Source organism: Microbacterium ureisolvens (genome assembly GCF_015278315.1).
Taxonomy (GTDB): domain Bacteria; phylum Actinomycetota; class Actinomycetes; order Actinomycetales; family Microbacteriaceae; genus Microbacterium; species Microbacterium ureisolvens.
The window spans coordinates 227,583-282,216 of the sequence record NZ_JADIJE010000004.1; the positions used below are offsets into that span (position 1 = coordinate 227,583).

Below are 54,634 nucleotides of genomic sequence, written 5' to 3' on the forward strand. Positions count from 1 at the left end.
CCGCTGCTGTTCCTGCAGAACATCTCCGGCTTCATGGTCGGTCGCGACGCGGAGGCCGGCGGCATCGCGAAGGACGGCGCCAAGATGGTCACCGCCGTCGCCACGACACGAGTCCCCAAGCTCACGGTCGTCATCGGCGGGTCCTTCGGCGCCGGCAACTACTCCATGTGCGGGCGCGCGTACTCGCCCCGGTTCCTCTGGACGTGGCCCGCCAGCCGCATCTCGGTGATGGGCGGCAATCAGGCGGCGTCGGTGCTCTCCACGGTCAAGCGCGATCAGCTCGAGGCGCGTGGCCAGGACTGGTCGGCCGACGACCAGGCCGCGTTCGAGGCGCCGATCCGCGCACAGTACGAGGAGCAGGGCGACCCGTTCTACGCCACCGCGCGGCTGTGGGACGACGGCGTCGTCGACCCGCTCGACACGCGCGATCTTCTCGGCCTCGCCCTGGACGTCGTCTCTCGCACGCCGCTCCCCGAACCGCGCTTCGGCGTCTTCCGGATGTGATCCCCGTGCATCGACAGCCTCAGCAGCCTCAGCGGCCGGCGCAGCGACCCGGCGCACTCCACGCATTCGACACCGTGCTCGTCGCCAACCGCGGCGAGATCGCCCGGCGCGTCATCCGCACGCTCCAGCGCCTGGGCATCCGTGCCGTCGCCGTCTACAGCGACGCCGATGCCGGCGCACCGCACGTGCGGGAGGCCGACGAAGCCGTCCGCATCGGTCCGGCCGCGGCGGCGCAGTCCTACCTCGACATCGATGCGGTCGTGGCGGCGGCCGTCGAGAGCGGGGCGCAAGCCGTGCATCCGGGATACGGCTTCCTGTCGGAGAATGTCGCCTTCGCCCGCGCGTGCGCCGAGGCCGGCATCGTCTTCATCGGCCCGGGGCAGCGCGCCCTCGAGGTGATGGGCGACAAGATCCGCGCGAAGGAGCACGTCGCGTCCCATGACGTGCCGACCGTTCCCGGATTCAGCGCGGCCGCAATGACGGATGCCGCGATCTCGGCGTCCGCCGAGCGCACCGGCTTCCCCCTCCTGGTGAAGCCGTCAGCCGGCGGCGGCGGAAAAGGCATGCAGGTGGTGCGCAGCGCGGCGGACCTGCCCGATGCGCTGGCGACCGCCCGCCGCGTCGCCGCCGCCGCGTTCGGCGACGACACGCTGCTGCTCGAGCGGCTCATCGAACGGCCCCGCCACATCGAGGTGCAGGTGCTCGCCGACGCCCACGGCGCCGTCGTTCACCTGGGCGAGCGCGAATGCACTTTGCAGCGGCGGCACCAGAAGGTCGTCGAGGAGGCGCCGTCGCCGGTGATCGACGCCGAGACCCGCGAGCGGCTGGGCGCGGCGGCATGCGCGGCCGCGGCATCCGTCGACTATCGAGGGGCCGGCACCGTCGAATTCCTCGTCGCCGCCGACCGCCCCGGCGAGTTCTTCTTCATCGAGATGAACACCCGCTTGCAGGTGGAGCACCCGGTCACGGAGCTCGTCACCGGGTTCGACCTCGTCGAGCAGCAGCTGCGGATCGCCGCGGGCGAGCCGCTCGCCTTCGCGCAGGACGATGTCCGCCTCGAGGGCCACGCCATCGAGGCGCGCGTGTACGCCGAGGCGCCCGAGCGCGGGTTCCTCCCCGCGACGGGGGAGGTGCTCGCCTGGCGGCCGGCCCACGGCGTGCGCACCGACTCCGCCGTCGAGACGGCGAGCGTGGTGACCGCGGACTACGACCCGATGATCGCGAAGGTCATCGCGCACGGCGCCGATCGGGCCGACGCTCTCGCGCGGCTGGACGAAGCGCTCGCCGAGACGGTGATGCTCGGCGTCGACACGAACATCGGGTTCCTCCGCGAGCTGCTCGCCCAGGACGGTGTGCGGACCGGCGACATGGACACCGGACTCATCGACCGGATGCCGCCGTTCACCGCGCCGGAGCCCGATGCGGCCGCCCTCCGCGCCGCAGCGACCGTGGTGCTGCGCCGCCGCGAGACCGCGGGGTCGCGCCGAGACCGCACGTCGCCGACGGATGCCGACCACGCGTTCGGCGAGGAGGCGCGTCGGGGGCGGGCGGGGACCGCGTGGCGGGCGCTGCCCGGCTGGCGGGCGGGCGCGCCGGCGGTGCCGGCGACCGCCTCGTTCGAGACCCCCGATGGCCGCATCCTTGTGTCTGCAGCGGGGGAGAGCGGACCTGCCGTCGGCGTCGGCGCGTCGGCCGCCACCGCCCGTCCGCTCGGCGCCGCTCTTCCGCCGGGCACCTCGGCAGCCGCCGACACCGACGGGTGGCTGTGGGTGCACGTCGACGGTGCGACCCATCGCCTCCGGCCCTTGACCCGGCGCGCGGCGATGGAGCGACGCCTGGCGGCCCGCGAACGCGCGGCCGCGGCATCCGATCCCGAACTGCGCGCCCCGATGCCCGGCGCCGTCGTCGCCGTCCACGTCGCCGACGGTGCCGAGGTCGCCACCGGCGACCGCATCGTCACGATCGAGGCGATGAAGATGGAGCACCCTGTGCTCGCCCCGCACGACGGCACCGTGCGCGTCGACGTCGTCGTCGGCGATCAGGTGCGCCGCGACCAGGTGCTCGCCCACGTGAGCGTCGACGCCGATTCCCCGTCCACCACCCATGCGGCCGCCCATGAGGCCGCCGCGTCCGCCTCCTGACATCCGAGGAGCATCATGAGCAACGATCTCGGCTACGACGCCTACGAGCTCACCGACGACGAGCGCGAACTCGCGGCCATGTCGCGGCAGTTCGCCGACGAGGTCGTCGCGCCCCGCTCGTACGAGGCCGACCGCACGCACACCCTGCCGATGGACGTCGTCGCGCAGATGGGGGAGCTGGGGCTGTTCGGCCTGCCGTTCCCCGAGGAGTACGGCGGGCAGGGCGGCGACTACTTCGCGCTGTGCCTGGCGATCGAGGCACTGGGGCGCGTGGATCAGTCGCTCGCGATCACGCTCGAGGCCGGCGTCAGCCTCGGCGCCATGCCGGTCTTCCGGTTCGGCACCGAGGAGCAGAAGCAGGAGCTCCTGCCGGATCTGCTGGCGGGCACGGCGCTCGCCGGATTCGGCCTCACCGAGCCGGAGGCCGGCTCCGATGCCGGCGCTACCCGCACCACCGCGCGCCTGGACGGCGGCGAGTGGGTCATCAACGGCTCGAAGCAGTTCATCACCAACTCCGGCACCGACATCACCCGGTTCGTCACGGTCACCGCCGTCACGGGCGAGAGCGACGGTCGCAAGGAGATCTCGACGATCATCGTTCCCAACGGCACGCCCGGCTTCACGGTCGAGCCCGGCTACGACAAGGTCGGCTGGCGCGCGTCCGACACCCACCCGCTGACCTTCCAGGACGCGCGGGTGCCGGAGGGCAACCTGCTCGGCGAGCGCGGACGCGGGTTCGCAGGCTTCCTGCACATCCTTGACGAAGGGCGCATCGCCATCGCGGCGCTGGCGACCGGTGCGGCGGAGGGATGCCTCGACGCGGCCGTCGACTACGCCGCCAAGCGGACGGTCTTCGGCGAGCCGCTCGCGACCCGCCAGGGCATCCAGTTCATGATCGCCCGCATGCAGCAACGCGTGCACCTGGCCCGGCTCGCCTGGCACCATGCCGCACGGCTGCGCGACGCCGGCAAGCCGTTCAAGGCGCAGGCGGCGATGGCCAAGCTCACCGCGAGCGACGCCGCCATGGACAACGCCCGCGACGCCACGCAGATCTTCGGCGGCAACGGCTTCATGAACGAGTACCCGGTCGCGCGGCACTATCGCGATTCGAAGATCCTCGAGATCGGCGAGGGCACCAACGAGGTGCAGCTGCTCGTGATCGCGCGGGCGCTGGGCGTCGCGTGAGGGTAGCGTGACAGGGGTGACTGCGCAGGCGACCGACGGTGCGGACCGCGAGAGCGGCTCGGACGCCCCGGACAGCGCCGGCGAGCGGCGCGAGATCGTCCAGCGCGGGCTGTACTACGACGAGCTGGAGGTCGGTGCCCGCTATCTGCACCGGCCCGGCCGCACGGCGACGGAGGCCGACAACACGCTGTTCTCGGCGATCACGATGAACACGCAGGCGCTGCATCTGGACGCCGCCTTCTCGGAGACCCAGCCGTTCGGCCAGCGCCTCATGAACTCGATGTGGACGCTCGCGACGATGGTCGGGGCATCCGTCTCCCAGATCACCCAGGGCACGCTCGTGGCGCAGCTCGGGCTCACCGACGTCTCGTTCCCCGCGCCGCTGTTCCACGGCGACACGCTCTACACCGAGACCGAGGTCGTCGAGAAGCGCCTGTCGGTGTCGCGCCCGGGCCAGGGGATCGTGACGCTGCGCCACACCGGGCGCAATCAGCGCGGCGATGTCGTCGCCCTGGCCACGCGCACGGCGCTGATGTGGTGTGCGCCGCAGACCTCGGAAGGAACCCCGTGAGCTTCGACCTCGGACCCGCGCTCCTGTTCTGCCCCGCCGACCGCCCCGAGCGCTACGCCAAGGCGCTCGACCGTGCTGACGCCGTGATCCTCGACCTCGAGGACGCCGTCGCGCCCGCCCACAAGACGGCGGCGCGCGGCCATCTCATCGAGTCCGAGCTCGACCCCGCGCGCGTCATCGTGCGCGTGAACCCGCCCGAGACCGATGCGTTCGTCGCCGACCTCGCGACGCTCTCGCAGACCGACTACCGGCGGATCATGGTCGCCAAGGCGCAGTCTCCCAAGCGCATCGCGAAGATCGACGCGCGGTTCGAGGTGGTCGCGCTGTGCGAGACGGCGAAGGGGGTGGCGCAGGCCGATCGCATCGCCGCGCTCGACAACGTCGTCGCCCTGATGTGGGGGGCGGAGGATCTCGTCGCGAGCATCGGCGGCACCTCCAGCCGCAAGCCGAACGGCCGTTATCGCGACATCGCCCGGTACGCCCGCGCGCGGGTGCTGCTGTCGGCGGGTGCGCGCGGCAAGGCGGCGATCGACGCCGTGCACCTCGACATCGACGACGTGAAGCGTCTGACGATCGAGGCAGCGGATGCCGCGGCATCCGGCTTCCGCGCCACCGCCTGCATCCACCCGAGCCAGGTGCCGGTGATCCGCGCCGCCTACCGCCCCGACGAGAAGACCGTCGCGTGGGCCCGCGACGTCCTGGGCGCGGCGGAGCACGAGCGAGGCGTGTTCTCGTTCCAGGGGCGGATGGTGGACGAGCCCGTGCTGCGGCACGCGCGGGGCATCCTCACCCGCGCCGACGGATGAGCGCGGAATCCGAGCTCACCCCGCGGATCGGCACGGTCGCCCGCCGCGAGCTCGCCCTGCACGGCATCACCGCCTACGACGATCTCACCGTCCGCTCGCGTGCCGAGCTGCTGGCGATCCACGGCGTGGGGCCGAAGGCCGTGAGCATCCTCGCTGAGGAGCTCGCCGCGCGCGGTCAGTCGTTCGTGGGCTGACGCACGCGGCTATCGGCGATCGCGCGGGCGACCCGGCCGATGAGGTCGTAGGGGACGTCCTGGGAGTGCGGGAAGACGACCGAGTCCTTCTCGGCGCGATACGGTGCGATCTCGGACTCCAGGGGCTCCGGCAGTGTCGGCACCGGATACAGCCCGATGTGCTTCTTCCACCCCGCGAAGTGCAGGGCGTACCGGCCGCCGAGCATGACCGCCGCGATGCCGTAGCGCATCTTCTCCTCGGGCACGGTGCCGGAGGCCGCGGCGACCGCCGTCACGATCTCGGAGCGGATGCGGGTCAGCCGCGTCGCGACGTCGGGCGGGAACCCCGCGATGTACTCGTCGACGCCGGCGGGAGTGGCCATGGCGCCGAGCCTAGGCCACCGCTCCCGCGTACGCGATGAGCCGCAGGTGATCGCGCTCGTAGACGAAGTCGTGATGCGAGCCGTTGAGCAGCCGCTCGCCCTCGGGGGGAAGCTCGCCCGCGGTCGCGTGGCGCATCACCTCGCGGATGAGCGCGCCGTGGCTCACGACGATCAAGGATGCCGCGGCCGGCGCGGTCGCACGGCGGTGATCCCGCACGACGCGGCCGAGCGCGCCGATGGCGCGCGTGCGCAGCTCGGACCACGGCGCGGCGCCGGGGACCTCGGCGGTGTACCAGTCGCCCCACCGCGCGCGGAACTCGTCGATCGCGACGCCCTCGGCCTCACCGTACGACCGCTCGCGCAGGCCCGGGTACATGCGAGGCGTGGGGAGGCCGAGCTCGGCGGCGATGATCTCCGCCGTCTCGCGCGCGCGGGCGAGGTCGCTGGACACGATCGACGCCGGAAGGTCGCCGTCGAGGCGCTCGCGCAGCACGGCGGCGGTCGCGCGCGCCTGCGCCCGGCCGTTGTCGTTGAGGGGGATGTCGGTCGCTCCCTGGATGCGCCGGTCGCGGTTCCAATCGGTCTCGCCGTGGCGGATCAGGGTGAGCGCGGTCATGCTCTCGACCCTACCCGCGCGTGCTGGGAGCGGGCCGCGTCAGGACAGGGCCGGAAGCCCGTCGGCGAGGGCGCGGAGCACCTCGCTCGTGCCGGCGTCGATCTTCAGCGTGGCACGCGCGTCCGCGCGGGTGACGCCGCGGTTGACGATCACCACCGGGAGCCGGCGGCGTCGCGCCCGCTCGAGAAGGCGGATGCCGGAGTTCACGACGAGTGAGGACCCGGCGACGACCAGCGCTTGGCTCGCGTGGACCAGCTGCTCCGCCTCGCGGAACTTCTCGGCCGGGATGAACTCGCCGAAGAAGACGACGTCGGGCTTGAGCATTCCGCCGCACACGCTGCACTCCGGGATGCGGAAGCCGTCGGTGCTCTCGGGGAGCACGTCGCCGTCCGGGCCGAGGGGCACGTTCTCGGGCACGCGGATCCAGGGGTTGTCGTCCTCGACGCGCGCCGCGAGGTCGCGCCGGTCGAAGACCTGGCCGCAGTGGGTGCAGAAGACCCGGCGCATCGTGCCGTGGAGCTCGACCACGCGACGACTGCCGGCGCGGACGTGGAGGCCGTCGACGTTCTGCGTCACGACGCCGGTGGTGAGGCCGCGTGCCTCGAGGTCGGCCAGCGCGCGGTGGCCGCCGTTGGGCTCCGCGGCGGCGAACGCCTTCCACCCCAGGTGCGAGCCGACCCAGTAGCGGCGCCGTGAGGCGTCGCTGGAGAGGAACTGCTCGACCGTCATGGGTGTGCGCACCGGCGCGCCCGCGCCGCGGTAGTCGGGGATCCCGGAATCGGTCGAGACGCCGGCGCCCGTCAGCACGGCGATGCGACGACCCGAGAGCGTCTCGATGGCCCGGGCGACGGCATCCGTCGTCCGTGCATCCATCCCGGTCGCGATCGTCGTCACGGCGCACCCCCTTCGCGTCGAGTGTAGGCCCCGGGGTTTTCGGGAATGTTACGGCTGCGCCCGCGCAGGCGGCGAGGGCGGCTCGGCTGCGGCCACGGTCGGCCGCGTGCGCGTGCGACCATGGGACCCGTGCGCGCGACCCTGATCACCGATGCCGCCGACGACCGTCTCGCGCACTATCGCGACCTCACCGACGTCGCGCTGCGGCGTGTGATCGAGCCGGAGGGCGGGCTGTACATCGCCGAGTCCGCCAAGGTGATCGCGCGGGCGATCGCGGCGGGACACCGCCCGCGGTCGGTGCTCGTGCAGGAGAAGTGGCAGGCCGACGTCGAGGAGCTGGTGACGGATGCCTCCGTCCCGGTGTACGTCGTCCCACCGGAGATCGCCGAGCGCCTCACCGGGTACGCCGTGCACCGCGGGGCCCTCGCGTCGATGCACCGCCCGCAGCTTCCCGCGGTGGCCGACGTCGTCGCCGGCGCGAAGCTCGTCGTCGTGCTCGAGGACATCGTGGACCACACCAACGTCGGCGCGATCTTCCGCGCCGCCGCAGGCCTCGGCGCCGACGCCGTGCTCGTCAGCCCGCGCTGCGCCGACCCGCTCTATCGGCGCAGCGTGCGGGTGAGCATGGGCACCGTCTTCCAGGTGCCGTGGACGCGCCTTCCGGAGTGGTCCGAGGCCCGCGAGGTGCTGCACGGCGCCGGGTTCGAGCTGGCCGCGCTCGCGCTGGCCGACCAGGCCGTCTCGCTCGACGCGTTCAGCGCGCGGCGCCCCGAGCGCGTGGCCCTGATGCTCGGGGCCGAGGGCGACGGGCTGTCGCGGCGTGCGCTCGAGGCGGCCGACACCGTTGTCAGCATTCCGATGGCCGGCGGCGTCGACTCGCTCAACGTGGCCGCGGCGAGCGCCGTGGCGCTGTGGGAGCTGCGCGCCCGCTGACCGGACCGCCCTCGCGTCAGGAGCCGGGGCGGACCGTGAGCTCGGTGAGGTCGGCGTCGCGCGGGAGGTCGAGGGCGGTGATGATCGCGGTCGCGACGGAGGCGGGGTCGATCCAGCGCGAGGCGTCGTAGGCGGCGCCCTCCTGCTGGTGCACCTTCTCCTGCATGGGCGTGGCCGTGCGACCGGGATAGACGGTCGTCACGCGCACGCCGTTCTCTCGCTCCTCCTCGCGCAGGGCGTCCGCGACCGCGCGCACCGCGAACTTGCTCGCGCCGTACGAGCCCCACTCGGGACCCACGCGCAGCCCGGCGCCGGAGTTCACGAAGACCACGCGGCCGCGGGTGGTGCGCAGCGCGGGCAGCATGAGCCGCGTCAGCTCGGCGGGCGCGACGGCGTTCACGTTGAGCTGGTGCTGCCAGGTCGCCACGGGCGTCTCGCCGACGGGGCCGAGCTCGACGACGCCCGCCACGTGGACGAGCGAGTCCAGGCGGGCAGGAACGCTCTGGTGGCTGAAGGCCCACGACAGGCGCGCGGGGTCGGCGAGATCCCCGACGAGCGTCTGCGCCGAGGGGAAGCGCTCGCGCAGCTGCGCGGCGCGGCCGGCGTCGCGCACGAGCAGCCAGAGCTCGTCGCCGCGCTCGGCGAGACGCTCGGTCAGGGCCGCGCCGATGCCCGAGCCCGCGCCCGTGATCAGATGCGTCGCCACGTCAGACCTCCTCGCCGCGCTTCTCGTCCGCGGCGGAGGGGTGCCCGGGCGCCAGCGTGATGACCGGGAGCGGATCGGGCCGCTTCGCCTTCACATCGTCGCCCGACGACTGATGCCGCAGCCGCCGCAGCACCCACGGGACGAAGTACTCGCGCGCCCAGACCAGGTCGACCGCGCGCGCCTCGCGCCACGTGCGCAGCGGCAGGGGGTCGGGCTGCATCGGCAGCAGGTCGTTGGGCACGTTGAGCGCGCGCAGAACCATGCGCGCGACCTCGTGATGGCCGAGCGCGTTGTAGTGGAGGCGGTCGTCGTCGAAGAAGCGCATGTCCTGCACCTCTTTCAGGGCCCACTGGTCGGCGACGATGCAGTCGTACCTGTCGGCGATCGCGCGGATGTTCTCGTTGTAGATCGCCACCTTGCCGCGGATGCCGCGGAAGACCGGCGTGAAGGCGGTGTCGATGCCCGTGAACACGACGACGGTGGCGCCCTCCCGCGACAGGCGCACGACGGCGTCCTCGAAGCGCTGCGCGACCACGTCGGGGTCGCCGTTCGGGCGGATGACGTCGTTGCCGCCCGCCGAGAAGGTCACGAGGTCGGGCTTGAGCGCGATGGCCGGCTCGACCTGCTCGTCGACGATCTGGCCGATCAGGCGGCCCCGGATGGCGAGATTGGCATAGGCGAAGTCGTCCACCTGCTCCGACAGCACCTCGGCGACCCGGTCCGCCCATCCGCGGAAGCCGTTGGGCGCAGACGGCTCGGGGTCGCCCACGCCCTCGGTGAACGAGTCGCCGATCGCGACGTAGCGCCGCCACGGGTGCGGCTGCGCGTTGGCGACATAGGGGCTGCGGGGATCTTGCGTCGTGGACATCAGTGTTCCGTTCGTCGGCTCGTGACCGTCAGCCAGGCTACCGCGCGGGACGGACGCGGACGGATGCCGCCACCTCGGGCACCCGCGACCCCCGATGTCGTGCCGGTCGTCTATCGTGGTGACTCGTTGTCTACGGGGGAGGTGCATTCGGTGACGGACGAAACGACGATCGAATCTCCGCCCGAACTCGCCGAATCGCCTTCGCCCACACCGCACACAGCCCCCGGCGGTGAGCCGCACATCGGCAGCTTCGCGGCCGAGCACCTCTCACCGACCTACCCGCAGCGCGCACCCTGGGGGACCGCGCAGCGCCTGCGCGCGTGGCAGGCGGAGGCGCTCGACCTGTACTTCGGGCTCGACGGCCCCGATGGGCCCGGCGGCGGACCCCGCGACTTCCTCGCGGCCGCGACCCCCGGGGCCGGCAAGACGACGTTCGCTCTGCGCCTGGCCAGCGAACTGCTGCGCCGCCGTATCGTCAACCGCATCGTCGTGGTCGCTCCGACCGAGCACCTCAAGACGCAGTGGGCGGATGCCGCGGCCCGGGTGGGGATCCGGCTCGACCCCGCGTTCAGCAACCGCCACTTCGCGCCGGCCCGCCAGTATCACGGTGTCGCCGTGACGTACGCGCAGGTCGCGGTGAAGGCATCCGTCCACCAGCGCCTGACGATGGACGCGCGCACGCTGGTCATCCTCGACGAGGTGCACCACGGCGGCGACGCCCTGAGCTGGGGAGACGCGCTGCGCGAGGCCTACGCCCGGGCCACGCGCCGCCTGCTGCTGAGCGGAACGCCGTTCCGCAGCGACACGGCGCCGATCCCGTTCGTCGAGTACCACCCTGACGCGAAGGGGATCCGCGTCTCGCGGACGGACTACGCCTACGGGTACCGCCGCGCCCTCGAGGACGGCGTCGTGCGCCCCGTGATGTTCATGGTCTACGCCGGCCACATGCGCTGGCGCACCAAGACCGGCGACGAGATGGAGGCGCAGCTCGGGCAGGACAACACGAAGGACATCACGTCGCAGGCGTGGCGCACGGCGCTCGACCCCGAGGGCGACTGGATCCCCGCAGTCCTGCGGTCGGCCGATCGCCGCCTGACCGAGGTGCGCGAGCACGTCCCCGACGCCGGCGGCCTCGTCATCGCGACGGATCAGACGGCCGCCCGCGCCTACGCCGCGATCCTGCACGAGATCAGCGGCGAAGCGCCGACCGTGGTCCTCTCGGACGAAGCCGAGGCGTCGAGCCGCATCGAGGACTTCTCGAAATCCACGAGCCGCTGGATGGTCGCGGTGCGCATGGTGTCGGAGGGCGTCGACGTGCCGCGCCTGGCGGTCGGCGTCTATGCGACGAGCGCGTCCACGCCCCTCTTCTTCGCCCAGGCCATCGGCCGCTTCGTGCGCGCGCGACGCCGTGGCGAGACCGCGAGCGTGTTCCTTCCCAACGTGCCGCAGCTGCTCACCCTCGCGAACGAGATGGAGCGGCAGCGCGACCACGCGCTCGACCGTGACTCCGACGGCGAGGACGAGTGGAACGCCGAAGAAGACCTCATGGACGCCGCGGAGCGCGAGGACAAGGCGTCCGATGCGCTCGAGGAGGAGTTCACCTACCAGGCACTGGGCTCGCTCGCGCACTTCGACCGCGTGCTGTTCGACGGCAAGGAGTTCGGTCAGCTCGCCGTGCCCGGAACCCCCGAAGAGGAGGAGTTCCTCGGCATCCCGGGCCTGCTCGAACCCGACCAGGTGCACGAGGTGCTGATGTCGCGGGTGTCGCGCCAGTCCCGGCATCGGACTGCGCGCGAGGCGCGCGAGCGGGAGTCCGCACCCGACGAGCAGCCGGCGCTGCCTCAGGCCCTCCACCGCACGCTCAAGGAGCAGCGGCAGCTGCTCAACAGCCTCGTCGGCCTCTACGCGCGTCAGACGGGCGAAGCGCACGGGCTCGTGCACGCCGAGCTCCGCCGCATCTGCGGCGGCCCGGCGGTGTCGCACGCCACCGTCGCGCAGCTGCAGGCGCGCATCGACGTGCTCCGCAAGCGCGTGCGCTCCTGACCCCGGCGTGTGCGGGACGGGCGTCTGTTCGGAAGCCCGAAATGCTGGCAATCCCGGCTTTCGGCGCGGCGACCGCGGGCGCGGTGGCTAGCGTTGTCGAGTCCCGTACCCGACTGGAGGCCCTGAGTGACCGCGCCCGCACCCACCGATCGCGACCGACGCCGCTGGGCGCGCTACCTCGTGAACGAGCGCGCAGAGGCGCATGTCTACCGCGAGCTGGCCGGGCGCCGCACCGGTGAGGAACGCGAGATCCTCCTCGCCCTGGCCGAGGCGGAGGGGCGCCACGAGGCCCATTGGCTGGAGCTGCTCGGCAGCGAGCCCGGGCGTCTGCCGCAGCCCGACATCCGCACGCGGATGCTCGGCTCCCTCGCGAAGAGCTTCGGCTCGATCTGGGTGCTCGCCCTCGCGCAGAACGCCGAAGCGCGCTCGCCCTACGACGACGAGCCCTTCGCGACGCCCCGCATGGCGGCCGACGAGAAGATCCACCATGAGGTCGTCCGGGGGCTCGCCGCCCGCGGGCGGCGTCGCCTGTCGGGCACGTTCCGTGCGGCGGTCTTCGGGGCGAACGACGGCCTGGTCTCCAACCTCGCGCTCGTGATGGGGATCGGCGCGACGGGCGTGTCGAGCCAGTTCGTGCTCTTCAGCGGCATCGCGGGGCTCCTCGCCGGCGCGCTGTCGATGGGCGCGGGGGAGTTCGTCTCCGTGCGCTCGCAGCGCGAGCTCCTCGCCGCCACCGAGCCCAGCGACTACGCCGACGGCGCCATCCCGCACCTCGACATCGACGCCAACGAGCTCGCACTCGTCTACCGCACGCGCGGGATGCCCGAGGCCGAGGCGTCCGCACGCGCCCGCCGCGTCGTCGAGGCGGCGCACGCGCTCGGCCAGGGGCGGGCCGACACCGGCCCGGTCAGCGTCGCCGATCACGGCGAGGTCGTCGGCAGCGCGTGGGCGGCAGCGCTGTCGAGCTTCCTGTTCTTCGCCTCCGGGGCGATCATCCCGGTGCTGCCGTGGATCTTCGGTCTGTCGGGCCTCGCCGCGGTCGTCGTCGCCCTCGTGCTGGTCGGCATCGCCTTGATGTCGACGGGCGCCGCGGTGGGCCTCCTTTCGGGCGCTCCGCCGCTGCGTCGCGCGCTGCGCCAGCTCGCGATCGGGTTCGGCGCCGCCGCGGTCACCTACGCCCTCGGCCTCCTGTTCGGCGTGTCGATGGGGTGACGCGCCCGGGCGTCCGTCGATTCGTTGAACGTCCAGTGACGTGGTAATGTCATTCCTCGGTTGCGAAACCGGAAACCACCTGCGCGGGTGGCGGAATAGGTAGACGCGCTAGCTTGAGGTGCTAGTGCCCGTATAGGGCGTGGGGGTTCAAGTCCCCCCTCGCGCACACAGTGAAGAAGGCCCCCGGATGGGGGCCTTCTTCCGTTGTGCGGCGCTGCGGCACGTCGGACGTCGGACGTCGGGGTCTCCGGCCGCGAGCGGTTCAGATCCAGCCGCGCTCCTCGGCGACCAGCACCGCCTGCTGGCGCGTGCCCACGCCGAGCTTGCCCAGGATCGCCGACACGTGGTTGCGGACGGTGCCCGGGGCGAGGGAGAGATGCCGAGCGATCTGCCCGGTCGTCTCGCCACGGCGTCCGGCGCGGAGGACGTCGAGTTCACGGTCGGTGAGCGGCGACCGCTCGTCGCTCAGCGCATCGGCGGCGACCTCGGGGTCGACATAGCGGCCGCCCGCGGCGACTCGACGGATGACGGCGGCCACCTCGTCCGCTCCGCGCGACTTGGGCAGGAACCCCGACACGCCCGACGACAGTGCGCGACGCAGCACGCCCGGCCTGGCGTGCCGCGTGACGACGACGCAGCGTGAGGCAACCGCACGCGTGACCCGCGAGGCGACCTCCACGCCGTCCATCCCCGGCATCTCGAGATCGAGCAGGCACACGTCGGGTACGAGCCGCAGCGCCGCCGCGAGGGCCTCCTCGCCGTCGGCGCACTCCGCGACCACTTCGATGTCGGGCTCCAGCCCAAGGAGGGCGGCGAGCGCGGAGCGGATCATGCCCTCGTCGTCGGCGAGGAGCACCCGGATCATCGAGCCGCTCCGGCGGTCTCGGCGGGAACGGTCACGGCGACGGCGAACTCGCCGTCGTGCCGCTGGATCGACAGCGTGCCGCCGGCATCCGACACGCGCCGGCCGATGCCCTCGAGGCCGGAGCCGTCGGCGCTGGGCGCGGCGACGCCGGCGTCGTTGGCGATGACGTAGCGCCACCCCTCGGGTTCGCGGGTGAACGCCACGCGCGCCCACGTGCCGCCGCCGTGGCGCAGCGCGTTGGTGGTCGTCTCGCGGATGATGGGCGCCAGCACCGACGCCGGGGCTTCGTCGGCATCCGGTGAGACGATCGCCTGCACGCTGCTCCCCGCGGCGCGCAGGAGGTCGGCGGCGTTCGCGATCTCGTCGCTGAGGGGAACGGAACGGAACCGGGTGGCGAGGTCGCGGGTGCCCTGACGGGCTTCATCGACGCTGGCGCGCGCGGCTCGCAGCTGCTCGAGCGCCGCGGGCGGATCCTTGGGCATGAGACGCTCGGCGAGCTCGAGCTGGAGCGCGATCACCTGGAGGTGGTGGCCCTGCAGGTCGTGGACGTCGGTGGCCACCCGGAGGCGCTCCTGCGTGGCAGCCAGGCGCGCCTCGGACGCCCGCGCGCGGTCGACGGTGATGAGGACGTCCCACCACCACAGGGACACCGCAGTCATCAGCGGCAGGCTGGTGCTGAAGAATCCGAGAAGCCACCAGTTGGCGTGCGGCTGCTGCGAGAACGTCAGCTGCGCATCGACGAACCACGCCGCCCCGAGCAGTACGGTCCCCGCCGCCACCATCCGCGCCCGTACGCCCGGTGGCCAGTTGAGCAGCAGAACGGACTGGACCAGCGGCAGCACACCCATCAGCCACAGGCCGGAGAGGAGTCCCGCGACGAGCCCGATGACGGCGGCGATCACCAGTGGTGCCAGCAGTCGCGGCCACCGCGCCCAGGGGCTCTCGTCCGTCCGGTGGCGGTAGTACTGCAGCAGCACCGCGGTGGATGCTGTCCACACCAGTCCGGCCCCGCCGATCGCGGCCAGGACGGGTGCGGGCCGGCCCGCTTCGAGGAGCGTCAGCACCCACACGAGGGTGACGGCGAGCTCGAACAGCAGCACGCCCGAGGCGGTGTACCACCACGTGGCCGAGATGCCGCGCGAAAGACGGAGATGAGGCGCCCCGGCTCCGGCCGGCCGATGCTCGACGGGAACGGTAGGGCGGCTCATGCGTCCCACCCTAGGGCCATGACACTTGTCACCCCCGGCGCGTGCACACCTCCCGGAGGCAGGTGACAGCCCGGCACTTCCCGCGATCGGCGCAGGCGGATGGACTGAGACGTGTCGGAGGAATACGGCTCCGACGCCACCTCCGCCCCACATTCGAAAGGTGCCGACATGAACCTCATCGACACGTTCCAGGACCTCGTCGCCAACGTCCCCGACCTCGTCCAGCCGCTCATCGTCGCGGCGGCCGCCGCCGTCCCGTTCGTCGAGGGCGAGGGCGCCGCCGCCATCGGCATCGTCGGCGGGATGAACCCGGTGGCCGCCGCGGTGGCGGCGATCGTCGGCAACCTCGTGTGCGTGACGGTGCTCGTGTTCCTCGCCGCCCGCACCCGTTCGGCGGTGGTGACGGCTCATCGTGCGCGCCGCGCGGTCGCGGCGGGGGGCGCGCCCATCGACGCCTCGGCGGCAGAGCCCGCCGCGCAGCCCGCGGACGGACGCGGCGCCGCTCGGAGAGCGAAGTTCCAGCGCGCGTTCGAGAGCTACGGGGTGCCCGGCGTGAGCCTGCTCGGCCCGCTGCTGTTGCCCACCCAGTTCACCGCGACCATGCTCGCCGGTGCGGGGGTCGGCACGGCGCGCATCCTCGCCTGGCAGGCTGTGGCCATCGTCGGGTGGACCACACTGGTCACCCTGGTGATCACCGGCGTGCTGTCGGTCGCCCACTGACCCCGCGGCTGGGCACCCCGGCCTCCCGCCTCCCCGGATCGCGGGAGGCGGGAGGCCAGGTAGGTTGGAGCGCATGCCCGAAGCCGAACTGCCTGAAGTCGCCGCGATCGCGCGGGACCTGATCCGCTTCGACACGACGAACCACGGCGGCGGGCGCGCCGCCGGGGAGCGCGAGGCAGCCGAGTACGTCGGCGCCTACCTCGAAGGTCTGGGCCTGACCCCCGAATACTACGAGCCCATCCCACGGCGCACGAACGTGATGGCACGTGTTCCCGGGCGCGATCGCGACAAGCCCGCGCTGGTGCTGCACGGGCACCTCGATGTCGTCCCGGCCATCGCCGAGGACTGGAGCGTCGACCCGTTCGGCGGCGTCGTCGAGGACGGCATGCTGTGGGGCCGCGGCGCTGTCGACATGAAGGATATGGACGCCATGATCCTCACGTCGGTCGCCGACATCGTGCGCGCGGGGGAGCAGCCCGAGCGCGACCTCGTGCTCGCGTTCTTCGCCGACGAGGAGAACGGCGGTATCGAGGGCTCGGCTCTCGTGGTCGAGAATCACCCGGAGTGGTTCGCGGGCGCCACCGAGGCCATCAGCGAGGTTGGCGGGTACTCGATCCCCGTCGGCGATCGTCACGCCTATCTGCTGCAGGTGGGGGAGAAGGCCCTGGTGTGGATCCGTCTCGTCGCACGCGGTCGCGCCGCGCACGGCTCGAGCCTCCACGCCGACAACGCCGTCACGCGACTGGCCGAAGCCGTCGCGGCGTTGGGTCGCACGGCGTGGCCCGTCACCCTCACCGACACCACGCGCGAGATGACCGAGCGGCTCGCCGAGCTCACCGGCCAGGCGGCGAGCGATCCCGATGCGGTCGCCGCGGCGGCGGGCGCGGCATCCGGCTTCCTCCGCTCCACCCTGCGGACCACGACGAATCCCACCGGACTTGTGGCGGGCTACAAGCACAACGTCATCCCCGACCGCGCCGAGGCCCTCATCGACGTGCGGGTGCTGCCCGGCACCGAAGAGGCGGCCCTAGCCGACATCCGCCGCATCGTCGGCGACGGGGTCGAGGTCGAGGTGGTGCACCAGGACATCGGCTTGGAGGTTCCGTTCTCAGGCGACCTCGTCGACGCGATGGTCGCCGCCCTCGGCCGACACGATCCCGGGGCACCGGTCGTGCCGTACCTCATGGGCGGCGGCACCGACAACAAGGCGCTCGCGGCCCTGGGGATCGCCGGCTACGGGTTCGCACCGCTGCGGCTCCCGGCCGACCTGGACTTCACCGGCATGTTCCATGGGGTCGACGAGCGCGTGCCGATCGACGCGCTCGTGTTCGGCCAGGCCGTGCTCACCGATCTGCTCCGCACCTACTGAGAATCCGACGGATGCCGCGGCCCGCGGCATCCGTCCTGCACGGCTGAAAGGCGCCCATGCTTCTCGAAGCGATCATCCTCGGCTTCGTCCAGGGACTGACCGAGTTCCTGCCGATCTCCTCGAGCGCGCACCTGCGCATCCTCGGCGAGTTCCTGCCGTCGGCGCAGGACCCGGGTGCGGCGTTCACCGCCATCACCCAGATCGGCACCGAGGCGGCCGTGGTGGTCTTCTTCTGGCGCGACATCGTGCGCATCATCGGGCACTGGTTCCGGGCGCTGTTCGGCCGCATCCCGCGCAACGACCCGGACGCGAAGCTCGGCTGGCTGATCATCGTCGGCTCGATCCCCATCGTCGTGCTGGGCCTGCTGTTCCAGGACCAGATCGAGACGGTGCTGCGGTCGCTGTGGATCACCGCGGGCATGCTCATCTTCTTCGGCGTGCTGCTGGGCATCGCCGACCACGTCGGGGCCAAGAAGCGCAAGCTGCAGGACATCACCGTCGGCCACGGCGTGATCTACGGATTCGCGCAGTCGCTCGCCCTCATCCCGGGCGTATCACGCTCCGGAGGGACGATCACCGCCGGCCTCTTCATGGGCTATGAGCGGGCCGCGGCCGCCCGCTACGCCTTCCTGCTGGCGATCCCCGCGGTGTTCGGCAGCGGCTTCTTCCAGCTGTTCAAGAGCCTCGGCGAGCCCGGCGTCTTCACGCTCGGCGAGACCGCCGTCGCGACCGCGGTGGCGTTCATCGTGGCGCTCGGCGTGATCGCGTTCTTCATGAACTGGATCTCCAAGCACAGCTTCCTGCCGTTCGTGGTCTACCGCGTGGCGCTCGGCTCGCTGCTGCTGGTGCTGCTCAGCATGGGCGTCATCAACCCCTAGCCGCGGTAGCGCCCGCTCACACACCGGCGCTTCACGTGCTGTCGAGATACCGCGGTCTCGTCGAGCAACCACGCTGTCGGCGCCGATAGCGGGGTTGCTCGCCGACAACGCGGTTGGTCGACGGATGCCGCGACCCGGCCGGACCCGGCCGCCGCGTGCCGCCGCGTGCCGCCGCGTGCCGCCGCAATGTGAAGGCGCCGGAGGCCGCTCAGCGGCGCGGGTCGTCGCGTCCGGGCTTCTGCGGCCCGTCGCCGGGCTTGCCGTCGGTCCGGCGGAGGTAGCGCTCGAACTCCTGCGCGATCGCGTCGCCCGAGGCCTCGGGGGAGTCCCACGTGTCGCGCGTGCGCTCGAGCTGGTGGATGTACTCCGTCATCTCCTCGTCGTCGGCCGCGGCGGCGTCGATGGACGCCTCCCACGCAGCCGCCTCGGTGGCCAGATCGCCGCGCGAGACCGGAGCACCGGTGATGTCCTCGAGCCTGTCCAGGAGAGCCAGCGTCGCCTTGGGCGACGGGGTGTGGCCGGCGACGTAATGGGGGACGCTCGCCCACAGGCTCGCCGTCGGGATGCCGGCGCGCTCGGCGGCGTCGCCCAGCACGCTGAGGATGCCGACCGGCCCCTCATACGTGCTGCGCTCCAGCGACAGCTTGCCGCGGAGCGCTTCGTTGTCGCTGCCGGCGAAGACCGAGATGGGGCGCGTGTGCGGCACGTCCGACATCATCGATCCGATCGCGACGAATCCGGTGATGTCCTCGCGGAGGGCCACGTCGACGAACTCCGAGGCGAACGCCTGCCAGGCGCGGGCCGGCTCGACGCCGGTAAGGAGCCACAGCTGAGTGCCGCGGGTCGCCCGGGCGGGGCGCAGCAGCGTGGCCTCGGGCCAGCGCAGGCTGCGGCTGCCGTCGCCGTCGGCGGCGATGTGCGGTCGCGTGTACTGGTAGTCGAAGTACAACTCGGGGTCGACCGAGAACACGGTCTCGTACGAGCCGCCCTCGCGCAGCTGGGTGATCGCGGACGACGCGGCTTCGCCCGCGTCGTTCCAGCCGTCGAACGCGGCGACGAGAACACGACGACCCAGTCCGTCCACGAGACCCCCTCTTCCCGCAACCGCTGCGGGTTCCTTCCAGGATAGGCCCCCCTCCCGGCGGGGGGCCGGAGGCCCCTCGTAGGATTGGACGGTGAACGCGCCCCGACTCGCCGCCGTCCTGTGGGACATGGACGGAACCCTCGTCGACACCGAGCCCTACTGGATGGCGGCCGAGACGCCGCTCATCGAGAGCTTCGGAGGGACGTGGTCCCACGAGCAGGCTCTCGGGCTCGTCGGCCTCGGACTCGAGGACTCCGCGCGCATCCTGCAGGGGACGGGCGTGCGGATGACCACCGACGCCATCGTCGACCACCTCACCGACGACGTCATGCGTCAGCTTGCCGACACCGGCGTGCCGTTCCGGCCCGGTGCCCGCGAGCTGCTCGCAGGGCTGCGAGCGGCCGGCATCAAGACGGGTCTCGTGACGATGTCGATGCGCCGGATGGCGCAGACCGTCGTGGACCTCATCGACTTCGATGCCTTCGACGTCGTCGTCGCGGGCGACGACGTCACCCGCCCGAAGCCGTTCCCCGATCCCTACCTGCAGGCGTGCGAGGCGCTGGGGGTGACCCCCGAGGAGACGGTCGCGATCGAGGACTCGCCGAACGGACTGCGCTCGGCGGTCGCGTCGGGCGCCGCCGTCATCGGCGTGCCGCTCATGGTCTCGCTGACCGGGGCCGGAGCGCACACGCTGTGGGAGACGCTCGAAGGACGCACGGCCGACGACGTCGTCGCCTTCCACGCCACGCACCGCTCGCGCGCCAGCGCCCGCCACTCGACCGAGGAGGTCGCCCGATGACTCCCGACACCGCCATCGCCGAGGAGCGCCCGAGCGGTCCGTTCCGCCTCGGCGACCGCGTGCAGCTGACCGGTCCCAAGGGACGGCTGCACACGATCACGCTCCGACCGGGCGGCGAGCTGCACACGCACCACGGCGTGCTCAAGCACGAGCAGCTCGTCGGCCAGCCCGACGGGTCGGTCGTCGCCAACAGCGGCGGGCACGGATACCTCGCCCTGCGGCCGCTGCTGCGGGACTTCGTGATGTCGATGCCCCGCGGCGCAGCCATCGTGTACCCGAAGGACGCCGCCCAGATCCTCGCCGAGGCCGACATCTTCCCCGGTGCCACGGTCGTCGAGGCGGGCGTCGGGTCGGGCGCCCTGTCGCTGTGGCTGCTGCGCGCCATCGGCGCCGAGGGCCGCCTGGTGTCGTTCGAGCGGCGCGACGACTTCGCTGCGGTCGCCCGCGCGAACGTCGAGACCTTCACCGGCCATGTCCCCGCCAACTGGGACGTCGTCGTGGGCGACCTGGCGCAGGAGCTGGCGGATGCCGTGCCCCCGGCATCCGTCGATCGCGTCGTCCTCGACATGCTGGCACCGTGGGAGTGCATCGACGCGGTCGCCGACGCGCTCACGCCCGGCGGAGTGGTGGTGTGCTACGTGGCGACGGCGACCCAGCTCAGCCGCGTCGCCGAGTACATCCGCGGCACCGGGCTGTTCACCGAGCCCGACGCCAACGAGACGATGGTGCGCGGCTGGCACGTCGAGGGCCTGGCCGTGCGGCCCGATCACCGCATGGTCGCGCACACCGGCTTCCTGGTCTGGGCGCGGCGACTGGCGCCCGGCGCCATCCCGCCCGAGGTCAAGCGCCGCGCGTCGAAGTCGAGCTATGGCGACGAGGACGTCGAGCTGTGGACGCCGGGAGCGGTGGGCGACCGGCAGATCACCGACAAGAACCTGCGCAAGCGCGTGCGCGAAGCCGAGCGTGCCGCGGAGGGCGCCCGCCTGGCATCGGGGCGTTCGGACGAGCCGGGCGAGTCCGCCTAAACTAGCCCGGTGCGCAAGATCCCCGCTGCCCTCGCCGTCCTCGGACTGGTGACCGTCGGCCTCACCGGGTGCTCCCTGCCCGGGTCGTCCGACTGCTCCCGTCCCGCCGTGTCCGATGCCGATGTGATGGACCTCATCGACGTGAGCGGCGAGATCGGCGAGCAGCCCGACGTGGAGATCTACACGCCGCTGAAGGCCTCGCAGCTCGCGTTCGAGGACGTCGTCGTGGGCGACGGCACCCCGATCACCACCGGCACCCAGCCCGTCGTGCTCGACGTCTCACTGTTCAGCGGTGCCACCGGCGAGCTGCTGGCCGAGTCGCCCTACGACGGCGACCTGTCGCGGGTGTCGTCGGTGTCGCAGTTCTCGAACTTCCCCGGATTCGAGGAGGCGCTGCAGTGCGCCACCGAGGGGTCGCGCGTCGCCATCGCACTGTCGCCCGACGACCTCGGCGAGGGCGTGGCAGGCCAGGCCGGTCTCGATGAGGGCGACGCGCTCGTCGCCGTCATCGATCTTCACAAGGTCTACCTCGCCTCGGCAGACGGCCAGAACCAGTTCAACAGCGGCTTCGGGCTGCCCAGCGTCGTGCGCGCACCCGACGGCCGCCCGGGCCTGATCATCCCCGACGGCGCTCCGCCGACCGACCTCGTCGTGCAGACCCTCAAGAAGGGCACAGGCGAGGAGGTGACCGGTGAGCAGCCGGTGCGCGTTCACTACACCGGTGTCGTGTGGGGCGAGAACGAGCCCTTCGACACGACGTGGGACAGCCAGCCCGCTCCGCTCACCCTGGACGCCGTCGTTCCCGGCTTCGCCGAGGCCCTCGCGGGCCAGACGGTCGGCTCGCAGATCCTCGCCGTCATCCCGCCCGACCAGGGCTACGGCGACGAGGCACAGGGCTCGATCCCGGCCGGATCCACGCTCGTGTTCGTCATCGACATCCTCGGTGTCGACGCCGTCCCGGCGGAGTGAGCCCGGGTTCGACGACCCCGCCGCGAGCGGCTCTAAGATAGGCGGGTGCCTGCCACCGCCGCCGCGAAGATCCCGCCCGAGGAGCGCCTGGTCAACCTCGTGGTGGCGCTGATCGCGACCGATCAGGGGCTCACGAAGGACACCATCCTCACCTCGGTCGCCGGCTACCGCGAGCAGAGCGAGGCGGGTGCCTCCAAGGACGCGCTCGAGAAGATGTTCGAGCGCGACAAGGAATCGCTGCGCGGCCTCGGTGTGCCGATCGAGACGATCGGCGACTGGGCCGACCCCGACGATCTGCGCGAGGCGCGGTACCGCGTGCCCAGCGCCGAGTACGAGCTCCCCGAAGACATCGAGTTCACCCCGGCCGAGCTAGCGCTGCTCACGCTCGCCGGCGGCGTGTGGAGCGAGAGCTCCATGTCGGACGACGCCCGCAGCGGCCTGCGCAAGATCCGGGCCCTGGGCGACCTCGTCGACGAGCCGATCATCGGGTTCTCGCCGCGTCTGACGATGCACGACCCCGCCTTCCCGGCGTTGCAGCAGGCCATCGAGCAGAGTCGGGTCGTCACCTTCCCGTACCTCAAGCCGGGGGAGGCGGCGCCTCGCACGCGCCGCATCCAGCCGTTGGCGCTCGTCGAGTACGAGGGGCGCTGGCACGTGTTCGGCATCGATCTCGACGTTGACGCCGATCGCACGTTCCTCCTCACACGCATCGTCGGTCCGGTCGTGCTCACGCGCGCGTCGTTCGACCCGGCGCTGCGGGAGGGCGCGGGGGACCGTGCTCTCGCCGGCCTCGACGAGGTCGCCGCCCGCAACTCCGCGCTCCTGGAGGTGAACCCGGGCACCGAGGCGGCGCTGCGGCTGGCCCGACGTGCACAGCCGGCTGAGCAGGGCATCCGCGTCGCGTATGTCGACGCGCACATCTTCGCCGACGAGCTCGCCTCGTACGGACCCGAGGTGCGGGTGGTCGAACCCGCGGACCTGCGAGACCGTGTGATCGATCGCCTCGCCGCCACCCGCGACCTGCACGGGGGAGTGTCATGACCTCCAGGCGACCCCTCGTCGCGACCGACCGCGCCGCCCTGATGCTGCAGCTCGTGCCGTACCTGATCGGCAAGGGCGAGGTGTCGCTGGCGGAGGCCGCCGACGAGTTCGACGTCTCGCCCGAGCAGATGCGGTCGATGGTCGAGAAGCTCACCGTCATCGGTCTGCCCGGGGATCGCGGCTACTGGCAGATGGCGAACGACCTGTTCGACATCGACTGGGACCTTCTCGACGAGCGCGACCTCATCGTCATCACGAACTCCGTGGGTCTCGAGCGCGCGCCGAAGCTGACGGCGCGCGAGGCGGCGGCCCTGCTGGCGGGGCTGCAGCTGGCGCGCTCGATCCCCGGGGTCGGCGACACCGAGCTCTACGCCGGACTCCTCGCCAAGCTGGCGCGGGGTGCCTCCGCCATGCCCCCGGAGATGATCCTCGCGACCGAGCCGGTCGACGCGGTGCGCGACCTGGTCGCCGACGCGCTGCGCCGCGGCGTGGCCGTCTCGTTCACCTACAAGGCGCCGGATGCCGCACCCACCACGCGGACGGTGGACCCCGTCAAGGTGCACATCGCGAGCGGGCAGTGGTACCTGCAGGGGTGGTGTCACCTGCGCGAGGCGATGCGCACGTTCCACCTCGACCGCGTCAGCGACCTCGAGCTCACCGGGATCCCCAGCACGCACGCCGGCGATCACGTGCCGGACTGGTTCGACACCGGCGCGGGAGAGGTCGTCATCCGCATCCGGTTCCCCGAGGAGGTGGCCCCGCTGCTCGGCGACTACCTCGACCGCGCGACGCTCGAGACGGCTGACGGCGTCACGATCGCCACGATGCGGGTCGCCGACGAGCTGACCCTCCGCCGCCCGGTCACCCGGCGCGGCGGGGCGGTCGAGGTGCTCGAACCCGCCGGCGCCCGGCGCGCTGTCGCGGAATGGGCGGAGGCTGGACTCGCCCAATACCGCTGACGGCGGCGTAGCGTCACGCGGTGATATTAGACTTAGCGGCATCCCCGCTGAAGCGAACGACGGAGCACCTCATGTTGGGCAATCTGAACGGCTGGCACCTGATCATCCTGCTCGTCGTCATCCTCTTGCTGTTCGGCGCGGCCAAGCTGCCGGCGCTCGCCAAGAGCATGGGGCAGTCCGCCCGTGTGTTCAAGGGCGAGATGAAGGCCATGAAGGATGAGGACAAGGCCGCCGAGGCCGCACCCGCTGCGAACGTCGCAGACTCCTCGGCCGCAGACAAGACGACTCCCGCAGCCCCCGGCACCACTGACGGCATCCGCGACCAAAAGCCCTAGCGGATGGTAGCCGCAACCGGCTCCGCATCGGTCGACGGCCCGGAGCTGCCCAAGCGCGACAAGAGGATGTCGCTGGGAGCGCATCTTCTCGAACTGCGCAAACGACTCGTGTTCGCTGCGCTCGGGTTGCTGGTCGGCATGGTGATCGCCTTCATCATCACCGACCCGATCATCCACTGGATCACGGAGCCCATCCGCATCATCACGGAGAAGCGGGGTGACGACTTCTCCGCGCTCAACTTCGGAACGGTCACCTCGGCATTCGATCTGCGGATGCGGATCGCGTTCTCGATCGGACTCTTCGTGTCGGCACCGATCTGGTTGTGGCAGATCTGGGCTTTCATCATGCCGGGGCTGACGCGCAAGGAGATCAAGTACACGGTCGGGTTCGTCGTTGCGGCGGTACCCCTGTTCTTCATCGGCTGCTACGTCGGGCTGCTGATCGTGCCCCACGTGATCGAGCTCATGTGGGGATTCACACCCGATGGCGCGGTGAACTTCTACGCGGCGGCGGAGTACTACGACTTCGTCTTCAAGCTGATGATCGTGATCGGCATCTCTTTCGTGCTCCCCGTCTTCCTCGTCGCGCTCAACCTGGCGGGCATCATTTCGGGCCGGGGCATTCTGAAGGGCTGGCGTGTCGCAGTCATCGTCGCGACTGCGTTCGCCGCTCTCGCGACGCCTGCAGCCGACGTGGTGAGCATGCTCATGCTGGCGGGCATCCTCATCGTGCTGTTCATCGCGGCCGCGGGTCTGTCGATGCTGTTCGATCGACGCAAGGCGAAGCGCGACGCCACACTCCTGCCGCCCGAGGCGTCGGCGTGACCGACCCTGCTCCCGCCGAGCGGTATGCGCGAGCCCGCGAGACGGCCCAGCTGGATCGCACGCACCCGATCACGGCCGACTTCGCCGCCTCGCAGCGGTTCACGCTCGACCCGTTCCAGATCGAGGGATGCCGCGCCCTCGAGGACGGCCGCAGCGTGCTGGTCGCGGCGCCCACCGGTGCCGGGAAGACCATCGTCGGCGAGTTCGCCGTGCACCTGGCGATGCGCGAACCGGGCGACAAAGCGTTCTACACCACGCCGATGAAGGCGCTGTCGAACCAGAAGTTCCGCGAGTTGCAGGACGTCCACGGCCCCGACGAGGTGGGCCTTCTCACCGGCGACACCAACATCAACGGCAGCGCGCGCATCGTCGTCATGACCACCGAAGTGCTGCGCAACATGCTCTACGCCGACTCGCCGGCACTGCGTGGACTGCGGTACGTGATCATGGACGAGGTCCACTACCTCGCCGATCGGTTCCGCGGCGCGGTGTGGGAGGAGGTCATCATCCACCTCGCGCCGAGCGTCCGGCTCGTGTCGCTGTCGGCGACGGTGTCCAACGCCGAGGAGTTCGGCGACTGGCTCGACACCGTGCGCGGCGACACCGAGGTGATCGTCTCCGAGACCCGCCCGGTGCCCCTCGAGCAGCACGTGCTCGTGCGCGGCGACCTGCTCCCGCTGTTCGACGATCGCGCCGGTGTCGCAACGGCGCAGGTGAACCAGGAGCTGATGCGCATCCGCTCGTTCAAGGGGCAGAACTTCGAGCGCAACCATCGGGTGCAAGCGGCCAACAGTGCGCGGCAGGCCGGGTACGAGGCATCCCGTCGCCGTCCGAACCGGGGCGCGAAGCGGCCGGTGCGCTCTGCGAACGTGCAGCGGATCGAGCGACTGGATCGCCCGGACGTCGTCGAGCTGCTCGGCCGCTCGAACCTGCTTCCCGCGATCTTCTTCATCTTCAGCCGCGCCGGCTGCGACGCCGCCGTGCAGCAGGTGCGGCGATCGGGCGTGCGGCTGACCTCGCCGGACGAGCGCCGCGAGATCCGCGCCGTCATCGAAGAGCGCACCCGCACCCTCCTCGAGGAGGACCTTGCGGTCCTCGGCTTCTGGGAATGGCGGGAGAACCTCGAGCGCGGCGTCGCGTCCCACCACGCGGGCCTCCTGCCGGCCTTCAAGGAGGTCGTGGAGGAGCTCTTCCAGCGCAAGCTCGTGAAGGTCGTGTTCGCCACCGAGACGCTCGCCCTCGGGATCAACATGCCCGCCCGCACCGTCGTGCTGGAGAAGCTCGAGAAGTTCAACGGCGAGGCGCGCGTCGCGATCACGTCGGGGGAGTACACGCAGCTGACCGGACGTGCGGGGCGCCGCGGCATCGACGTCGAGGGGCATGCCGTCATTCAGTGGACCGAGGGCCTGGATCCGCAAGCCGTCGCGGCGCTGGCCTCGCGGCGCACGTACCCGCTGAACTCCAGCTTCCGTCCGACGTATACCATGGCGGTCAACCTGATCGACCAGTTCGGAAGGGCGAAGGCGCGCGACATCCTCGAGTCGTCGTTCGCGCAGTTCCAGGCCGATCGCGCCGTCGTCGGAATCGCGCGGCAGGTGCGCGAGCAGGAGGAATCGCTCGCCGGCTACCAGAAGGCGATGACGTGCGACCGCGGCGACTTCGCCGAGTACTCGCGCATCCGCCGCGAGCTGAGCGACCTCGAGAAGACCAATCGCAAGGACGCCGGCGCATCCCGCCGCACGCGCGACGAGCGGCAGCGCCACATCGACGGCCTGCGCAAGCAGATGCAGCGGCATCCGTGTCATCAGTGCCCCGATCGCGAGCACCACGCGCGGTGGGCCGAGCGCTACTGGAAGCTCAAGCGCGAGATCGACAGGCTGCGGCGCCAGATCGACTCGCGCACCGGCACGGTGGCGCGGATCTTCGACCGCGTCGTCGACGTCCTGGGGGCGCTCGAGTACGTCTCGGTCGACGCCGAGGGCACCACGACGCTGACCCCCGCGGGGCGGACCATGCGGCGCATCTACGGCGAGCGCGACCTGCTCGTCGCCGAGTCGCTGCGCCGCGGGATCTGGAAGGATCTGGATGCCGCGTCCCTGGCGGCGCTCGCGTGCTCGCTCGTGTACGAGCCCCGGCGCGACGACGCCGGGCCGGGGGAGCGCGGGCTTCCGCGGGGGCCGTTCCGTCCGGCGTTCGAGGCGACTCTCACGCTCTGGCAGGAGCTCGACGATGTCGAGCAGGAGCACCGCCTCCCCGGCACGGAGCCGGTCGCGGCCGGACTCGCGCAGGCCATGCACACCTGGGCGCGCGGCGGGATGCTCGATCGCGTGCTGATCGAGGCCGACATGGCTGCCGGCGACTTCGTGCGCTGGACGAAGCAGACGATCGATCTCCTCGACCAGCTCTCGCTCGTGGCGGATCAGCCGATCGCCGGCACGGCCCGGAAGGCACTCGATGCCGTGCGACGAGGCATCGTCGCCTACTCGGGCGTCTAGCGCGGCGGGCGAGGCCATCGTGCTCGCCTAGGCTGAAACCGTGCCACCCGACCCCTCGCCGCGCCCCATCCTGCCGCTGTGGGCGGCCGTCGCGGTGTCAGCGGCGGCGGGCGCGCTGTTCGACGTGTCGTTCCCGTCGGTGGCCTGGTGGCCGATGGCCTTCGTCGCGGTCGCGCTGGCGCTGGTGACACTGGTGGGTCGCAGCATCGGCGGATCGCTGCTGACGGGACTCGCGTTCGGTCTCGCGTTCTACCTGCTCAACGTCGACTTCACCGCCGAGTGGGTGGGGCCGCTGCCCTGGCTCGCCCTGTCGCTGCTGGAGGCGCTCATCGTCGCCGGCGGCGCGGTGCTCATCGCGCTCGCCTATCGGTGGGTGCCGCGCGTGGTCACGCGGCGCAGCCGGGTCCTGCTGACATCCGTGCTCGCCGCAGGCCTCTGGACCGCTCGAGAGGCGGTGACGGGGAGCTTCCCGTACGGCGGCTTTCCGTGGGGCCGCGTGGGCACGTCGCAGGTCAGCGGTCCGTTCGCCGAGGTCGTGTCGTGGACGGGCACGGCCGGGCTCAGCTTCCTGATCGTCGCGATGGTGGCGGCGGCCGTCGAGCTCGTGCGCGCGCCACGGCGACGCACCGACAGCCTCCGGGGTCTTCTGCCCGTCGGTGTGCTCGCCCTCATGGCCACTGCGCTCCTGCTGGTCCCCGCGTGGGCGACCATACCCACCGGCACCATGAGGGTGGCCAGCGTCCAGGGCAACGGCCCGGCGGGGTACTTCGACGAGCGCCAGGCCGGCGACATCCTGGAGTCGCAGTACGACGCGACGCAGCCGCTGTTCGGGGCCGAGGACGTGGACGTGCTCCTGTGGCCCGAGGGCAGCGTCGACGTCGACCCCGAGGAGTCGCCGGTGGCGGCGGCCGCCCTCGACCGTGTGGCGAGGGAGGTCGGCGCGCCGCTCGTGGCGAACCGCATCGACCGACGCGGCGACGAGTACTTCAACATGTCGTTCCTCTGGCGCGACGGCAGCGGCATCGAGCAGACGTACGACAAGCGCAACCCGGTGCCCTTCGGCGAGTACGTGCCCGACCGCGAGTTCTACGCGTCGATCGCGCCCGACCTCATCGGCATGATCGGCCGCGATTACACCCCCGGCACCACGCCGCCGGTGTTCGACATCGACGGGACGATCGCCGGGCTCGCCATCTGCTTCGACGTCATCTACGACGCCCTGGTCTGGGAGGGCGCGCGCGACGGCGCGGAGATCTACCTGTTCCAGACCAACAACGCCGACTTCCGCGGGACGGACGAGAACCTTCAGCAGCTGGCTGTCGCGCGCCTGCGCGCGATCGAGACCGGCCGCTCGGTGGTCAACCTGTCCACGGTCGGCACCAGCCAGGTGATCGCGCCAGACGGCTCGACCATCGACGGGCTGCCCGCCGACGAGCCGGGCCACATGCTCACCGACGTGCCCCTGCGCACGGGACTGACGCCCGCGGTCGTCGCGGGGGGCTGGGTGAACGCCACCCTGTCGTGGGGCGCCGTCGCGATCCTCGTCGGTCTCGGCGTGCGGGTGCGCTGGGGTGCCCGTGGGAACGCGAAAACGCCGGCCCCGTAGGGCCGGCGTCGCGCGGTCTTCAGCTCAGGCGCTGAGCTTGTCGGCCGGGGTGTTCTCGCTCGCGCCGCGACGTGCGCGGACATAGGCGAGGCGCTCCTCCAGCAGCTCTTCGAGCTCCGGGATGGTGCGGCGCTCCAGAAGCATGTCCCAGTGGCTGCGGGGGGTCTTGTCACCGGAGTGGTCGACGGTCGCGGTGCCGTCGCCGACACGCAGCAGCGCCTCGGCGCCACACGTGCGGCACTCCCACGCCGGGGGAACCTCGGCGTCGGCCGCGAAGGTCAAAGTCGTGTCACGTCCGCACGACGTGCACGTGTAGATGTGCTGTGCGCGCTCATGGAACACGACGCCCTCTTCGCTCTGTAGGCTCTGGGCGCCGAGTCGGATGCCGCGCAGACTGCGGTCTGCCATTTTGTGGTCCTCTCGTCGCTGTACAGGTATAACGAAGCGACCTGAGCGGATCATCCGAAGGGGGCCTGTTCATCGACCTTTCACAGTGGATGCACAGGCGAATGACGTGGCCGTCGGCCGACCGTGCTAGGAGAGCGTGGCGAGGGCGATGTCGGCGCGGTCTGTCACGATCCCATCGACCCCCATGGCGACCAGCCGCATCATGTCATCGGGGGCGTTCACGGTCCACACGTGCACCTCGACGCCGTGGCGATGCGCGGCGGCCACGAGGCGCGGAGTCACCACGCGCAGCCGGCCCTGGCGCTCGGGGACCTGGAGCGCATCCACGCCCGCGAGCGCACGAGCCACGAGGCGGTCCGACCGGGCCGACACGGCGGCGAGCACGCGCGCGATGGTGCCACGCCCGGCGGACGTGGCAGGACGGATGCCGCGACCTGCCGCAGCCGCCGCGGTGAGCGCCGCCCGCCTGCGGTCGTCGGCGAAGCTCGTCAGCAGCACACGGTCGGCGAACGGGGCGATCTCTGCGCCGACGGCGGTCGCGGCATCCGCTGCCTTCACATCGAGGTTGAACCTGAGGGTCGGGAACGAGGAGAGCGCCTGGTGCAGAGTGATGAGGCCGCCGCGCGCGGCCATGAGGTGCTCCAGCTCACGTGACGACACATCGGCGACCTTGCGGGGGTCGCCTGTCACCCGGGAGAGGTCGTCGTCGTGGAAGAGCACGACGACGCCGTCGGAGGTGCGGTGGCAGTCCGACTCGACGTAGGCGGCGCCCGCCGAATGAGCGGCGGCGACGGCTGCGAAGGAGTTCTCGACGATGCCGTGGCCGGCCTCTTCGGGCGTGACGAGACCGCGGTGGGCGAGCACGCGTGGCGTCGGAACGCCGGAGAACCAGGGGTGGGTCACGGAGTGGGCGGGGTGACCGCGGGCGGCGGGCCGCCGGCGGTCGCACTGCCGGAGGACGGCCCACCGGCGACCGCCCCTGCCGGGGCGGTTCCGCCGCCGGCCTGACCGCGGCCGCGGGCCGCGGCATCCGCCATCACACCGGAGAACGACCCCGTCAGACCCTTGAGGGCGTCGGTGAATTCGCTCGGGATGATCCAGAGCTTGCTCGACGCGCTGTCGGCGATCTTCGGCAGGGTCTGGAGGTACTGGTAGGCGAGCAGCTTGTCGTCGGGGTTGCCCGAGTGGATGGCGTCGAAGACGGTCTGGATCGCCTCGGCCTCACCCTGTGCGCGGAGGACAGCGGCCTGCTTGTCGCCCTCGGCGCGGAGGATCTCGGCCTGACGGCGACCCTCGGCCTCGAGGATCTGCGACTGCTTCGAGCCCTCGGCGGTGAGGATCGCGGCACGCCGGTCGCGCTCGGCGCGCATCTGCTTCTCCATGGAGTCCTGGATCGAGATGGGCGGGTCGATGGCCTTCAGCTCGACGCGCGAGACGCGGATGCCCCATTTGCCGGTCGCCTCATCGAGCACGACGCGGAGCTGGCCGTTGATCTCGTCGCGGCTGGTGAGCGCCTCCTCGAGGTTCAGGCCGCCGACGACGTTGCGGAGGGTCGTGGTGGTCAGCTGCTCGACGGCGCCGAGGTAGTTGGCGATCTCGTACGTGGCGGCGCGCGCGTCGGTGACCTGGAAGTACACGACGGTGTCGATGGAGACGACGAGGTTGTCCTCGGTGATCACCGGCTGAGGCGGGAACGAGACGACCTGCTCGCGCATGTCGATGAGCGGGCGGAGCCGGTCGATGAACGGCACCAGCAGGTTCAGCCCGGGGGAGAGGGTCTTGTGGTAGCGGCCCAGCCGCTCGACGATGCCGGCGCTCGCCTGCGGGATGATCCGGATGGACCGGAAGATCACCACCAGCACGAAGATGAAGACGGCGATCGCGAGGATCCACCCGATCACCGCCGGGATGGCAGAGGTGAAGTCGTTCATACGCGGGGATCCTCCGGTGCGGTCAGGGGGTCGGGGGAGTCGGAGCGGACGACGGCGGTGGCGCCGTCGATGCGGCTGACTCGGATGCGGGCACCCGGCTCGAGCTCGCCCGATTCGGCGCGCGCCGTCCAGACGTCGCCGTTCGCGAGCTTCACCTGGCCGCCGTGGGCGCCGACGGACGAGACGACCGTGCCGCCGAGGCCGATCAGCGCGTCGACGTTCGACGGGGTGGGATCCTCGCCGCGGCGCAGCCGCCGCAGAAGCGGCGGGCGCAGCACCAGCACCAGGATCGCGGCCACACCGGCCGCGACGATGACCTGCAGCCAGATCGGCGCGCCGACCAGGTCGGTGACGAGGCCCGCGAGGCCGCCGATGCTCAGCATCAGGAAGGTGAAATCGAGAGTGAGCATCTCGATGACCAGGAAGACGAGGATCAGAACGAGCCAGCCGATCCACGCCCACTGCTCGATGGTCTGGATGAGCTCCACGGTGCGCCTCCTCTTGCCTCGAACCTAGCAGGTAGGGTCGCTGTGTGACTGAGACATCCACCCCGATTCCCGCCGGTGCACTGAACGGCAGAACCGCACTCGTGACGGGCTCGTCCCGCGGTATCGGCGCCGACACGGCCCGCTACCTGGCGCAGGCCGGCGCGAACGTCGTCATCAACTACCGCAACAAGGCCCCGCGTGCCGAGAAGCTCGCGACCGAGCTGCGTGAGCTCGGGGTCGAGGTGCTCGTGGTGGGGGCGGACCTCACCGACGCGGCATCCGTGCAGGCGATGTTCGACGAGGTCGAGGCGACGTTCGGGGGTCTCGACGTCCTCGTGCTGAACGCATCCGGCGGCATGGAGTCGGGCATGGCTGAGGACTACGCGCTGCAGCTCAACCGCGATGCGCAGGTGCGCGTGCTCGAGACCGCGCTTCCGCTTCTCGGCGAGGGATCGCGCGTGGTCTTCGTCACGAGCCACCAGGCGCACTTCATCCGCACCACGCCGACGATGCCCGAGTACGAGCCCGTGGCCCTGTCCAAGCGTGCGGGCGAGGACGCGCTGCGTGAGCGCATCCCGGCTCTCACCGAGCGCGGCGTGGAGTTCGTGGTCGTCTCGGGCGACATGATCGAGGGCACGATCACCGCGACGCTCCTGGAGCGGGCGAACCCGGGGGCGATCTCGGCCCGACGGGAGGACGCCGGCAAGCTCTACAACGTGGCCGAGTTCGCCGCGGAGGTCGCCCGCGCGGCGATCGACCCGGTGCCGGCCGACAACACGCGTCTGGTCGGCGACGTCTCGTCGTTCGGAACGGAGTGAGGCATGCGCGCACACGACATCGAGACGCTCGTCTCGGTCGGGCGGCCCGAGGTCGCCCCCGACGGCTCGTTCGCCGTCTTCGCCACTTCACGTCCTGACATCGCCGCCAACCGCGGCGTCGGCCAGGTCTGGCGCATCGACCTCCCGGACGGCACCCCGCGCCGCCTCACCCGCGGCACCGCCGACAGCTCTCCGAAACTCTCGCCCGACGGCTCGCGCATCGCCTTCCTGCGCGGCGACGCCAAGGGCAAGCCCCAGGTGCACGTCGTCGCGGCGGGCGGGGGAGAGCCCGTGCAGGCGACCGACGCCGTGCTGGGCGTCGAGGAGTTCGCGTGGTCGCCCGACGGCGCGACCCTGGCCTTCCTGGCGCGCGTGCCCGAGAAGGGCCGCTACGGGAGCGTCGAGGGGCTGGATGCCGCGGCCGAGGCACCGCGCCACATCACGGGCGTTCGTTGGCACGCGAACGGCCTCGGGTACATCGCCGATCGACCCGCTCACGTGTTCACGATCCCGGCGCCTCTGCCTGACGCCGAGCCGTTCTACGAGCCGGCGGCGGCCGTGCGCCCCGACGATGCGACCCCTCCCAAGAGGACGGTGGTCGCCGCCGAGGCGCGTCAGCTGACGGAGGGTGAGCGGTCGCACGGAGGACTCGTGTTCACCGCCGATGGACGGGAGCTGCTGACCCTGCCCGACGAGATCGAGCCGCAGCGGCGTGACCTCCGCTCGCGCATCCTCGCCGTGACCGTCGACGGCTCGGGCGAACGCGAGGTGCTCGGCACCGACGCCGGTCTGTCGCTCTACTCCCTCGCGGTGGCCGACGACGGGGCGGTCGCGGCGCTCGCGCACGAGGTCGGCGACGGCGTCGACTTCGTCGCCCCCGGCGTCGGACTGTGGATCGTCGAGAGCGACGGTCCGCGCCGCCTCACCGACGCCGAGACCATCTACCTCGGGGACGGGTACATCACGACCGACGGCGACGGGTTCCTCGTGCAGGACACCACGCGCGGCCGGGTGCGGCTGCTCCGCGTCACCCGCGACGGCGACATCGCGGAGGCGCTCGGCGGCGACCTCGAGGTCGCCGGCCACGCGGCCTGCGGCGATCGGGTGGTCGCCTCCGTCTCGAGACCGGATTCGTTCGGCGAGCTCGTGCTCGTCCGCGACGGCGAGGCGCACACGCTGACGTCCTTCGGCGCGCGGTCGGCGGCATCGGGCATCGTCCTGCCCAAGGAGCTGACCGTCACCGGACGCGACGGCTATCCCGTGCACGGCTGGGTGGCCACGCCCGAGGGTGAGGGGCCGTTCCCGGTCATCCTGCAGATCCACGGCGGGCCGTACGCCTCGTACGGTGTCCACCTCTTCGATGAGACGCAGGTGCTGGTGGATGCCGGCTACGCCGTCGTCTACTCCAACCCGCGCGGCTCCGTCGGCTACGGGCGGGCGCACGGGCGCAGCATCCGTCAGCAGATGGGCACGGTCGACTTCGCCGATGTGATCGACTTCCTCGAAGGCGCGATCGCCGACGACACGCGCCTGGACGGTGACCGCGTGGGCGTGCAGGGTGGCTCCTACGGCGGGTACCTCACCGCGTGGGTGATCGCGCACGATCACCGGTTCGCCGGGGCCATCGTGGAGCGCGGGTTCCTGGAGCCGCTCTCGTTCCAGGGCACGAGCGACATCGGCTCGTTCTTCGGAGACGAGTACGTGGGCGTCTCGGACGACGACATCGCGCGGCAGAGCCCGATGGCCGTGGTCGGCCAGGTGACGACGCCGACCCTCGTGATGCACTCGGAGCTCGACTTCCGCTGCCCGCTCGAGCAGGCGACGCGCTACTACGCGGCGCTCAAGCGCCAGGGCACCGAAGCCGAGCTGCTGGTGTTCCCGGGAGAGAACCACGAGCTCACGCGTTCGGGCCAGCCACGCCACCGCGTGCAGCGCTTCGACGCCGTGCTCGATTGGTGGGCACGGCACCTGCCTGTCAGCTGACGGGGACGCAAGAGGACGGCCCCGGGAGCGGATGCTCCCGGGGCCGTCCTCTTGCGTCAGGCTCGGATCAGAGGTCGCCCTTGAAGGTGAAGGCGCGCACGACGTTGATGATGCCGAGGACGATGAGCGAGATGCCCAGCAGCCACCACAGCACCGCGATGCCCCACACCGGAGTGAAAAGCAGGATGATGCCGGCGATGATGCTCAGGATGGCGAAGAAGATCGACCAGCCCTTCGACGCCGCGTCGCCGAGCGTCGAGAGCGCGACGATGCCCTCGACGATCCACATGATGCCGACGAGGATGCCGAGGAACAGCGCCAGCCATGCGGTCGTCTGACCGAGGTTGAACAGCGCCACGACGCCGGCGATGATGAACAGGATGCCGAGGGCGATGTGGCCGACGCGGGCCCAGCCGCCCTTCGTCTTGGAGAAGATGCCGAGACCGGCGTAGACGAGGCCGGCCGCGATGGCGTAGATCGCGATGATCGCGGTGACGACCGCGGCGGACTTCGCCGGCCAGACCAGGATCAGGATTCCGACGATGATGGCGAGGACACCGCCGACGCCGAGCGCCGTGCGGATCCCGTTGACGGCCGACTTCTCGGCTTCGGATGCAGTGGACATTCGCGGGGCCTTTCTGAGAGTTCCCTGTACGGGTGCGGCTAAAGCTTAGACCCGCTGTCGAACTTCGCGGCAACCGTGAACGTGTGTTGCCAGAAGCCCGTCGCACCCACCCGCCGCGCCGCGCTAGCGTGAGCCTGCGTGTTTCCGTGAGTACGCGCGTCGGCGACGGCGTGCAGGAAGAGGGTTGCGATGGCCGTCATCTCGAGAGGCTTCGGCGCACGGCGCCGCGAGAGCGACCCGCGGCTGCCACCTGGTCAGTACCTGACCGAGGACTTCCCGGTGCTCTCGGCCGGTCCGACCCCTCGCATCGATCTCGACGACTGGCGGTTCGGCATCCGCACCGAAGCCGGCACCGGCGCCTCGTGGACGTGGGACGAGTTCATGGCACTGCCCATCGAGGACGTCCACACCGACATCCACTGCGTCACGCGCTGGTCGAAGCTGGGCACGTCCTGGCGCGGCGTGTCGCTGGACACCCTGCTGGACGCGGTCGAGACCGATGCCTCGTATGCGATGGCCCATTCGTATGGCGGCTACACCACGAACGTGCCGCTCGACGAGCTGCGCGACGGCCGCGCGTGGGTCGCGTTCGAGTTCGGCGGCGAGCCCCTCGATCCCGAGCACGGTGGCCCGGCGCGACTGCTCGTGCCGCATCTCTACTTCTGGAAGAGCGCGAAGTGGGTGCGCGGACTCACGCTCATGGACGAGGACGAACCCGGATTCTGGGAGCAGAACGGCTACAACATGCACGGCGACCCCTGGACTGAGGAGCGGTATTGGTGACGGTCGGGGACTGGCGTCCCGGCCGGGTCGTGGCGGCGGTCGACGTCACGCCGTCCGCGCGCATCCTGCGACTGCAGGTGCCGGGATGGCCGGGCAACGACGCCGGCCAGCACGTCGATCTCCGTCTCACCGCGGATGACGGCTACCAGGCCGTCCGGTCGTACTCGCTGGGGTCGTACGGCCCGGGTGACACCATCGAACTCGCGGTGGACGAGATCCCCGAGGGCGAGGTGTCGCCGTATCTGGTGCGCGACGTCCTTCCGGGCGACGAGCTCGAGGTCAAGGGGCCCCTCGGCGCCTACTTCGTGTGGCGGGCCGGGGGAGAGGGCCCGGTGCAGCTCATCGCCGGGGGGTCGGGCATCGTGCCGCTGATGGCGATCGTGCGAGCGGCGACGGATGCCGGAGCCGCGGCATCCGTCCGGCTCCTGTACTCGGTCCGCACGCCGGAGGACGCGATATATCGTGATGAGCTGGCGGCCGCGGCGACCGACGGGGGAGTAGGGGTGGCCTGGCGGTATACCCGCGCCGCCCCGGAGGGCTGGCAGGGCGCCGTGGGACGCGTCGACGAGGCGGCGCTGCGCGAGGCCACGTGGGAGCCGGACCGTGCGCCGATCTTCTACGTGTGCGGGCCGACTGGATTCGTCGAGCACGTCGCCGACGCGCTCGTGCGGCTCGGGCATCCGCCCGCGCGGATCAGGACCGAACGCTTCGGAGGTGCATGATGCGAGCGGAGAATGCGACGAGCGTCGTCGACGGCAACGCCGCGGCCGGCATGCTGTGGGACGTCTTCGGGGCGGATGTGACCGCGCTCATCGGCGTCTGCGGCGGCTGCGGAGCTGCGGCGCCGGTCGCCGAGACGGTGGTCGAGCTGGACGACGTGGCCGCCATCGTTCGCTGCCGCAGCTGCACCCACACGCTGTTCACCGTGCTGCACGGCCCCGACGGGGTGCGGCTGGTGGTCGGCACGCTGCGCGAACTGGCACGCCCATAGCTCGACGACGCGCGCTCAGCCGAGCAGCAGCGTCACGAGGATCAGCACCGGCACGCAGCCGATCGTGGTGAGGAAGACGGTGTCGCGCGAGATGGTCTCGCCGACGTCGTAGCGCTGGGAGTAGTTGAAGACGTTCTGAGCGGTGGGGAGAGCGGCGAGCACGGTGACGATGAGCACGTCGTGCGCCGACAGGCCGAACACGAACTCGGCGACCGCCCAGGCGATCACCGGCATGGCGACGAGTTTCAGGGTCGTCGCCAGGACGATGTCACGCCGGCGGCCCGACGCGCCGAGCACGCGCTGCCCGTGCAGCGAGATGCCGTAGGCGATCAGGAGGATCGGCACGCAGGCGTTCGCGATGAGCATCGCCGGCTCCATCACGATGGGCGGCAGCTCGATGCCCAGCACGGAGACGAGCGTTCCGAGCACTGAGCCGAGGACGATCGGGTTGGTGGCGACGCGGGCCACGGCACGCCAGAGCGAGGCGCGCGCGGTGGTCACGGCATCCAGGATCGCCATCGTGATGGGCGTGAACACCAGCAGCTGCATCAGGATCACGGGTGCCGGGTACGCAGCGCTGCCGAGCAGGTACAGCGACAGCGGGATGCCGATGTTGTTGGAGTTGACCTGGCCCGCGCTGAGGGCGCCGATCACGGTCTCGCCGGCCGAGCGCCGCCAGATCAGCCGCGCCACGAGCGCGTACGCGGCGATCACGACGACGGCGGCGATCGCCGACACCGGCAGGAGAGCGGAGAAGAGCGTCCGCACGTCGGCCTGCGCGAGCACCACGAACAGCAGGAACGGCGACAGCACGAAGAACGTGAGGCGCGCCAGCACGGGTTTCGCGTGCTCGCCCAGCAGATCGATGCGGCCGAGGATCCATCCCACGAGGATCGCGACGCCCACCACGACGAACCCGGTGAGCGACTCCAGCATGCTTCGAGCCTAGGAAATCGTTTGCTTGCGGGCCAATCCTGCGTCGCCGTCTGACAGACTGGCACGCGCCGAACAAAGGAGAACGGATGCCTGAACCTCGCGACCGCGCCACGCGCAAGTCCGATCTCATCGCGGCGCTGACCGCACCGGCAGCCGACGTGTGGGTAGCCACCGCCTCGGCCGATGCCGCGCCGTATCTGGTGCCGTTGTCGCTGGCGTGGACGGACGACCGCGCGGTCATCGCCGTCGAGGCCGGCTCCGTCACGGCTCGCAACCTCGCCGGCTCCGGCGCTGCGCGCCTGGCCGTCGGGCCCACCCGCGACGTCGCGCTCCTCGACGTCGTGCTGGAGCGGTCCGCGGGCGTCGACGAGGACGCGGCACTCGGAGCGGCCTACGCCGCGCAGGCGGACTGGGACCCGCGGGGTCTCGCCGGCTACGTGTTCCTCGTGCTGCGACCGACGCGGATCCAGGCGTGGCGCGAGTCGAACGAGCTGTCCGGGCGCGTGCTCATGCGTGACGGCGCTTGGCTGGTCTGAATGGCGCCGACGGATGCCGCAGCGCGAGCGCACGGAATGACAGCGGTGTAAGACGCGTGAGTCATCGGGTTGACTCCGGACGTCACGACGCGTCGCCTGAACGGCACTCTGCCGACGCCGTCAACGGATGTTCTTTCGCAGCGCCTTCTCAGAACCCGGAAGGGGCTGTAGAGAAGGGGTTCGGCCTCAGACCGCTCCGGTGGAGAACACCGCCGATAATGCACATTATGTCAGCTAGAGTTTCGGCCAGCTGCGGGATCCGCGTTCGCTGCTGTCCCCTGTCCGGAGTGCGCAGTGCGACGCGACGCGTGGCTTCGACGCGGAGCAGCGCCTACACGAGGAAGCAGTACACCCCCGTTGCGACGCAGATCACCAGCATCCCTGTCGCGTTGACGAAGAGATTGCGGCCGAAGTCGCGTGCACGGATGTGCATCGCGATCGCCACCACGAAGTAGGCGACGAGGCACACCGACGTCAGTGCGGCGAGTCCGGGGATCCAGATGCCGGCCACCAGTCCCCCGGCGGCGGCGAACTTGATCGGCGGCATGATCCACCACAGCCGCCGGGGCCAGCCGACGTCCTCGAAGCAGCGGGCGATGAAGCGCGCGGGCTTCAGGCACAGCAGGCCGTCGCCGAGCGAGATCGCCGCGAGAAGGACGACGGGCCAGACCGGATCCGGCAGGAGTGTCATGCTCGCAACGTACCATACGGTTTGGTATGGTGGCCATATGTCGCGACAACGGTGGATCGACGAAGGGCTTGCCGTCCTCGCCGAGGAAGGCGTCTCCGCGGTGCGCATCGATCGCATCGCGCCGCGGGTCGGCCTCAGCAAGGGTTCGTTCTTCCATCACTTCGCCAATGCGGCTGCGTACCGCTCCGCGCTGCTCGACGAGTGGCGCGCCCGCGCCGTCGAACAGTTGGCCCAGGCGCCCGAGGTGTCCGAGCTCGCAGCCCTGGTGGCGGCGGGCGACGATGTGGTCGACGTGCGCCTCGAGCGCGCGATCCGAGCGTGGGCTCAGCACGACCCCACTGCGGCGGCGGCGCTGGAGCAGGTCGACGGCGAGCGGCTGTCCGCGCTCAGACGGGCCTGGGCGGCGCGCGTGACGGACCCGGAGCGGGCACGGGCGGCGGCCCTGCTCCCCCACCTCGTGGTGATCGGTGCGACCGTGGCCCGTCCTGCCACGAGCCAGGAGGACCTCGCTGCGGTGTTCCAGCTGCTCGCCGAGCTCATCCCGGCGGTGGGCGGCGCCGACGGCGGCTGAGGCGTCGCCCGGGCGATCCCTGCGAGCCCTGCCTCGTCGCGGCACGGCTGCTCTGGCAGACTGCCGGGATGCCGCACACCGACGCCCTCGCCCGCCTGTGGCCCGCCTCCGCCGTGCGGGTGCGAGCGGGCGCCCTCGAACTCCGCTGGATCGACGACGACCTGCTCGTGGAGCTGGCAGAGCTCGCCGGTCGCGGCATCCATGATCCCGAAGCGATGCCCTTCGAGCATCCGTGGTCGCGGGGCACGGCCGACGAGGTCGCGCGCAGCGTCCTCACGTACCAGTGGAGCCACCGCGGATCGATCTCACCCGTGGCGTTCACCCTCGAACTGGCGGTGATCCGCGCGGGCATGCCCGTCGGAGTGCAGGGCCTGACGGCCCAGGATTGGCCGGTGCTCCGCCGCGTCACCACCGGATCCTGGCTGGGTCGCGAGCATCAGGGACGCGGAACGGGGACGCGCATGAGGATTCTGGCCCTGCATCTCGCGTTCGAGGGCCTCGGTGCGCGCGAGGCGACCTCGGGGGCATTCGTCGACAACGGTCCCTCGAACGCGGTCTCCAGACGCCTGGGCTACGAGCCTGACGGGGCCTTCTTCGTCGCCCGCGAGGGCGTCGCTGTGCTGCACAACCGCTGGACGATGTCGCGCGAGAGGTGGGACGCCGTCCGCGCCGATCACCGCAAGCGCCTCGGCGCCGAGATCGACCTTCACGGCGTCGATGGACTGCGCTCTCAGCTCGACATGGCACCGGAGTAGCCCGTAGACGCCGTCGACCGCGGGCGCCGAAGCGCCCGCGGTCGAAAAGGTCGGTCAGAGTCCGGCGGCGTCGTCCGTCGAGGCCGTGCTGCGACGGGTGACCTGCTCGCCCGCCGCGGGGTCGACGGCCGTGCGCGTGACGGAATCCGACCGGCGGCGGCGCGCCAACAGGATGATGCCGACGATGAAGATGACGGCTCCTGCGCCCATCAGGATGTAGCCGATCATGTCGAGGTTGACCCATTCGACCTCTACGTTCACCGCGAACGCGAGGATCGCTCCGATGGCGAAGAGGGCGATGCCTGCTCCGATACTCATGCGAGGTGTCCTTTCCGGGGCGCGGCCACTAGCCCTCCCCTGTTTCGGGACGAATGGTCCCGCGCCTACGCTTCCGCATCCGGTCGCCTCCTCGGGAGGGGCTTGACAGCGGGCGGATGCCTCCTCCCGGAGATCACCGTGATCAGAGGGCTGTTCGGCGGTGCGAGAAGACGCCGGCGGGCGGCATCCGTCGCGGTGACTACTGTGGAATGGTGCACAGTCTGTCCCGTCCCCGCGCGGCGGGGCCGGGACTGCGTGCGTGGGTGATCTGGACCGTCGGCGTCGCCGCCTACGTGCTGGCCATCACGAACCGCTCCTCGCTGAGCGCGGTCGGTGTCGATGCGGCGGCCCGGTTCGATGCCGACGCGGCGACGCTGTCGCTGTTCGCGGTCGTGCAGCTCGCGGTCTACGGCGGGATGCAGATCCCGATCGGGGTGCTGCTGGACCGGTACGGAGCCAGGCCGATCATGACGGTGGGCATGCTGCTGATGGCGGTCGGGCAGCTGACCATGGCGCTCTCCCCCAGCGTCGGCGTCGCGATCCTCGCCCGCATGCTGCTGGGCGCCGGTGACGCCGCCGTCTTCCCCGGCGTGCTGCGGCTCATCGCGACCTGGTTCCCCGCGCAGCGCGGGCCCCTCATGGTGCAGTTCACGGGCATCGTGGGCCAGGCCGGTCAGCTTGTCGCGCTGATCCCGCTGGCGGCGCTCCTGCATGCCACGTCCTGGACGATCACCTTCGGCAGCATCGCCGGCCTCGGCGTGCTCTTCGCCATCCTGGTGTTCCTGCTGATCCGCAACCACCCTCCGGACCGCGACGAAGACGTGTCGGTCGACACTGACACCGGCGCCATCCGCGTCGTCACGTCGGCCGTCGACACCGGGGTCGGGATCCGCGCGGCGTGGGCGCATCCGGGAACGCGGCTCGCGTTCTGGTCGCACTTCACCACGCCCTTCGCGGGGACGGCGTTCGTCCTGCTGTGGGGCATGCCGTTCCTCACCGCCGGCGAGGGTCGCACGACGGCGGAGGCCGCCTCGATCATGTCGCTCTACGTGGTTGTGGGCATGGCGCTCGGCCCCATCATGGGCGAGCTGTCGCGGCGCATCCCGCACCTGCGGTCGCGAGCCCTCGTGCTGCCGACCGTGGGCGTGCAGGCACTCGCGTGGCTCGTCGTCATCGCTTATCCCGAGCCGGCGCCGCTGTGGCTGCTGCTCGTGCTGGCGGTGGCGCTGGCGACGGGCGGACCCGCGTCGATGATCGCCTTCGACCACGCACGGACCCACAACCCCACGCACCGCCTCAGCACGGCCACCGGCGTCACCAACGCCGGCGGGTTCCTGGCGGCGCTGCTGGCCATCCTGCTGATCGGCCTCGCCCTCGACCTGCAGGGTGCGGGCACGCCCGACACGTACAACCTCGACGCCTTCCGCATCGCGTTCCTCCTGCAGGTGCCGCTGTGGGCCCTGGGAAGCATCTTCATCGTGATCGAGCGCAAGCGCACGCGCATCCGGCTCGGGATGGACCCGCCGCGCACTCGCCGCCGTCGGCAGCGCTGACACGCGACTCGGATGCCCGCGATCCCCGGCTCGCGCGCGGAGCGGACGGACTCGCCGCATCCCGCTGGTCCGGTGGGGTCTCAGAGTCAGTACTGTGGCGCTAACCCGGCTGGCCCAGCCCTTCGAAAGGACGGCCATGAGCGATCCCCTCGTCGTCGCGCAGGAGGTGCGTGACGCCGTCGCCGCCGGCGATCCCGTGCTCGCCCTCGAATCCACGATCTTCACGCACGGGCTGCCCAGGCCGCGCAACCTCGACGTCGCTCTCGAGGCTGAGGCGCGGGTGCGCGCGCTGGGTGTCGTGCCCGCGACGATCGGCGTGGTCGAAGGTCGACCCACCGTCGGTCTGACGCCCGACCAGATCGAGACGCTCTCGACAGCGGAGGGCGTGGTCAAGGCGAGCGTGCGCGATGTGCCTGTCGCCGCCGTGAAGGGGCTCAGCGCCGGGACGACGGTGGCCGCCACGGCGCACCTGGCGGCACGGGCCGGCGTGAAGGTGTTCTCGACCGGTGGACTGGGCGGAGTGCACCGCGGGGCGCCTCATACCTTCGACGAGTCGGCCGATCTCCCGACGCTGGCGGGGCTGCCGCTGGTGATCGTGAGCGCCGGGGTCAAGTCGATCCTCGACATCCCTCTCACGCTGGAGCGACTGGAGACCCTGAACCTCGCCGTCGTGGGGTACCGCACCACGGACTACCCCGCGTTCTACGTGTCCGACTCCGGCCACGACCTGGAGTATTCGGTCGACTCCCCCGCCGAGATCGCCGAGATCGTGCGCATGCGAGACGGGCTGGGGATCACCTCCACGCTGCTCGTCGCGAAGCCGGTGGCACAGGCGCGGCAGCTCGATCCGGCCCTTCACGACGACGTCCTGGCCCGTGCGCTCGCCGCGGCCGACGCGCAGGGCGTGTCGGGGCACGACACCACGCCCTTCCTCCTCGACTTCCTGCAGCGCGAGACCGGCGGGCGCAGCCTCGACGTCAACGTCGAGGTGTATCGCGGCAACGTGGATCTCGGCGCCCGCATCGCGCGGGCGCTCGCGGACGCCTGATGCTCGTCGTGATCGGCGATCTGGTCGCCGACCTGATCGTCCTCGGCGGCGCGTCGCTGGAACGCGGCACCGACAACCCCGCCGAGGTGCGCCTCACGCGGGGCGGGAGTGCTGCGAACGTGGCGGTCGCCGCCGCCGCGCGGCATCCGGTCCGCTTCATCGGCCGGGTCGGCGACGACACGCTCGGCCGCACGCTCGTCAGTGAGCTCGAGGCGGCGGGCGTCGACGCGCGGGTGCAGCGGGATGGTCGCACCGGGTCGATCGTCGTGCTCGTGGATGCCGTCGGCGAGCGCACCATGATCACCGATCGTGGTGCGGCGGCGGAGCTCGACGCGATCGATCCGGAGTGGATGGACGGCGCGGACTGGGTGCACCTGCCGCTCTACGGTTTCGAGACCCCGCTCTCACGGAAGGCGGTGACGGATGCCGCGACCCGCGCCGCCGCGCGCGGCGCCCGGGTGAGCCTCGATCTGTCGAGCGTGGCGACACTGCGAGAGCTCGAAGCGCAGCACCTGCGGACGCTGCTGGCGGACCTCCGGCCGGACGTGGTGTTCGCGAACGAGGACGAGGCGCGCACCGCGGCCGCCCTCGGCATCACCCCCGGCGGCGTGTACGTGGTCAAGCGCGGTGCGGAGCCCGTGGTCGTGTCGGCCGACGGTGAGTCGGTCGAGGTGGCCGTCGATCGGGTCGACGACGTGCAGGACTCCACGGGTGCCGGCGATGCCTTCGCCGCCGGGTACATCGTCGCGGCCCTGGCCGGCGCCGGCCCGACCGAGAGCGCCCGGGCCGGCAGCGTGCTCGCGATGCAGGCGCTGCGCCGCCCGGGCGCTCTGTCAGGGTGAGGACGGGCTCCGGTCAGGCGCTCTGGAGCTGTTCCAGCACCCGCTCGATGTCGTCGATGAACGCGTTGTAGCCGGCGATCGTGGCCGCGACCTGCTCGTCGGTGAAGTCGCTGCGGTCCTGGCGGATCGTGAGCACCGTGCCGTCTGCGGACTCCTCCAGGTCGAACAGGACGGGCAGCCCCGTGTCGTCTCCGGGCTGGTCGGTGAGACTCATGGCGATGTGGGAGGGCGGCTCGACGACGCGATACTCCCCCGACCAGTCGATGCGGTTGCCGTCGGGCAGGATCATCACCGCCCGGAAGGCCCCGCCGGGGCGGACGTCCATCGTGAGGCTCTCCTGCGGCACCTCGACGGCGGCGGTGCCGAACCAGACGGCGAAGTGCTCGGGCTTGGTGATGGCCTCGAACACGAGCTCGCGCGGCGCGCGCAGGGTGCGGGTCACGGTGAAGTACTCAGTCATGGTCGTTCTCCTTGTCAGGTACGGCGGGCGCGTCGCCCGCCGACGGGTCGTGCGGCGGTATGCCCAGCTGCTGCAGGGCGTTGAGGTACTGATCGAGGGCGCCGAGGCTGTCTTCCCAGAACCGTGCGTAGTCGCCGATCCAGTCGGATGCCGCGGCCAGCGGTCGCGCGTCGAGCCGGGCCGGCCGGTACTGTGCGTTCCGCCCCCGGGTGACGAGCCCCGCCCCCTCGAGCACCCGGAGGTGCTTCGACACGGCCGCGAACGTCATGTCGAACGGCTCGGCGAGCTCCCCCACCGTCGCCTCCCCCTCCGCGAGCCGCGCGAGCATGGCGCGGCGGGTGGGATCGGCGAGGGCCGCGAAGGTACGACTCAGTGTGTCGGTCATTCTCACCTCCTTGTTCAACCAATCAGTACAATACCGAGAGGTTGAACAAGTGTCAACGGCGATGTCGGCGACCCGCGCTAGCGTGGCGGCATGCCCCGGGTGATCTTCTACACCGCGACCACGTTGAACGGTTTCCTCGCCGACGACCACGACTCCCTCGACTGGCTGTTCGCCGCACCGGGCGGAGAGGGCGGCGACGCGGATTTCCAGCGTTTCCTCGCGGGCATCGGCGTTCTCGTGCAGGGATCATCGACCTATCGCTGGGTGCTCGAGCACGAGGACCTCGTCGCCCACCCCGAGAAGTGGCCGGCCTATTACGGCAATCGGCCCACGTGGGTGTTCAGCAGCCGCGCGCAGCCGGTGGTGCCCGGTGTCGACATCCGGTTCGCATCTGGGGACGTGCGCGAGGCATGGCCCCAGATCCGTGAGTCCGCCGGCGATCGCGACGTCTGGATCGTGGGCGGCGGCGACCTCGCGGGGCAGTTCGCCGACGCGGGCCTGCTGGACGAGATCCGCGTGTCGATCGCGCCTGCCACCCTGCCGTCCGGCAAGCCCCTGCTCCCCCGCAGCCTCGGTGCGGACCGGCTACGGCTCATCGACGCCCGGCAGGCGGGCGCCTTCGCGGAGCTGACCTACGCCGTCACCGGCCAGCAGCGGTGAGCGAGCGCTGGCGCGGCGTCCTCGCGGCCCTGACGAACCCCGACCTCCGCACGGTCCTCGCCGAGGCGATGCACGGCGCGGCCATTCCTGACGCACGACGTCGCCGGGCGATCGCACGGCTGGTCGAGCTGGGACTCGTGCGTGAGGCTGCGGACGGTGGCGTGCAGTTCGACGATGCGGCCGTGCGCGGCATCTTGAACGAGAACCCGCCGGTGAAGCGATCAGGCCCCGGACGGTTCCTCGATGCCGAGGGGCGCATAGACCGCTATCCGGCGGGGCAGACGGAGCGCGAAGAGCTGCTGCGCTGGATCGCCGACCGCACGTTCGAGGCCGGCGAGGTGCTGAGCGAGAAGGAGACGAACGAGCGGCTGGCCCTGATCACCGCCGATGTCGCCGTGCTGCGCCGCCACCTCGTCGAAGCCGGGCTGCTCGAGCGCACGCGGTCCGGATCGAAGTACGCGCGCGTGGAGTCTACGGAGCGCTGACGGCCTCAGCGCGACCCCGGCTCGAACCGCGTCCACTGGCCGAACTTCGGCTCGCGTCCGTCGCCCGACGACGTGCCCGTCAGCCGGCGTCGCACCCACGGGCCCACGTGCTCGCGGTAGTACGCCGCGCCGCGCGTTCCGGCGGCAGGCATCGGCGGCAGCGACCACCATTCGGCCGGCGGCTCCAGGCCCAGCGCGCTGAGTACGCGCGCGGCGACCCGGTGGTGGCCGCGGGCGTTCATGTGCAGGCGGTCCTCCGACCAGAAGGGCGGGGTGGCCAGCTCCGCGTCGAACCAGTTGTACGCCTGCACGACGTCGGCGCGTGATGCCAGGCGCCTCTCGACGGCGTGCGAGAGCAGATCGCCCCGGCGCTGGATCACGCGGCGCAGCGGCAGCTGTGCCGTCGGGTTCGCGCCCGACAGCACGATCAGCTGCACACCCTCCTCGTCGCACCGTCGCAGCACGCGCTCGAAGGCCGCGACGACATGCGCGACGCTCGTGCGGGGGCGGAGCATGTCGTTTCCGCCGCCGTTGAACGAGAGGTGCGTCGGCTTCAGTGCGAGCGCCGGCTCGAGCTGCTCGTCGACGATCGGCCACACGAGCTTGCCGCGGATCGCGAGGTTGGCGTACTCGATCGGCTCGCCCGCCGCATCCGCCCATCCTCGCGCCACGAGATCGGCCCAGCCGCGCACGTGCCCGTCGGGGAGCTCGTCGCCCACGCCCTCGGTGAAGGAGTCGCCGATCGCGACGTATCGAACGGATGCCACGCCCCCAGCCTAGGACGGCGTCGCCCGTCCGCCCGACACCCCTCAGCGGTCGTCGAGCGCCACGCCTCGGCGGTCGACCAGTCCCCATGCCGCCCCGGCGGCGACGGCGAAGAACGCCGCGAAGACGACGAACAGCACCGGGGCGCCGCCGGCCAGCAGCAGCGACGGCACCACGAGCGGGGCGACGATCGACGCGATTCGTCCCACCCCCGCCGCCCAGCCGCTGCCGGTCGCCCGCAGCGACGTCGGGTACATCTCCGGTGTCACCGCGTACAGGGCGCCCCACGCGCCGAGGTTGAAGAACGACAGCGCCATCCCCGCGGCGATGATCGTCCCAGGGCTCCCCGCGGTGCCGAAGAAGATGGCCGACACCGCCGAGCCGACGAGGAACACCGAGAGCGTCGCGCGCCGCCCCCACACCTCGATCAGCCACGCGGCCGCCGCGTACCCGGGCAGCTGCGCCAGGGTGATCACGAGCGTGAACCCGAAGGAGCGCACCAGGTCGTACCCCTGGGCCACCAGGATCGACGGGATCCAGATGAACGCGCCGTAGTAGGAGAAGTTCACGCAGAACCACACCAGCCAGAGGCAGGCCGTGCGCACGCGGAACTCGCGCGACCACAGCGCTCCCAACCGCTCCCGCAGCGACGTCGCCGTCGCGGGCGGCGTCGTGGGCCGGCCCGCCGCGGGCGCCGCCTCGACGCCGGCAGCATCCTCGAAGCGTCGCACGACGGATTCGGCCTGCGTGAAGCGGCCCCGCCGTTCCAGCCAGCGCGCCGACTCGGGCAGCCCCCAGCGCACGATGAGCGCGTACAGGGCGGGGATGGCCCCGAGCGCGAACGCCCACCGCCAGCCGTCGTCGGATGCCGGGATGACGAAGTAGCCGATCAGCGCGGCGAGCGTCCACCCGACGGCCCAGAACGCCTCGAGGATGACGATGAGGCGGCCGCGCATGCGAGCGGGGGCGAACTCGCTCACGTAGGTGCTCGCGACCGGCAGCTCGGCCCCGAGGCCGAGTCCGACGAGGAACCGCAGCACCAGCAGCGCCGCGAGCCCGCCGACGAGAGCGCTCGCGCCCGTCGCCAGGCCGTATACCAGGAGTGTGAGAGCGAAGACCTGTCGCCGCCCGAACCGGTCGGCGAGCAGGCCGCCGACGCTCGCGCCGACCGCCATGCCCACGAACCCGATCGACGCGATCCACGCGGTCTCGCTGGGAGCGAGGCTCCACTGGGCGGCCAGCGCGGCGATGATGAACGAGATCAGGCCGACGTCCATCGCGTCCAACGCCCAGCCGATCCCCGAACCGGTCAGCACCCGAAGATGCACGCGGGTGAACGGCAGGCGGTCGAGGCGCTCCGAGAGCGTCGACGTGGCGCGGGTTCCGGCATCCGTCATAGCGTCATGCTACGGATGCCGCGACCCTCGCGGTGCTCACGACAGCATGTCGCGCACGAGCGGGGCCACCTCGGTGCCGTACAGCTCGATCGAGCGCATCATCTTCTGGTGCGACAGCGTTCCCGTCGAGAACTTCATGTCGAAGCGCGAGGCGCCGAGCGTGCGCACCGTGTCGGCGATCTTGCGGGCCACCGTCTCGGGCGAGCCGACGTAGAGCGCCCCGCCCGGGCCGACGTCGTGCTGGAAGCGCAGGCGGTTGTAGGGCGGCCAGCCGCGCTCGCGCCCGATCGAGTTGTTCATCGCCTCGAAGCCCTCGTAGGCCTCGTCCCACGCCTGCTGGTCGGTCTCGGCGATGTGTCCGGGCGAGTGGACTCCGACGGGCAGCTCGGGCCGCTCGAAGGTCTCCAGCGACCGCCGGTAGAGCTCGGCGAACGGGCGGAAGCGCTCGGCCGGCCCGCCGATGATGGCGAGCATCAGGCCGTAGCCGTAGCGCGCGGCTCGCACGGCCGATTCCGGGGTCCCCCCGACGCCGACCCATGCCCGCAGCCCGTTCTCGGTCTTCGGGAAGACGTCAGCCTCTTCCAAGGGTGCGCGCAGCGTGCCGCTCCACGTGACGGGCTTCTCCGTGAGCAGCTGCGAGAACAGCTCGAGCTTCTCGTCGAAGAGGGGCTCGTAATCGCGCAGGTCGTAGCCGAACAGCGGGAAGGACTCGATGAACGAGCCCCGCCCGAGGATCACCTCGGCGCGGCCGCTCGAAACGGCGTCGAGGGTGGAGAACCGCTCGAACACCCTCACCGGGTCGTCGCTGGAGAGAACGGTGACCGCGGTCCCGAGGTGGATCCGCTTCGTCCGCGCTGCCGCTGCGGCGAGCACGATCTCGGGGCTCGATACCGCGAACTCGCGCCGGTGGTGCTCGCCGATCCCGAAGAACGACAGCCCCACCTGGTCGGCGAGGACCGCCTGGTCGACGACGTTGCGGATGGTCTGGGCGGCGCTGAGCAGCTCGCCCGTCGCGTCGCGGGTCACATCGCCGAAGGTGTCGAGGCCCAGCTCGATCTGGGCGGGGCCTGTGGGGGCGAGGTCTGCAGTGGTCACGATCGACTCCTTCTATTCGCCTGCATGAACCCGCGCGACGGTCGCGGCATTCCCGAAGACATCCGGACTCCGCGAGCGTAGCGTGGAGCCATGGCCCTGTTCGCAGACCGATGGGCCGCCGGGCGCGAGCTCGCCGCGCACCTCGCGCACTGGCGGGGAACGGATGCCGTGGTCCTCGGCATCCCGCGAGGCGGCGTGGTGGTCGCGGCCGCGGTGGCCGACGACCTCGGCCTCCCTCTCGACGCCGTGGTCGTGCGCAAACTCGGCGCCACGGGCCAGGAGGAGTTCGCGGTCGGTGCGATCGCGGACGGGGTGCGGATCGTCACGCCGGGCGCGGTGCGCTGGGCGGGCATGTCGCCCGGAGACCTGGACCGGGTCGAGGCGGCCGAGCGCGATGAGCTGGCGCGACGCACTGACGCGTACGGTGCCCCCATCGACGACCTGGCCGGGCGCAACGCGATCGTCGTCGACGACGGCGTCGCGACCGGTGCGAGTGCGATCGCGGCGTGCCGGGCGGTGCGCGGCCGCGGACCGTCGAAGGTGGTGCTGGCCGTCCCCGTCGCTCCGGCGCGGTGGAGCGCACCCGTCGACGCGGTGGACGAGCTCGTGTGCCCGCACCGAGAAGAGGACTTCTGGGCCGTGGGCCAGTACTACGACGACTTCGGTCAGACCAGCGACGCCGAGGTCCTGGCGCTGCTGCACCGGGACGCGGCAGGCTCAGCGACCGAGGACGGTCGCTGAGCCTGCCGGTCTCGTCCGCTCAGCGCGACAGCGCGAAGCGCAGCGTGTCGAGGCCGACGCCGCCGATGTCGAGCGCGCGCTTGTGGAACTGCTTGATCGAGAAGGCGTCGCCCTCACGCTCGGCGACCTCGTCGCGCAGCTGCTCCCAGATGCGCTGGCCCACCTTGTACGAGGGCGCCTGACCCGGCCAGCCGAGGTACCGGTTGACCTCGAACCTCACGAACTCGTCGGGCATGTTGACGTTGCGCAGCATGAACTCCAGCGCGAAGTCGGCGTCCCAGACCCCCTGGTCGTCGGGACGCTGCTTCTCGAGGTGCACGCCGATGTCGAGCACGACGCGCGCGGCGCGCATGCGCTGACCGTCGAGCATGCCGAGGCGGTCGGCCGGGTCGGACAGGTAGCCCAGCTGCTCCATGAGCCGCTCGGCGTAAAGCGCCCAGCCTTCGGCGTGGCCCGACGTGCCGCCCAGCAGGCGGCGATAGGTGTTGAGCTGCGCGCGGTTGTACACGGCCTGCGCGATCTGCAGGTGGTGACCCGGGACGCCCTCGTGGTAGACGGTCGTGAGTTCGCGCCAGGTGTCGAACTCCTCGACGCCCTCCGGCACCGACCACCACATGCGGCCCGGGCGCGAGAAGTCGTCGGTCGGACCGGTGTAGTAGATGCCGCCTTCCTTCGTGGGGGCGATCATGCACTCGAGCTTGCGGATCGGCTCGGCGATGTCGAAGTGCGTCTTGCCGAGTTCGGCGACGGCGCGGTCGCTCGTCTCCTGCATCCACTTCTGCAGCGCGTCGGTGCCGTAGAGCTTGCGGCTCGCGTCCTGCTCGAGGAAGGCCACGGCCTCCTCGACGCTGGCCCCTGCCTTGATCTCGTGCGCGATCGCCTCCTGCTCGGCGACCATGCGGGCGAGCTCTTCGACACCCCACTCGTAGGTCTCGTCGAGGTCGATGGTCGCACCGAGGAAGCGGCGGCTGTGCAGCGCGTAGAGCTCGCGGCCGACGGCATCCTTCTCGTTCGCGACCGGCGCGAGTTCGTTCGACAGGAACGATGCCAGCTCGTCGTACGCGACGCGTGCGGCGTTGGCGTTGTCGGCGAGATCGCGAGCCAGCGAAGCGGGCAGCTGGCCCTCCTCCGGAGCGGCCTCCGCGGCGAACGTGGCGAAGAAGCCGTTCTCCGAGGTGTAGCGGGCGATCTGCGTCGCGACCTCGGTGACCTGCCGGCGCGCGGGCACCACACCCTGCGAGATACCTTCGCGCAGGGTGGTCATGTAGCCGTCGATCGCACCCGAGACCGCTCCGAGCCGCTTGGCGATGACCGACCAGTCGTCGGCGGTGGCGGTGGGCATCAGATCGAACGCCGAGCGGATGTTCTGCGCGTGCGAGGCGATGACGTTCAGGTCGCGCAGCGGCCACTTGGCCTCGTGCAGGTCGAGCTCGAGCTGGATCTCGCGCGAGATGTCGTCCTTGGTCACGGCGTCGACATCGTCGTCGGCGGTCGCGGCCTCGAGGGCGGCCAGCGTCTTGCGCCCCTCCTCGATGAGGCGCTCCTGCCCGGCGGGGCTGTAGTCGCCGAACCGGTCGTTGTACTCCGACCGGCCGATGTAGGTCGCGAGCGTCGGCTCGAGTTCGGCGAGTGTGTCGACCCACGCATCAGCGATCTTGTCGATCTGCGTGGGCGTGCGGGTTTCGTCTGTCATGGCTTCGAGCCTAGGGATGCGACGCGGTGCCGACAAACGTGAGCCGCGGTCTCCTCGCGATACGTGCGAGCGCGTGAGGTCAGTGGCCGGCGATGTCCCAGTTCGCGCCCCGGCCGACCTGCACGTCGAGCGGCACCGACAGCTGGGCGGCATCGCCCATGCGCGTGCGAACGATCCGCTCCGCGGCGTCCCACTCCCCTGGCGCGACTTCGATCACGAGCTCGTCGTGGATCTGCAGCAGCACCCGCGAGCGCAGGCCTTCCGCGGCGAAGTCGTCGTGGATGTGGAAGAGCGCGACCTTCATGATGTCGGCCGCGCTGCCCTGGATCGGCGCGTTGAGCGCTGCGCGCTCGGCGTTCTCGCGCAGCACCCGATTGGGGCTCGCGAGGTCGGGGAACGGCCGCCGGCGGCCGAAGATCGTCTCGGTGTAGCCGTCGATGCGGGCCTGCTCGACCGAAGAGCGCAGGTAGTCGCGCACCGCGCCGAAGCGGGCGAAGTACTCCAGCATCAGCTGCTTCGCCTCGGACTGCTCGATGCGCAGCTGCTTGGAGAGGCCGAACGCGGAGAGCCCGTAGACGAGGCCGTACGACATGGCCTTGACCTTGGTGCGCATGGCCGGTGAGACGTCTTCAGGTGCCACGCCGAACACCCGCGAGCCGACGAAGCGGTGGGTGTCCTCGCCGGAGTTGAACGCCTCGATCAGTCCCGGGTCGCCGGAGAGGTGCGCCATGATGCGCATCTCGATCTGCGAGTAGTCGGCGGTGAGGAGCGTCTCGTAGCCCTCGCCCACAGTGAAGGCGGAGCGGATGCGCCTGCTCTCCTCCGTGCGGATCGGGATGTTCTGCAGGTTCGGATCCGTGCTCGACAGACGCCCGGTCTGGCTGCCGGTCTGGACGTAAGTGGTGTGGATGCGCCCGTCGGCCCCGCTCGTGCGATCGCCGCCGATCGCGCTGTCGAGCGACTCGATGATCTGGCGCAGCTTGGTGGCCTCGCGGTGCTGCAGGAGCAGGTCGAGGAACGGGTGGGGGTTGGTCTCCTGGAGATCGGCGAGAACCGCGGCATCCGTCGAGTAGCCGGTCTTGGTCTTGCGCGTCTTCGGCAGCTGGAGCTCCTCGAACAGCACTTCCTGCAGCTGCTTCGGCGAGCCGAGGTTGACCTCGCGGCCGATCGCGGCGTAGGCGTCCTGTGCGAGCGCGTCGGCGCGGGCGCCGAGCTCGCCGGAGAACTGGGTGAGCGTCTCGTGCGAGACGGCGACACCGGCCAGCTCCATGTCGGCGAGGGTGTGGAGCGTCGGCAGCTCGATGTCGGTGAGCACCGCGGCGACGCTCGGCGGCATCTCGGCCCGGATCGCGCGGACGACGCGCGCGAGGTACCACGAGAACTGTCCGGTGGTGGCACCCTCGGTCTCGGGAACGAGCTGCGAGGGGTCCGATTCGGGGAGCTTCTCGTCGAGGTACCGGTCCACGAGGTCGGCGAGCGTCTTGTCGGGGAAGCTGGGTCGCAGCAGCCAGCCGGCGAGGATCACGTCGAAGGTGAGACCACCGAGCTGCAGCCCGGCGCGGCGGAGCGCCTTCACCTGCGGCTTCGCGTCGGCGAACGCCTTCGGCGCATCGGAGGCCAGCCAGGGGGTCAGAGCCGTGGCGAGCTCGGGCGTCCAGTCGGCCTCGGCCGCGGCATCCGTCGTCGCCACGCCGATGCGGGCCGGAAGACCGCCTTCGACGGTGATGGTCACGCCCAGCTCGCCGGTGGCCTCGGCGACCCACGCCGCGAACTCGGCGGGTGCGAGCGCCTTCGCGACCGGCGCGAGTTCGGCGGCCGCCGACGAGACCGCCGCCATCTGCTGCTCGATGCCGGCCAGCTCGGCGACGCGCGGGATGAGCGTCTTGAACTCGAGCCGCGAGAAGATGTCGCGCACCGCCTGGGCGTCCATGGGCTGGACCTCGAGATCGCCGGGGCTCAGCGGCAGCTCGACGTCGGTCAGCAGCCGGTTGAGGCGGCGGTTGCGGCGTACGTCGTCGAGGTGGTCCCGCAGGTTGCCGCCCACGACGCCCTTGATCGAGTCGGCGCCTTCCAGCAGCGCGTCGAGCGAGCCGAACTGGGTGAGCCACTTCACGGCCGTCTTCTCGCCCACCTTGGGAACACCCGGAAGGTTGTCGCTGGTCTCGCCCACGAGCGCCGCGATGTCGGGGTACTGCTCGGGCGGCACGCCGTAGCGGTCGATCACGGCCTGCCGGTCGTAGCGCTTGAGCTGCGAGACGCCCTGCACGTTCGGGTACAGCAGCGTGATGTCGTCGTTGACGAGCTGGATGGTGTCGCGGTCGCCCGAGCACACGAGCACCTGGAACCCCTGCTGGGCACCCTGCGTCGCGAGGGTCGCGAGGATGTCGTCGGCCTCGATGTCTTCCTGCTGCAGCACGCGGATGCTCATGGCCGCCAGGCAGTCCTGGAGCAGCGGGATCTGGC

58 protein-coding genes and 1 tRNA gene (2 of these 59 only partly in view) are annotated in these 54,634 nt (G+C 71.2%); 36 read left to right on the forward strand and 23 right to left on the reverse strand.

Annotated elements, in window-relative coordinates:
- The 6 genes in view from IM767_RS08410 to IM767_RS08435 are tightly spaced (at most 16 nt apart) and all read left to right on the forward strand, a layout consistent with a single transcriptional unit that may run on beyond the window.
- Nucleotides 1-504, forward strand: partial view of a carboxyl transferase domain-containing protein gene (locus IM767_RS08410; protein WP_109209375.1) — the 3' end only. Its footprint begins 1,101 nt before the window's first position; only the last 504 of its 1,605 coding nucleotides appear in the window; its start codon lies off the left edge, out of view; its stop codon occupies nt 502-504.
- Between the two features lie 5 nt (nt 505-509).
- Nucleotides 510-2,645: an acetyl/propionyl/methylcrotonyl-CoA carboxylase subunit alpha gene (locus tag IM767_RS08415; protein WP_109209513.1), complete on the forward strand. Its 2,136-nt coding sequence runs from the start codon at nt 510-512 to the stop codon at nt 2,643-2,645.
- 15 nt (nt 2,646-2,660) lie between these two features.
- On the forward strand, nt 2,661-3,830 hold the full coding sequence (locus IM767_RS08420; protein WP_109209376.1) for an acyl-CoA dehydrogenase family protein: 1,170 nt from the start codon (nt 2,661-2,663) through the stop codon (nt 3,828-3,830).
- 16 nt (nt 3,831-3,846) lie between these two features.
- A complete protein-coding gene (locus tag IM767_RS08425) occupies nt 3,847-4,401 on the forward strand; it encodes a MaoC family dehydratase (protein WP_339327389.1) in 555 nt (184 codons plus the stop codon).
- Nucleotides 4,398-5,207 (forward strand): HpcH/HpaI aldolase/citrate lyase family protein, encoded by an 810-nt coding sequence (locus IM767_RS08430; protein WP_109209377.1) that lies wholly within the window; start codon nt 4,398-4,400, stop codon nt 5,205-5,207. Before IM767_RS08425 ends, IM767_RS08430 begins: the two co-directional genes overlap by 4 nt.
- Nucleotides 5,204-5,401 carry a helix-hairpin-helix domain-containing protein gene (locus IM767_RS08435; protein WP_109209378.1) on the forward strand — a complete coding sequence of 66 codons (198 nt, stop codon included), beginning with the start codon at nt 5,204-5,206 and terminating at the stop codon, nt 5,399-5,401. Before IM767_RS08430 ends, IM767_RS08435 begins: the two co-directional genes overlap by 4 nt.
- Here the strand turns inward: IM767_RS08435 and IM767_RS08440 are convergent.
- Genes IM767_RS08440 through IM767_RS08450 form a run of 3 tightly spaced genes read right to left on the reverse strand, consistent with a single transcriptional unit; the run spans nt 5,383 to nt 7,252 of the window.
- Nucleotides 5,383-5,763 carry an iron chaperone gene (locus tag IM767_RS08440; RefSeq protein WP_109209379.1) on the reverse strand — a complete coding sequence of 127 codons (381 nt, stop codon included), beginning with the start codon at nt 5,761-5,763 and terminating at the stop codon, nt 5,383-5,385. The genes IM767_RS08435 and IM767_RS08440 overlap by 19 nt on opposite strands.
- A 10-nt stretch (nt 5,764-5,773) precedes the next feature.
- A complete protein-coding gene (locus tag IM767_RS08445) occupies nt 5,774-6,379 on the reverse strand; it encodes a histidine phosphatase family protein (protein WP_109209380.1) in 606 nt (201 codons plus the stop codon).
- Nucleotides 6,380-6,418: 39 nt separating this feature from the next.
- Nucleotides 6,419-7,252, reverse strand: coding sequence for a Sir2 family NAD-dependent protein deacetylase (locus tag IM767_RS08450; protein ID WP_109209515.1), 834 nt, complete (start codon nt 7,250-7,252; stop codon nt 6,419-6,421).
- A 150-nt stretch (nt 7,253-7,402) separates the two neighbouring features.
- Between IM767_RS08450 and IM767_RS08455 the strand changes: the two genes are divergently transcribed.
- Nucleotides 7,403-8,206: a TrmH family RNA methyltransferase gene (locus IM767_RS08455; protein ID WP_239453206.1), complete on the forward strand. Its 804-nt coding sequence runs from the start codon at nt 7,403-7,405 to the stop codon at nt 8,204-8,206.
- 16 nt (nt 8,207-8,222) lie between these two features.
- On the opposite strand, the gene IM767_RS08460 is transcribed toward IM767_RS08455, so the two are convergent.
- Both IM767_RS08460 and IM767_RS08465 read right to left on the reverse strand, forming a co-directional pair.
- Nucleotides 8,223-8,912: an SDR family oxidoreductase gene (locus IM767_RS08460; RefSeq protein ID WP_109209382.1), complete on the reverse strand. Its 690-nt coding sequence runs from the start codon at nt 8,910-8,912 to the stop codon at nt 8,223-8,225.
- 1 nt (nt 8,913) lies between these two features.
- A complete protein-coding gene (locus IM767_RS08465) occupies nt 8,914-9,780 on the reverse strand; it encodes an SGNH/GDSL hydrolase family protein (RefSeq protein WP_109209383.1) in 867 nt (288 codons plus the stop codon).
- A 240-nt stretch (nt 9,781-10,020) separates the two neighbouring features.
- Between IM767_RS08465 and IM767_RS08470 the strand changes: the two genes are divergently transcribed.
- From IM767_RS08470 to IM767_RS08480, 3 genes are all read left to right on the forward strand, one after another.
- Nucleotides 10,021-11,823, forward strand: coding sequence for a DEAD/DEAH box helicase (locus tag IM767_RS08470; RefSeq protein WP_109209516.1), 1,803 nt, complete (start codon nt 10,021-10,023; stop codon nt 11,821-11,823).
- A 126-nt stretch (nt 11,824-11,949) separates the two neighbouring features.
- The gene (locus tag IM767_RS08475) at nt 11,950-13,035 is read left to right on the forward strand and encodes a VIT1/CCC1 transporter family protein (RefSeq protein ID WP_109209384.1); all 1,086 of its coding nucleotides are present in this window, start codon (nt 11,950-11,952) and stop codon (nt 13,033-13,035) included.
- A gap of 81 nt (nt 13,036-13,116) precedes the next feature.
- Nucleotides 13,117-13,201 (forward strand) — tRNA-Leu (locus IM767_RS08480).
- Nucleotides 13,202-13,297: 96 nt separating this feature from the next.
- Here the strand turns inward: IM767_RS08480 and IM767_RS08485 are convergent.
- Together IM767_RS08485 and IM767_RS08490 are read right to left on the reverse strand one after the other, a co-directional pair.
- Complete coding sequence (locus IM767_RS08485) at nt 13,298-13,900, reverse strand: response regulator transcription factor (RefSeq protein WP_109209385.1); 603 nt, start codon at nt 13,898-13,900, stop codon at nt 13,298-13,300.
- Complete coding sequence (locus IM767_RS08490) at nt 13,897-15,108, reverse strand: sensor histidine kinase (protein ID WP_109209386.1); 1,212 nt, start codon at nt 15,106-15,108, stop codon at nt 13,897-13,899. Before IM767_RS08490 ends, IM767_RS08485 begins: the two co-directional genes overlap by 4 nt.
- A 168-nt stretch (nt 15,109-15,276) precedes the next feature.
- On the opposite strand from IM767_RS08490, the gene IM767_RS08495 reads away from it, so the two are divergent.
- From IM767_RS08495 to IM767_RS08505, 3 genes are all read left to right on the forward strand, one after another.
- Nucleotides 15,277-15,828: a small multidrug efflux protein gene (locus IM767_RS08495; protein WP_109209387.1), complete on the forward strand. Its 552-nt coding sequence runs from the start codon at nt 15,277-15,279 to the stop codon at nt 15,826-15,828.
- Between the two features lie 73 nt (nt 15,829-15,901).
- Nucleotides 15,902-17,197, forward strand: coding sequence for a M20/M25/M40 family metallo-hydrolase (locus IM767_RS08500; RefSeq protein WP_109209388.1), 1,296 nt, complete (start codon nt 15,902-15,904; stop codon nt 17,195-17,197).
- 56 nt (nt 17,198-17,253) lie between these two features.
- Complete coding sequence (locus tag IM767_RS08505; protein ID WP_109209389.1) at nt 17,254-18,075, forward strand: undecaprenyl-diphosphate phosphatase; 822 nt, start codon at nt 17,254-17,256, stop codon at nt 18,073-18,075.
- A gap of 208 nt (nt 18,076-18,283) precedes the next feature.
- Here IM767_RS08505 and IM767_RS08510 read toward each other — a convergent pair whose 3' ends face one another.
- Nucleotides 18,284-19,159 (reverse strand): PAC2 family protein, encoded by an 876-nt coding sequence (locus IM767_RS08510; RefSeq protein WP_109209390.1) that lies wholly within the window; start codon nt 19,157-19,159, stop codon nt 18,284-18,286.
- A gap of 91 nt (nt 19,160-19,250) precedes the next feature.
- Here IM767_RS08510 and IM767_RS08515 point away from each other — a divergent pair, with 91 nt between their 5' ends.
- The 9 genes from IM767_RS08515 to lnt all read left to right on the forward strand — a co-directional run bounded on the left by IM767_RS08515 (nt 19,251) and on the right by lnt (nt 29,213).
- Nucleotides 19,251-19,958, forward strand: a complete 708-nt coding sequence (locus IM767_RS08515) for an HAD family hydrolase (RefSeq protein WP_194398840.1) — start codon at nt 19,251-19,253, stop codon at nt 19,956-19,958.
- Nucleotides 19,955-20,983, forward strand: a complete 1,029-nt coding sequence (locus tag IM767_RS08520) for a tRNA (adenine-N1)-methyltransferase (RefSeq protein ID WP_109209391.1) — start codon at nt 19,955-19,957, stop codon at nt 20,981-20,983. Before IM767_RS08515 ends, IM767_RS08520 begins: the two co-directional genes overlap by 4 nt.
- Before the next feature lie 9 nt (nt 20,984-20,992).
- Entirely contained in the window at nt 20,993-21,952 is a 960-nt protein-coding gene (locus IM767_RS08525) for an FKBP-type peptidyl-prolyl cis-trans isomerase (protein ID WP_109209392.1), read from the forward strand.
- Nucleotides 21,953-21,997: 45 nt separating this feature from the next.
- Nucleotides 21,998-22,993, forward strand: coding sequence for a helix-turn-helix transcriptional regulator (locus IM767_RS08530; RefSeq protein ID WP_109209393.1), 996 nt, complete (start codon nt 21,998-22,000; stop codon nt 22,991-22,993).
- The gene (locus IM767_RS08535) at nt 22,990-23,952 is read left to right on the forward strand and encodes a helix-turn-helix transcriptional regulator (protein WP_109209394.1); all 963 of its coding nucleotides are present in this window, start codon (nt 22,990-22,992) and stop codon (nt 23,950-23,952) included. Before IM767_RS08530 ends, IM767_RS08535 begins: the two co-directional genes overlap by 4 nt.
- A 71-nt stretch (nt 23,953-24,023) precedes the next feature.
- The gene (gene tatA, locus IM767_RS08540; RefSeq protein ID WP_109209395.1) at nt 24,024-24,287 is read left to right on the forward strand and encodes a Sec-independent protein translocase subunit TatA; all 264 of its coding nucleotides are present in this window, start codon (nt 24,024-24,026) and stop codon (nt 24,285-24,287) included.
- 66 nt (nt 24,288-24,353) lie between these two features.
- Nucleotides 24,354-25,112 carry a twin-arginine translocase subunit TatC gene (gene tatC, locus IM767_RS08545; RefSeq protein ID WP_109209518.1) on the forward strand — a complete coding sequence of 253 codons (759 nt, stop codon included), beginning with the start codon at nt 24,354-24,356 and terminating at the stop codon, nt 25,110-25,112.
- Nucleotides 25,109-27,607 (forward strand): DEAD/DEAH box helicase, encoded by a 2,499-nt coding sequence (locus IM767_RS08550; protein ID WP_109209396.1) that lies wholly within the window; start codon nt 25,109-25,111, stop codon nt 27,605-27,607. The genes tatC and IM767_RS08550 overlap by 4 nt, the downstream gene beginning before the upstream one ends.
- 40 nt (nt 27,608-27,647) lie before the next feature.
- Nucleotides 27,648-29,213, forward strand: a complete 1,566-nt coding sequence (gene lnt, locus IM767_RS08555) for an apolipoprotein N-acyltransferase (protein ID WP_109209397.1) — start codon at nt 27,648-27,650, stop codon at nt 29,211-29,213.
- Nucleotides 29,214-29,237: 24 nt separating this feature from the next.
- Here the strand turns inward: lnt and IM767_RS08560 are convergent, their stop codons facing one another.
- The 4 genes from IM767_RS08560 to IM767_RS08575 all read right to left on the reverse strand — a co-directional run bounded on the left by IM767_RS08560 (nt 29,238) and on the right by IM767_RS08575 (nt 32,040).
- A complete protein-coding gene (locus IM767_RS08560; RefSeq protein ID WP_109209398.1) occupies nt 29,238-29,621 on the reverse strand; it encodes an RNA polymerase-binding protein RbpA in 384 nt (127 codons plus the stop codon).
- A 126-nt stretch (nt 29,622-29,747) separates the two neighbouring features.
- Nucleotides 29,748-30,524 carry a glycerophosphodiester phosphodiesterase family protein gene (locus IM767_RS08565; RefSeq protein ID WP_109209399.1) on the reverse strand — a complete coding sequence of 259 codons (777 nt, stop codon included), beginning with the start codon at nt 30,522-30,524 and terminating at the stop codon, nt 29,748-29,750.
- Nucleotides 30,521-31,552, reverse strand: coding sequence for an SPFH domain-containing protein (locus IM767_RS08570; protein WP_109209400.1), 1,032 nt, complete (start codon nt 31,550-31,552; stop codon nt 30,521-30,523). Before IM767_RS08570 ends, IM767_RS08565 begins: the two co-directional genes overlap by 4 nt.
- The gene (locus tag IM767_RS08575; RefSeq protein ID WP_109209401.1) at nt 31,549-32,040 is read right to left on the reverse strand and encodes an NfeD family protein; all 492 of its coding nucleotides are present in this window, start codon (nt 32,038-32,040) and stop codon (nt 31,549-31,551) included. Before IM767_RS08575 ends, IM767_RS08570 begins: the two co-directional genes overlap by 4 nt.
- 44 nt (nt 32,041-32,084) lie before the next feature.
- Here IM767_RS08575 and IM767_RS08580 point away from each other — a divergent pair, with 44 nt between their 5' ends.
- Together IM767_RS08580 and IM767_RS08585 are read left to right on the forward strand one after the other, a co-directional pair.
- Nucleotides 32,085-32,858 carry an SDR family oxidoreductase gene (locus tag IM767_RS08580; RefSeq protein ID WP_109209402.1) on the forward strand — a complete coding sequence of 258 codons (774 nt, stop codon included), beginning with the start codon at nt 32,085-32,087 and terminating at the stop codon, nt 32,856-32,858.
- A 3-nt stretch (nt 32,859-32,861) separates the two neighbouring features.
- Entirely contained in the window at nt 32,862-34,841 is a 1,980-nt protein-coding gene (locus IM767_RS08585; protein WP_109209403.1) for a S9 family peptidase, read from the forward strand.
- Between the two features lie 67 nt (nt 34,842-34,908).
- Here the strand turns inward: IM767_RS08585 and IM767_RS08590 are convergent, their stop codons facing one another.
- Nucleotides 34,909-35,466, reverse strand: a complete 558-nt coding sequence (locus tag IM767_RS08590) for an HdeD family acid-resistance protein (protein ID WP_109209404.1) — start codon at nt 35,464-35,466, stop codon at nt 34,909-34,911.
- Between the two features lie 189 nt (nt 35,467-35,655).
- On the opposite strand from IM767_RS08590, the gene IM767_RS08595 reads away from it, so the two are divergent.
- Genes IM767_RS08595 through IM767_RS08605 form a run of 3 tightly spaced genes read left to right on the forward strand, consistent with a single transcriptional unit; the run spans nt 35,656 to nt 37,240 of the window.
- Complete coding sequence (locus tag IM767_RS08595; protein ID WP_109209405.1) at nt 35,656-36,249, forward strand: sulfite oxidase-like oxidoreductase; 594 nt, start codon at nt 35,656-35,658, stop codon at nt 36,247-36,249.
- Nucleotides 36,246-36,971, forward strand: a complete 726-nt coding sequence (locus tag IM767_RS08600; protein WP_109209406.1) for a ferredoxin reductase — start codon at nt 36,246-36,248, stop codon at nt 36,969-36,971. The genes IM767_RS08595 and IM767_RS08600 overlap by 4 nt, the downstream gene beginning before the upstream one ends.
- Entirely contained in the window at nt 36,968-37,240 is a 273-nt protein-coding gene (locus tag IM767_RS08605) for a DUF6510 family protein (RefSeq protein ID WP_239453207.1), read from the forward strand. Before IM767_RS08600 ends, IM767_RS08605 begins: the two co-directional genes overlap by 4 nt.
- Nucleotides 37,241-37,255: 15 nt before the next feature.
- Here IM767_RS08605 and IM767_RS08610 read toward each other — a convergent pair whose 3' ends face one another.
- Complete coding sequence (locus IM767_RS08610; RefSeq protein WP_109209408.1) at nt 37,256-38,176, reverse strand: AEC family transporter; 921 nt, start codon at nt 38,174-38,176, stop codon at nt 37,256-37,258.
- An 86-nt stretch (nt 38,177-38,262) separates the two neighbouring features.
- Here IM767_RS08610 and IM767_RS08615 point away from each other — a divergent pair, with 86 nt between their 5' ends.
- Nucleotides 38,263-38,712, forward strand: coding sequence for a pyridoxamine 5'-phosphate oxidase family protein (locus tag IM767_RS08615; RefSeq protein WP_109209409.1), 450 nt, complete (start codon nt 38,263-38,265; stop codon nt 38,710-38,712).
- Between the two features lie 331 nt (nt 38,713-39,043).
- On the opposite strand, the gene IM767_RS08620 is transcribed toward IM767_RS08615, so the two are convergent.
- Nucleotides 39,044-39,403 (reverse strand): DoxX family protein, encoded by a 360-nt coding sequence (locus IM767_RS08620; protein WP_109209519.1) that lies wholly within the window; start codon nt 39,401-39,403, stop codon nt 39,044-39,046.
- Nucleotides 39,404-39,440: 37 nt separating this feature from the next.
- Here IM767_RS08620 and IM767_RS08625 point away from each other — a divergent pair, with 37 nt between their 5' ends.
- The gene (locus tag IM767_RS08625; RefSeq protein WP_162564220.1) at nt 39,441-39,974 is read left to right on the forward strand and encodes a TetR/AcrR family transcriptional regulator; all 534 of its coding nucleotides are present in this window, start codon (nt 39,441-39,443) and stop codon (nt 39,972-39,974) included.
- 68 nt (nt 39,975-40,042) lie between these two features.
- Nucleotides 40,043-40,729, forward strand: a complete 687-nt coding sequence (locus IM767_RS08630) for a GNAT family N-acetyltransferase (protein ID WP_109209411.1) — start codon at nt 40,043-40,045, stop codon at nt 40,727-40,729.
- A 54-nt stretch (nt 40,730-40,783) separates the two neighbouring features.
- Here IM767_RS08630 and IM767_RS08635 read toward each other — a convergent pair whose 3' ends face one another.
- A complete protein-coding gene (locus IM767_RS08635; RefSeq protein WP_109209412.1) occupies nt 40,784-41,047 on the reverse strand; it encodes a DUF6458 family protein in 264 nt (87 codons plus the stop codon).
- 212 nt (nt 41,048-41,259) lie between these two features.
- On the opposite strand from IM767_RS08635, the gene IM767_RS08640 reads away from it, so the two are divergent.
- The 3 genes from IM767_RS08640 to IM767_RS08650 all read left to right on the forward strand — a co-directional run bounded on the left by IM767_RS08640 (nt 41,260) and on the right by IM767_RS08650 (nt 44,490).
- Nucleotides 41,260-42,600: an MFS transporter gene (locus IM767_RS08640; RefSeq protein WP_339327390.1), complete on the forward strand. Its 1,341-nt coding sequence runs from the start codon at nt 41,260-41,262 to the stop codon at nt 42,598-42,600.
- 136 nt (nt 42,601-42,736) lie between these two features.
- The gene (locus IM767_RS08645) at nt 42,737-43,648 is read left to right on the forward strand and encodes a pseudouridine-5'-phosphate glycosidase (protein WP_109209414.1); all 912 of its coding nucleotides are present in this window, start codon (nt 42,737-42,739) and stop codon (nt 43,646-43,648) included.
- Nucleotides 43,648-44,490, forward strand: a complete 843-nt coding sequence (locus tag IM767_RS08650; protein ID WP_109209415.1) for a carbohydrate kinase family protein — start codon at nt 43,648-43,650, stop codon at nt 44,488-44,490. The genes IM767_RS08645 and IM767_RS08650 overlap by 1 nt, the downstream gene beginning before the upstream one ends.
- 13 nt (nt 44,491-44,503) lie before the next feature.
- Here the strand turns inward: IM767_RS08650 and IM767_RS08655 are convergent, their stop codons facing one another.
- Both IM767_RS08655 and IM767_RS08660 read right to left on the reverse strand, forming a co-directional pair.
- Nucleotides 44,504-44,950 (reverse strand): SRPBCC family protein, encoded by a 447-nt coding sequence (locus tag IM767_RS08655; RefSeq protein ID WP_109209416.1) that lies wholly within the window; start codon nt 44,948-44,950, stop codon nt 44,504-44,506.
- Entirely contained in the window at nt 44,943-45,335 is a 393-nt protein-coding gene (locus tag IM767_RS08660) for an ArsR/SmtB family transcription factor (protein WP_109209417.1), read from the reverse strand. The genes IM767_RS08655 and IM767_RS08660 overlap by 8 nt, the downstream gene beginning before the upstream one ends.
- Nucleotides 45,336-45,425: 90 nt before the next feature.
- Here IM767_RS08660 and IM767_RS08665 point away from each other — a divergent pair, with 90 nt between their 5' ends.
- The gene (locus tag IM767_RS08665; RefSeq protein WP_109209418.1) at nt 45,426-45,995 is read left to right on the forward strand and encodes a dihydrofolate reductase family protein; all 570 of its coding nucleotides are present in this window, start codon (nt 45,426-45,428) and stop codon (nt 45,993-45,995) included.
- Entirely contained in the window at nt 45,992-46,480 is a 489-nt protein-coding gene (locus IM767_RS08670) for a DUF2087 domain-containing protein (RefSeq protein WP_239453208.1), read from the forward strand. Before IM767_RS08665 ends, IM767_RS08670 begins: the two co-directional genes overlap by 4 nt.
- A 5-nt stretch (nt 46,481-46,485) precedes the next feature.
- Here the strand turns inward: IM767_RS08670 and IM767_RS08675 are convergent, their stop codons facing one another.
- Genes IM767_RS08675 through IM767_RS08685 form a run of 3 tightly spaced genes read right to left on the reverse strand, consistent with a single transcriptional unit; the run spans nt 46,486 to nt 49,737 of the window.
- Nucleotides 46,486-47,247 carry an SGNH/GDSL hydrolase family protein gene (locus IM767_RS08675; protein ID WP_109209419.1) on the reverse strand — a complete coding sequence of 254 codons (762 nt, stop codon included), beginning with the start codon at nt 47,245-47,247 and terminating at the stop codon, nt 46,486-46,488.
- 42 nt (nt 47,248-47,289) lie between these two features.
- Nucleotides 47,290-48,642, reverse strand: a complete 1,353-nt coding sequence (locus tag IM767_RS08680) for an MFS transporter (RefSeq protein WP_109209420.1) — start codon at nt 48,640-48,642, stop codon at nt 47,290-47,292.
- Between the two features lie 36 nt (nt 48,643-48,678).
- Nucleotides 48,679-49,737, reverse strand: a complete 1,059-nt coding sequence (locus IM767_RS08685) for an LLM class flavin-dependent oxidoreductase (RefSeq protein ID WP_194398841.1) — start codon at nt 49,735-49,737, stop codon at nt 48,679-48,681.
- Nucleotides 49,738-49,827: 90 nt separating this feature from the next.
- On the opposite strand from IM767_RS08685, the gene IM767_RS08690 reads away from it, so the two are divergent.
- Nucleotides 49,828-50,478: a phosphoribosyltransferase gene (locus tag IM767_RS08690; protein ID WP_109209421.1), complete on the forward strand. Its 651-nt coding sequence runs from the start codon at nt 49,828-49,830 to the stop codon at nt 50,476-50,478.
- A 19-nt stretch (nt 50,479-50,497) separates the two neighbouring features.
- On the opposite strand, the gene IM767_RS08695 is transcribed toward IM767_RS08690, so the two are convergent.
- Complete coding sequence (locus IM767_RS08695; protein WP_109209422.1) at nt 50,498-52,171, reverse strand: DUF885 domain-containing protein; 1,674 nt, start codon at nt 52,169-52,171, stop codon at nt 50,498-50,500.
- Between the two features lie 79 nt (nt 52,172-52,250).
- Nucleotides 52,251-54,634: the 3' portion of a DNA polymerase I gene (polA, locus tag IM767_RS08700; RefSeq protein ID WP_109209423.1), read on the reverse strand. It continues 274 nt past the right edge of the window; only the last 2,384 of its 2,658 coding nucleotides appear in the window; its start codon lies beyond the right edge, outside the window — the gene reads right to left on this strand; its stop codon occupies nt 52,251-52,253.

Excerpts from the sequence above, each read along its gene's own strand:
- IM767_RS08605 (WP_239453207.1), top strand. The coding sequence starts at position 36,968 with ATGATGCGAGCGGAGAATGCGACGAGCGTCGTCGACGGCAACGCCGCG.
- tatC (WP_109209518.1), top strand. The coding sequence starts at position 24,354 with ATGTCGCTGGGAGCGCATCTTCTCGAACTGCGCAAACGACTCGTGTTC.
- IM767_RS08625 (WP_162564220.1), top strand. The coding sequence starts at position 39,441 with ATGTCGCGACAACGGTGGATCGACGAAGGGCTTGCCGTCCTCGCCGAG.
- IM767_RS08495 (WP_109209387.1), top strand. The coding sequence starts at position 15,277 with ATGAACCTCATCGACACGTTCCAGGACCTCGTCGCCAACGTCCCCGAC.
- IM767_RS08595 (WP_109209405.1), top strand. The coding sequence starts at position 35,656 with ATGGCCGTCATCTCGAGAGGCTTCGGCGCACGGCGCCGCGAGAGCGAC.
- IM767_RS08420 (WP_109209376.1), top strand. The coding sequence starts at position 2,661 with ATGAGCAACGATCTCGGCTACGACGCCTACGAGCTCACCGACGACGAG.
- IM767_RS08500 (WP_109209388.1), top strand. The coding sequence starts at position 15,902 with ATGCCCGAAGCCGAACTGCCTGAAGTCGCCGCGATCGCGCGGGACCTG.
- IM767_RS08620 (WP_109209519.1), bottom strand. The coding sequence starts at position 39,403 with ATGACACTCCTGCCGGATCCGGTCTGGCCCGTCGTCCTTCTCGCGGCG.
- IM767_RS08505 (WP_109209389.1), top strand. The coding sequence starts at position 17,254 with ATGCTTCTCGAAGCGATCATCCTCGGCTTCGTCCAGGGACTGACCGAG.
- IM767_RS08520 (WP_109209391.1), top strand. The coding sequence starts at position 19,955 with ATGACTCCCGACACCGCCATCGCCGAGGAGCGCCCGAGCGGTCCGTTC.
- IM767_RS08435 (WP_109209378.1), top strand. The coding sequence starts at position 5,204 with ATGAGCGCGGAATCCGAGCTCACCCCGCGGATCGGCACGGTCGCCCGC.
- IM767_RS08615 (WP_109209409.1), top strand. The coding sequence starts at position 38,263 with ATGCCTGAACCTCGCGACCGCGCCACGCGCAAGTCCGATCTCATCGCG.
- IM767_RS08465 (WP_109209383.1), bottom strand. The coding sequence starts at position 9,780 with ATGTCCACGACGCAAGATCCCCGCAGCCCCTATGTCGCCAACGCGCAG.
- IM767_RS08585 (WP_109209403.1), top strand. The coding sequence starts at position 32,862 with ATGCGCGCACACGACATCGAGACGCTCGTCTCGGTCGGGCGGCCCGAG.
- IM767_RS08645 (WP_109209414.1), top strand. The coding sequence starts at position 42,737 with ATGAGCGATCCCCTCGTCGTCGCGCAGGAGGTGCGTGACGCCGTCGCC.
- IM767_RS08630 (WP_109209411.1), top strand. The coding sequence starts at position 40,043 with ATGCCGCACACCGACGCCCTCGCCCGCCTGTGGCCCGCCTCCGCCGTG.
- IM767_RS08450 (WP_109209515.1), bottom strand. The coding sequence starts at position 7,252 with ATGGATGCACGGACGACGGATGCCGTCGCCCGGGCCATCGAGACGCTC.
- IM767_RS08490 (WP_109209386.1), bottom strand. The coding sequence starts at position 15,108 with ATGAGCCGCCCTACCGTTCCCGTCGAGCATCGGCCGGCCGGAGCCGGG.
- tatA (WP_109209395.1), top strand. The coding sequence starts at position 24,024 with ATGTTGGGCAATCTGAACGGCTGGCACCTGATCATCCTGCTCGTCGTC.
- IM767_RS08655 (WP_109209416.1), bottom strand. The coding sequence starts at position 44,950 with ATGACTGAGTACTTCACCGTGACCCGCACCCTGCGCGCGCCGCGCGAG.
- IM767_RS08590 (WP_109209404.1), bottom strand. The coding sequence starts at position 35,466 with ATGTCCACTGCATCCGAAGCCGAGAAGTCGGCCGTCAACGGGATCCGC.
- IM767_RS08445 (WP_109209380.1), bottom strand. The coding sequence starts at position 6,379 with ATGACCGCGCTCACCCTGATCCGCCACGGCGAGACCGATTGGAACCGC.
- IM767_RS08660 (WP_109209417.1), bottom strand. The coding sequence starts at position 45,335 with ATGACCGACACACTGAGTCGTACCTTCGCGGCCCTCGCCGATCCCACC.
- IM767_RS08650 (WP_109209415.1), top strand. The coding sequence starts at position 43,648 with ATGCTCGTCGTGATCGGCGATCTGGTCGCCGACCTGATCGTCCTCGGC.
- IM767_RS08690 (WP_109209421.1), top strand. The coding sequence starts at position 49,828 with ATGGCCCTGTTCGCAGACCGATGGGCCGCCGGGCGCGAGCTCGCCGCG.
- IM767_RS08665 (WP_109209418.1), top strand. The coding sequence starts at position 45,426 with ATGCCCCGGGTGATCTTCTACACCGCGACCACGTTGAACGGTTTCCTC.
- IM767_RS08695 (WP_109209422.1), bottom strand. The coding sequence starts at position 52,171 with ATGACAGACGAAACCCGCACGCCCACGCAGATCGACAAGATCGCTGAT.
- IM767_RS08635 (WP_109209412.1), bottom strand. The coding sequence starts at position 41,047 with ATGAGTATCGGAGCAGGCATCGCCCTCTTCGCCATCGGAGCGATCCTC.
- IM767_RS08570 (WP_109209400.1), bottom strand. The coding sequence starts at position 31,552 with ATGAACGACTTCACCTCTGCCATCCCGGCGGTGATCGGGTGGATCCTC.
- IM767_RS08485 (WP_109209385.1), bottom strand. The coding sequence starts at position 13,900 with ATGATCCGGGTGCTCCTCGCCGACGACGAGGGCATGATCCGCTCCGCG.
- IM767_RS08535 (WP_109209394.1), top strand. The coding sequence starts at position 22,990 with ATGACCTCCAGGCGACCCCTCGTCGCGACCGACCGCGCCGCCCTGATG.
- IM767_RS08560 (WP_109209398.1), bottom strand. The coding sequence starts at position 29,621 with ATGGCAGACCGCAGTCTGCGCGGCATCCGACTCGGCGCCCAGAGCCTA.
- IM767_RS08610 (WP_109209408.1), bottom strand. The coding sequence starts at position 38,176 with ATGCTGGAGTCGCTCACCGGGTTCGTCGTGGTGGGCGTCGCGATCCTC.
- IM767_RS08440 (WP_109209379.1), bottom strand. The coding sequence starts at position 5,763 with ATGGCCACTCCCGCCGGCGTCGACGAGTACATCGCGGGGTTCCCGCCC.
- IM767_RS08680 (WP_109209420.1), bottom strand. The coding sequence starts at position 48,642 with ATGACGGATGCCGGAACCCGCGCCACGTCGACGCTCTCGGAGCGCCTC.